31 protein-coding genes (1 of these 31 running past the window's edge) are annotated in these 45,172 nt (G+C 35.8%); 15 read left to right on the top strand and 16 right to left on the bottom strand.

Going from position 1 to position 45,172, the window contains the following annotated elements; genetic code table 11:
- From atpD to WH188_RS13560, 5 genes are all read right to left on the bottom strand, one after another.
- Nucleotides 1–524, bottom strand: partial view of a F0F1 ATP synthase subunit beta gene (gene atpD, locus WH188_RS13540; RefSeq protein WP_132769198.1) — the start only. The gene continues 979 nt to the left of window position 1, outside the view; the window shows 524 of its 1,503 coding nt (coding positions 1–524); it begins with the start codon at nucleotides 522–524; the stop codon falls past the left edge of the window.
- A 471-nt stretch (nucleotides 525–995) separates the two neighbouring features.
- Nucleotides 996–1,628, bottom strand: coding sequence for a hypothetical protein (locus WH188_RS13545; RefSeq protein WP_021191834.1), 633 nt, complete (start codon nucleotides 1,626–1,628; stop codon nucleotides 996–998).
- Nucleotides 1,629–1,792: 164 nt separating this feature from the next.
- Nucleotides 1,793–3,706 (bottom strand): DUF294 nucleotidyltransferase-like domain-containing protein, encoded by a 1,914-nt coding sequence (locus WH188_RS13550; RefSeq protein WP_132769196.1) that lies wholly within the window; start codon nucleotides 3,704–3,706, stop codon nucleotides 1,793–1,795.
- A gap of 10 nt (nucleotides 3,707–3,716) precedes the next feature.
- A complete protein-coding gene (locus WH188_RS13555; RefSeq protein WP_021191833.1) occupies nucleotides 3,717–4,343 on the bottom strand; it encodes a 3'-5' exonuclease in 627 nt (208 codons plus the stop codon).
- 80 nt (nucleotides 4,344–4,423) lie between these two features.
- A complete protein-coding gene (locus WH188_RS13560) occupies nucleotides 4,424–8,476 on the bottom strand; it encodes a hybrid sensor histidine kinase/response regulator transcription factor (RefSeq protein ID WP_168127592.1) in 4,053 nt (1,350 codons plus the stop codon).
- Nucleotides 8,477–8,994: 518 nt separating this feature from the next.
- Between WH188_RS13560 and WH188_RS13565 the strand changes: the two genes are divergently transcribed.
- The 11 genes from WH188_RS13565 to WH188_RS13615 all read left to right on the top strand — a co-directional run bounded on the left by WH188_RS13565 (nucleotide 8,995) and on the right by WH188_RS13615 (nucleotide 27,644).
- Nucleotides 8,995–10,107, top strand: coding sequence for a glycoside hydrolase family 88/105 protein (locus tag WH188_RS13565; RefSeq protein ID WP_132769192.1), 1,113 nt, complete (start codon nucleotides 8,995–8,997; stop codon nucleotides 10,105–10,107).
- Nucleotides 10,107–11,342 (top strand): DUF2264 domain-containing protein, encoded by a 1,236-nt coding sequence (locus WH188_RS13570; protein WP_206368528.1) that lies wholly within the window; start codon nucleotides 10,107–10,109, stop codon nucleotides 11,340–11,342. Before WH188_RS13565 ends, WH188_RS13570 begins: the two co-directional genes overlap by 1 nt.
- Nucleotides 11,343–11,354: 12 nt before the next feature.
- On the top strand, nucleotides 11,355–12,710 hold the full coding sequence (locus WH188_RS13575) for a BNR repeat-containing protein (RefSeq protein ID WP_168127591.1): 1,356 nt from the start codon (nucleotides 11,355–11,357) through the stop codon (nucleotides 12,708–12,710).
- 2 nt (nucleotides 12,711–12,712) lie between these two features.
- Nucleotides 12,713–14,737: a DUF2264 domain-containing protein gene (locus tag WH188_RS13580; protein WP_168127590.1), complete on the top strand. Its 2,025-nt coding sequence runs from the start codon at nucleotides 12,713–12,715 to the stop codon at nucleotides 14,735–14,737.
- Nucleotides 14,738–15,276: 539 nt separating this feature from the next.
- A complete protein-coding gene (locus WH188_RS13585; RefSeq protein WP_206368526.1) occupies nucleotides 15,277–18,288 on the top strand; it encodes a SusC/RagA family TonB-linked outer membrane protein in 3,012 nt (1,003 codons plus the stop codon).
- Between the two features lie 91 nt (nucleotides 18,289–18,379).
- Complete coding sequence (locus tag WH188_RS13590; RefSeq protein WP_207902390.1) at nucleotides 18,380–20,122, top strand: RagB/SusD family nutrient uptake outer membrane protein; 1,743 nt, start codon at nucleotides 18,380–18,382, stop codon at nucleotides 20,120–20,122.
- Between the two features lie 191 nt (nucleotides 20,123–20,313).
- Nucleotides 20,314–21,390: an L-rhamnose/proton symporter RhaT gene (gene rhaT / locus WH188_RS13595; RefSeq protein ID WP_168127589.1), complete on the top strand. Its 1,077-nt coding sequence runs from the start codon at nucleotides 20,314–20,316 to the stop codon at nucleotides 21,388–21,390.
- A gap of 16 nt (nucleotides 21,391–21,406) precedes the next feature.
- Nucleotides 21,407–23,515 (top strand): bifunctional aldolase/short-chain dehydrogenase, encoded by a 2,109-nt coding sequence (locus WH188_RS13600; RefSeq protein ID WP_168127588.1) that lies wholly within the window; start codon nucleotides 21,407–21,409, stop codon nucleotides 23,513–23,515.
- Nucleotides 23,516–23,596: 81 nt separating this feature from the next.
- Nucleotides 23,597–24,871, top strand: a complete 1,275-nt coding sequence (locus WH188_RS13605) for a TIM barrel protein (RefSeq protein ID WP_168127587.1) — start codon at nucleotides 23,597–23,599, stop codon at nucleotides 24,869–24,871.
- 10 nt (nucleotides 24,872–24,881) lie between these two features.
- Entirely contained in the window at nucleotides 24,882–26,237 is a 1,356-nt protein-coding gene (locus WH188_RS13610; protein WP_132769180.1) for an FGGY-family carbohydrate kinase, read from the top strand.
- 369 nt (nucleotides 26,238–26,606) lie between these two features.
- Nucleotides 26,607–27,644: a GntR family transcriptional regulator gene (locus tag WH188_RS13615; RefSeq protein ID WP_206368523.1), complete on the top strand. Its 1,038-nt coding sequence runs from the start codon at nucleotides 26,607–26,609 to the stop codon at nucleotides 27,642–27,644.
- 73 nt (nucleotides 27,645–27,717) lie between these two features.
- Here the strand turns inward: WH188_RS13615 and WH188_RS13620 are convergent, their stop codons facing one another.
- From WH188_RS13620 to panC, 9 genes are all read right to left on the bottom strand, one after another.
- Nucleotides 27,718–28,278, bottom strand: coding sequence for a DUF4136 domain-containing protein (locus WH188_RS13620; protein ID WP_132769178.1), 561 nt, complete (start codon nucleotides 28,276–28,278; stop codon nucleotides 27,718–27,720).
- A gap of 78 nt (nucleotides 28,279–28,356) precedes the next feature.
- Complete coding sequence (locus WH188_RS13625; RefSeq protein WP_168127586.1) at nucleotides 28,357–29,997, bottom strand: NAD+ synthase; 1,641 nt, start codon at nucleotides 29,995–29,997, stop codon at nucleotides 28,357–28,359.
- 198 nt (nucleotides 29,998–30,195) lie between these two features.
- Nucleotides 30,196–30,828: an FKBP-type peptidyl-prolyl cis-trans isomerase gene (locus WH188_RS13630; protein WP_339424105.1), complete on the bottom strand. Its 633-nt coding sequence runs from the start codon at nucleotides 30,826–30,828 to the stop codon at nucleotides 30,196–30,198.
- Between the two features lie 236 nt (nucleotides 30,829–31,064).
- A complete protein-coding gene (locus tag WH188_RS13635) occupies nucleotides 31,065–31,745 on the bottom strand; it encodes a hypothetical protein (protein ID WP_132769172.1) in 681 nt (226 codons plus the stop codon).
- A gap of 73 nt (nucleotides 31,746–31,818) precedes the next feature.
- Entirely contained in the window at nucleotides 31,819–32,277 is a 459-nt protein-coding gene (locus tag WH188_RS13640; RefSeq protein WP_168127585.1) for a thioredoxin family protein, read from the bottom strand.
- A 28-nt stretch (nucleotides 32,278–32,305) separates the two neighbouring features.
- Nucleotides 32,306–34,633: a TonB-dependent receptor gene (locus WH188_RS13645; RefSeq protein ID WP_168127584.1), complete on the bottom strand. Its 2,328-nt coding sequence runs from the start codon at nucleotides 34,631–34,633 to the stop codon at nucleotides 32,306–32,308.
- A gap of 236 nt (nucleotides 34,634–34,869) precedes the next feature.
- Nucleotides 34,870–35,229 carry a hypothetical protein gene (locus WH188_RS13650; RefSeq protein WP_237682821.1) on the bottom strand — a complete coding sequence of 120 codons (360 nt, stop codon included), beginning with the start codon at nucleotides 35,227–35,229 and terminating at the stop codon, nucleotides 34,870–34,872.
- An 88-nt stretch (nucleotides 35,230–35,317) separates the two neighbouring features.
- Entirely contained in the window at nucleotides 35,318–35,668 is a 351-nt protein-coding gene (gene panD, locus WH188_RS13655; RefSeq protein ID WP_031288422.1) for an aspartate 1-decarboxylase, read from the bottom strand.
- A 57-nt stretch (nucleotides 35,669–35,725) separates the two neighbouring features.
- Nucleotides 35,726–36,571, bottom strand: coding sequence for a pantoate--beta-alanine ligase (gene panC / locus WH188_RS13660; RefSeq protein WP_021190242.1), 846 nt, complete (start codon nucleotides 36,569–36,571; stop codon nucleotides 35,726–35,728).
- A gap of 151 nt (nucleotides 36,572–36,722) precedes the next feature.
- Between panC and WH188_RS13665 the strand changes: the two genes are divergently transcribed.
- Entirely contained in the window at nucleotides 36,723–37,547 is an 825-nt protein-coding gene (locus tag WH188_RS13665) for a glycogen/starch synthase (RefSeq protein ID WP_031288421.1), read from the top strand.
- Nucleotides 37,548–37,722: 175 nt separating this feature from the next.
- Complete coding sequence (gene ispF, locus WH188_RS13670; RefSeq protein ID WP_021190240.1) at nucleotides 37,723–38,202, top strand: 2-C-methyl-D-erythritol 2,4-cyclodiphosphate synthase; 480 nt, start codon at nucleotides 37,723–37,725, stop codon at nucleotides 38,200–38,202.
- On the opposite strand, the gene WH188_RS13675 is transcribed toward ispF, so the two are convergent.
- Nucleotides 38,199–39,416 carry a TCR/Tet family MFS transporter gene (locus WH188_RS13675; protein ID WP_132769166.1) on the bottom strand — a complete coding sequence of 406 codons (1,218 nt, stop codon included), beginning with the start codon at nucleotides 39,414–39,416 and terminating at the stop codon, nucleotides 38,199–38,201. The two genes, ispF and WH188_RS13675, sit on opposite strands and share 4 nt — an antisense overlap.
- A 462-nt stretch (nucleotides 39,417–39,878) precedes the next feature.
- Here WH188_RS13675 and WH188_RS13680 point away from each other — a divergent pair, with 462 nt between their 5' ends.
- Nucleotides 39,879–42,134: a transglycosylase domain-containing protein gene (locus WH188_RS13680; RefSeq protein WP_132769164.1), complete on the top strand. Its 2,256-nt coding sequence runs from the start codon at nucleotides 39,879–39,881 to the stop codon at nucleotides 42,132–42,134.
- 73 nt (nucleotides 42,135–42,207) lie between these two features.
- The gene (gene uvrC, locus WH188_RS13685) at nucleotides 42,208–44,010 is read left to right on the top strand and encodes an excinuclease ABC subunit UvrC (protein WP_168127583.1); all 1,803 of its coding nucleotides are present in this window, start codon (nucleotides 42,208–42,210) and stop codon (nucleotides 44,008–44,010) included.
- A gap of 107 nt (nucleotides 44,011–44,117) precedes the next feature.
- Here uvrC and era read toward each other — a convergent pair whose 3' ends face one another.
- Entirely contained in the window at nucleotides 44,118–44,996 is an 879-nt protein-coding gene (gene era / locus WH188_RS13690) for a GTPase Era (RefSeq protein WP_132769161.1), read from the bottom strand.
- Nucleotides 44,997–45,172: the final 176 nt, after the last annotated feature.

The raw sequence follows: 45,172 nt of genomic DNA on the forward strand, positions 1-45,172 counted from the left end.
CCGTGTCCTTTTGCAATATTGTTGATTAATTCTTGGATTAATACAGTTTTACCTACACCGGCACCACCAAACAATCCAATTTTACCACCTTTAGAATAAGGCTCTAATAAATCGATTACTTTAATACCTGTAAAAAGTACTTCAGTTTCAGTCGATAAATCTTCAAATTTAGGTGGAACATTATGGATCGAACGACCATTTGTTTTATCTAAATTTTTGATCCCGTCAATGGCATCACCCACAACGTTGAATACACGACCTTTAATTTCTTCACCAATAGGCATTTTGATTGGAGCACCTGTGTCGACAACTTTCATTCCACGAACCAAACCTTCGGTTGCATCCATAGAAATTGTACGAACACGTTCCTCACCTAAGTGTTGTTGAACCTCTAAAACGACACGCTGACCATTTTCTCTTTCGATAATCAAGGCATCGTAAATTCTAGGTAGATTTTCATTGTCGGCGAAGTTGACGTCAACCACTGGGCCGATAATCTGCGCTATTTTACCAATATTGGGCATATTATAGGGACTAAATATTTATTAATCAATTTTATAAAGGCAATAAAAACCGCCTCTTTTTGGTCAGCAAAAATAAGCTTATTGTCGCTGAAAAACAAATAGAAATTTCAATTAAATTCTTTTTTATTTAAATATGTCAATTTGTTATTCATTCTAATTGACTGGGTTCGCTGAAAAAATCATCTTTGGCTCCATAATACGTGCCTATGCTTCTTAATGGCATTTTTTCTGGATCTTTTATTTTTAGCTATACAGCCTGAGGAGATCAAGAAATCTTTATTTTTAACAATTCATGATAGCTGATATGATCATAATTATTGTTAATCAGGTGATTTTAATTTTCGAAAGTTGATGATTGGGAGAAAAAACCTCCTTGTATTTTTTATTTCTATAATCGTTTTGATCTATCATCCAATAAAATAGGGGCAATTCACATCATGTGGATTGCCCCTAATTATCTATCTTAGAATCTTATGATTTCTTATTTAACTCGTCTTGAAGTTGACGTTTTAAAGCTTGTTCTTTTTCAAGCGCTTTTTTACGGAATAATGCAAGCTCTTCTTGTGCTTGATCTGCTGTTTTTTGATATTCATCAGTATTCACCTTAGCCTTGCGGTAAGAAAATAAAAATGTAACGGTGCTGATTAAAAGTACAGCAATAATTATCCACACGATACTGCTATAAGCTGACTTTGTCGTATTAATACCTAAAAATGAAAAACTATCTACTTTTTCTTGCTCTTGCGCTAATTGATCTTTTAAAATTTGAACACTATCTTGTAAACCTTTTGTTGTTGATCCATAATTAGAACTAGCAGACTTTAAGGTGTTAATTTCTTTCTGAAGTTTACTTACAGTATCAACTACATTTTTTTTGATAATTTCAAGATTTGTTTTGCGCACCATCTTGAAATCATAATTATTTTTTGATATGTAGTTCAAATGGTCAAACTGATTTGCAAGACTACCTTTACTCAAACCTTCTGGGCCAAACTTATTAGCACTCGCTGTTGTTGGTTGAGCTACTGGAGCTTGAGCCGATGCGAATTGCTGTTGCGCACATAGAAGAGATACAGTGATAATTAATGATTTTAAAATATGCATATATAAATTGATGTTACAGATTTTTACAAAAGTAATGATTGCTTCTAATATATACTAAAAAGTTAAGATTTGAGGCTTTAAATTTTAAATTTATTATAAATTGCATATTCATGTGGTCTGTTTATAATAAATTAAAGAGATCTTTTAGTCTAATGCGATCGGAATTATCCTAAAAGGTTGTTTGTGAATTTAAATTTTATACCTAATTGAAAATTACTAATAGTTTTAAAAATTTCTTTTAATGTTGCTTTTTCTATTTTCGTTAGACTGTCAATTCGGATGTAATTATCGGGATTTGATTTTATTGTTATAATTTGATTTGCTTGATTTTTTAATCTAAGAGCCATTAAATAATAATAGGATTGACTAAGTTCTTCATATTGGGATTGTGTGAAAACTCCTATTTCTACTAACTTCTTAAGTCTAACTCCGGTATTTTCTTCATAGATTAGGTTTTTTAATGCATATACCCGTACGAGATCTACAATCGGATTCATTGCTTTTTTGATATTTAGAAATTCTGAAGTACCAATAGTCTGTGTTTTGATGGCATTGAAGAAGGTTAGCGGTGGTTCATATTGCAAAGCATTTTTCGCTATAAAAGAAAAAAAACGTTCGTTGGGTTTTTGTAATTCGTGGTTGAGAAAAGATTTAAGTTCATCAATGATTCCCTTGTCACCATACAGTCTTCTACAATCAAAGAAGGTGGAAAATTTAATAGCATTTTCTGGTATGGTATCTTCGATCCAACTTTTGTAATTATTTTTCCAGTGTGATAATGAATGTGTCCATGCGGGATTACTGGCCATATATCCTCCTGTACAGTAGACAAATCCAATTTTATTTAAGTCATCTGAAACTTGGTTGGCGAATTTGAGGAAGTAGTCTCTCACGTACTCACGTTGCTCATTGGCTTTATCTTCATAAATAATGGCGTTGTCCTGATCGGTTTTTAAGGTCTGCTCTTTTCTGCCCTCACTTCCTGTTACCATAAATACGAACTTAGCTGGGGGAGGTCCCATATTGTGAATCGTTTTCTCAATCACTTTTATGGCAATGGTATCAGCAATCATTGTAATAACCTGGTTTGCAACAGCGGCATTGACACCTCGGCCGAGTAATTGGTTGATGATTTTCGGTACATTATCCCACTTATCCTTAAGTTCGGTTAATGACTCCGCGAGCTTTACGGATTGTATAAAAACTAAAGGTGATTGTCCCTGTTCGCTTAATAAGCGGTTACGGCTCAAGAAGCCAACGTACTCTCCATCTTTTTCAACTAATAAATACTTCGTTTTTGTTCTAAACATCATCAATACCGCTTCGTATAGAATTGCCTGGTTAGAAATACTAACGATAGGATTATCCATAACGGTTCCAATAGCTTTATCAGCCTGGATTTGTTTTGCAATAACGTTATCTCGGAGTGTTATATCTGTTGCATACCCAACAATTTTATCTTTCTGCATAATAAAAATGCAACTCACTTTATTGGATGACATTATTTTTGCAGCTTCATAAATGGGCGTATTGTAATCTGTTGAGACGATATCTTTATAAATGATATTATCAATCTTACGGGAGTAGAGTTGATCTGCTGCGTAATAACTTTCTTCAAATGATGCAGGGGATTTTACAAAATGTGAAAATTCTTCTTCCAGCATTTTACGGCCAAAAGCATTTGTGAAGAAATGAAAGAACTCCTCATTGGCGTTGCAAAGTTCAAAAAAATCTTTACGAGGCAATCGATATATGATTGTCCCCTTTTTTACCATTACTGATTTTAATGCTTTTTTCCGATTTAAAAGCACTGAAATTCCGCCAAAACAATAAGGATTTTCGTGGATTTCGATTGATCGTTTATTCTCCATGTTATCGAGAAAGAATGTTTCGTACTGTCCCTTGTAAATGAGATCTACTCCATCTATATCTGTTATTCCTTGTCGGTAAATAAGTTCTTCCTTTGAAAATGTGCATTTTGTCATCAGATCCACTAAACTTTTTTGTACAGATTCTTGCAGTACATGGAAAGGGGCTGTAGTTTTTAATAGGGATAAAATAATTTCAGAATTATGCATAGGTTCAAAATTAGATTTGAAATAAATTAAAGAAACGGGCCTGTTGATTTTCAATATCTTCGGACGTCAGTTCATTTCTGTTAGCCATCTCAAAATAACATTTTGCAGTTATTTCGGCGTCCGTTACTGCATTATGTAAAGACTGAGGTATGGTCGAGAATAACATCTCATGGAGCAGTGAAAGATTCAGGTGAACTCTATGGGGATTTCTGACATACTTTTTACTATGCCATAGTGTGCAGAAATAAATTAAATGGTTAAATGGCATGTTGAGTTTAGTTCTGACAAATTCAGCAGCAAGGACTTGTAAATCGAATGATAAAAAGTGTCCAACAATTAAGGGATTGTATTTTTTTAAATCATAAGCTAATTTACGTAATACATCTTTTTTGTTGACACCATTTTCTCTTAAAAACTGTGGTGTTATACCATGAATTTTCTCAGATTCTCGGTTGATAAAAATAAAGGGTTCATAAATATATTTGTTTGTGCGTGTAATTTCATTAAAATCTGAATCATATATTATCCATGCAACTTGAAGTACACGGGGCCAATTTTGTGTATTGTTATATTTTTTATCCCATTTTTCGGGTAACCCTGAGGTTTCTGTATCAAGAAATAATATGTATTTTTTCAAAAAGTATTTTTCTATTTATTATTAAAAATAAGTAAATTATCGATGATATGGATAGTTAAAAGATGAAAAAGACAGTTTGATCAAATATGTTGTGCAGTTGTATTTTTTTGAAACTCAGTAGGAGTTATCCCAAATGATGCCTTGAAGCAAGTTGCAAAGTATCTTGGGTCAGAGAAACCTGTCGCGAATGCCACTTCACTAACTGTAATTGATTTATCTTTTTCCATCATTTGACATGCATGCTTAAGGCGAATATTCTTTATAAATTCACTTGGAGATAAATCTAGCAAAACTTTGGTTTTACGATACAAAGTTGATTTGGATAGTGCCAGAATCTCACCGAGCTTGATAATATCAAATTGATCATCACTTAAATTTTCTTCAACAACTTTGATCATCCGTTGTAAAAACTGTTCATCAACAGGCGTATAATCCAAAGTAGCGATATTAATTTGTGTGTTGTTGTTGAAGTTGATTTGCTTCGTCCGTTTATTGATGATAAAACTCTGTATTTTGGCTTCTAAAACTTGAATGTCAAAAGGTTTACTGATGTAACCTTCAGCTCCAGCTTGATAGCATTCTATACGATCTTCCATACTATTTTTGGCAGTTAGCAACAATATTGGAATATGATTGATTTCCATATTTTGTTTGACAGCTCTGCACAGAGAAAGCCCATCCATTTCAGGCATCATGATATCACTAACAATGATATCAATTTCATTTTTATTTAAAAGATCGAGTCCTTGCTTACCGTCAGAGGCAACGTGAACATGATATTTTTTTGATAAAATGCTAAACATGGTTTGTTGAAGATCTTCATTGTCTTCTACTAATAGAATATGTAGTTGTTTTGAATTTTCATTCGTATCTTCAATGATAGCTGTTGTGAATTTGTCTGCTTCGTAAGTAATTTCGTCTTTTTTAGCAAAAGATTCGTTCCATATCTGAATACCATTTTTGACATAAAATTCCTGATCAACTGGTAATATGATTTGGAAGCAGGTTCCTTGATCAGGAACACTTTCAACAGTAATTTTACCAAAATGAATATCAACTAACTCCTTTGTTACTGAGAGACCAATCCCATTGCTTTCTTGATTTACAAATGACTTATTGTTATAAAATGGTTTAAATATTTTATCTAACTCATTTTTATCGATTCCAATGCCATTATCACGTACAAAAAGATAGAGCAGTTTTTGTTTTTTATCTTCTTTAATATAATATGACAGGGTGATTTTACCACCTCTAGGTGTATATTTAAAGGCATTCGAGAGTAAATTGAAAAGAATCTTATCCATTTTATCCGCGTCATAGTAGATATCTGTTGTACACTCTCCATGATTGATTTCAAATTCAATATTTTTTCGAATGGCTAATGGGTTAAAAAACACATGGCTCAATTGATTTATAAATGTGGGCAGATATTCTTGACTAACTTTCAATTCCATCAAATTATTTTCTATTCTGCGGAAATCCAAAATTTGTTGCAATAAGCGTTTTAGGCGATCTAGATTCAATCTCATTTTTTCAAACTGACTTAAATGATGCTTTGTGGTCATTTGAACATCATCTACTAAACAAGAAATAATGGTTAGTGGTGTTAACAAGTCGTGAGAAATACTTGTAAAATAGCTGAGTTTGGACTGTGCCAGTGCATGTGCATTTTCTTTTTCTATTTGGGCTATTTTTAGATCATTTCTTAATTTTAAACGGTGTAAAGTAAAATTTATGAAATAGTAAAATATACCAATCAGTAGACACGCATATAAGAAATAGGCTAAGTTACTCTCATAAAATGCAGCCTTTTTGTAAATATTAATTTCAGTAATCGTCGTATTCCATTTATTATTTAAATCAGTCGATTTTATTAAAAAACGATAAGATCCTTTTCCTAAATTATTATATGCTGCAAAAATTCGATCTCGGGATGCATTGATCCAATCCTGATCAATACCTTCTAACTTGTAGGCATATCGAAGTTTATTATCCTGGGTATAGCCAAGGGATGAAAAGGAAAATTCTATATTTTGGTCTTCGGGTTCTAATGTTAATATCTGTTGATTGAAATTAAATTTTTTCTGATTGGATTCAAGGACAATGGACTTATTATTAATCTTGATATCTGTTACTTGCACTTTAGCTTTATAATTTGGGATATTGCTATTATCATCCAATCTAACCATTCCGTTATATCCTCCAAAGTAGACCGAGTTTGATTTCTTATCAATCGTAAATGCTCTTTTGGAAAACATATTGACTTGCAGGCTGTCAGTCGATGTAAATTCCAAAATGTCTTTATTGAGTGCATTTATTTTAAATATATTTCTGGTGCTGGAAAGCCATACGGTATTATTTAGGCAAACGATATCCAAAAGTTGGTTCTTTCCAAATAAAGCCGAATTTGCCAATTCCTCCATTTTCTTTAAACCTGTTTGATAATAGAGTAAGCGATTATCTTTGGTTCCAATCCATAGATTATCATTTTTATCAACATCTAAGGATTCAATTTGATTCGTTTTGAGAACTGCTGTTGATTGACCAATATGTTGGAGTACCTGATCAGGATTATTTTTATTGATGTAATAAATGCCGCTTCCTTTGGTGGCAATCCAGATATTTGATTTTTTATCTTCAGCTATGCTAACCGCTTGATCTTTTATTTTTGTGATGAGCTTTATTTTTTTGCTTTTTGGATCACTATATAATACACCTTGGTTTGTCGCTATCCAAGTTCTCGATTGATTATCTTGAAAAAAGAAGATGGGGACCCCGGAGTGATTGGCTTCACGTTTTAGATCAATCTTATAGTCTAACTTGATATTTTTATGCTTTTTTTTGAAAACGTTTATAGTTGCTTCATAAGCAGAACCGACCCACAGTTCATGCTGTACATCAATGGCGCAGCTAGCAGCTCTAATGGAGATTAATTCGCGTAGATTGGCGTTACTATAGGTATTTAATAAACCATCTTTAGGATTTAAACTTCCAAAACCAAAACGCTCTAGATTAAACCAAAAGATACCCTTTTTATCTCGATATAACATATTTACATTGGGAGCAATGCTATATCGACTTTTAATTTCTTTAAAGGTGTAATTTTGAATGAGAGGTTTATCAAAACTAATCGTAGATATTCCTTTCCCACCGATAGACAACCATAATGTTCCTGATCTATCTTGATAAATATCATTGAAGATATTGGTTGTATGATCAAAATGGGGAGCCATATTTACTTCTTGAAGTGCACCATCTATATATTGAAAAGTAGAGATACCAGAAAATGAAAGTATCCAAATATAATTGCGATGCCGATCTTGAACGATGTTATAGAATAAATCTTCCTTTCCAATATTTCGACGCTTGTTTTTGATTTCTATTTCTTGATATAAATTCTTTCTATTGTCTGGATTAAATAAATAAATTCCATCCCCCCAGGTACATACCCAGAGTTGTTTATTATGATCTTCAAATAATTTAAAAGGATTGTTACGTGTTCCAAGTTTTGGGTACGCAACGAATTGATTTGTTTGTATATCTAATTTAAATAACCCTTGTTCCCAAATGGCTACCCAAATATTGCCATTTTTATCTTCAAATATGGTATTAACAGTCCCCGGTGGTATTTTATAAATGGAATTATGATCATCTTGATAGTTTTGGATAATGGATAAGTCTTTGTTATATACCACAATACCATTGTCTGATCCTACCCATAATCTGTTTTTTTTATCAATCAGTAATGTTGTAATACGTGTTGCAGATTGGAGGTTATTTTTGAAGGGTTTGATCACATAGCTTTCTTTTTCTAATGTATATAATCCTTTTTCTGTACCTAGAATGAGGTAATTATGATATTCTACTAGTGTTTTAATGTTCTGGTTGGTAGCCGTTTTACCATCATTGGTCTTCAATTTGAAATTTAAAATATTATAGGCGTCATATCTGCTTAATCCCTGTGTAGAAGCAAACCAGATATACCCATCCTTATCCTGACAAGTTTGATTGATTGTCAATGAGGGTAATTCATTATTTTTGGTAATGGGATTCAATCCCATTTGTTGACCATTAACTTGGATATAGAAAAGTAAATATATAATGAAGAAGAAGGTTTGATATGTATTTTTCATAATCAATTGGTTTAATCTAATCAGATCGACAATTTGTTCTTCACTTATATCTCTTTGCATCAACTTTGTCTAAAGAGCCAATGAATTAAATAACACAAGAAAAAAGGGAAACTTAATTTAATTCCTTAATCAATAATGGTTAGCTTTAAATAGCTCATTTTTTCCGTCTTACTTGAGCATCTAAATGTTTCAAAAAGTCAGATTCAAATTGGTATCTTCTTTAAAGATATAGAATGTTATTTAAAATAAATGTAATATAAACATTTATTTTAAAAATTGATTACTTTCTTGTTTGTGTCTCTTTTTTATCAAAAGCTCCGTAAAAATGCGTTTTTAGTCAAAAGAAACATGTAATCAATGGCTATAATCATAAAATGATCCCATTTTGTATGTTGAATAAACTAAAATTAAACATCGACCGTATAGATTTTATCTAGATTTGAATAACCAATCTTCAATCATATTTACATCTGCTAAACCCTGTTGATTGGATTTTTTAAACCTTAAAATTTTAAGATATGCACAAATACGTTCTTGTTTATTTTCTTCTGATTACTTATTCTGTCTTTGGACAAGACTTTAAAAAGAGTGATGTTTTGGCCCAATTGAATGTTGCTAATCAATATTGGCAGACCAATCATAAGCCTCAAGTTTGGGCATTTTGGGATCAAGCCGCTTATCACAGTGGTAATATGGAGTTTTATAAAGAGTTTAAAAATAAAAACTTCTTAAAATATACAGAAGATTGGGCAGATTTTAATGAATGGAAGGGTGCAAAATCAACTGATAAAGCGAATTGGAAATATAGCTATGGGGAGACCGATGACTATGTGTTATTTGGCGATTGGCAGATCTGTTTTCAAACGTATATTGATCTTTATCATATCGCCCCTAAAGCTTACAAGATAGCTCGAGCGCAAGAAGTGATGAATTACCAAATTCATTCCAAACATTATGATTACTGGTGGTGGGCTGATGGACTATATATGGTTATGCCTGTAATGACTAAGATGTACAATTTAACTAAAAACCCGCTCTATTTAGAAAAACTTCATGAATATTTGGATTATGCAGATGGTATCATGTATGATAAGGATGAAAAATTGTATTATAGGGATGCAAAATACGTTTATCCAAAACATAAGACTGCCCATGGAAAAAAAGACTTTTGGGCAAGAGGTGATGGTTGGGTATTCGCGGGATTAGCAAAAGTGCTACAAGATCTACCCAAAGACAATGCTCATTATAAACATTATGTAAAACGTTTTCAAGATATGGCCGATGCTATTGTAGCGTGTCAACAGAAGGAGGGTTTCTGGACGAGAAGTATGCTGGATCCAGAACATGCACCCGGTAAAGAATCCAGTGGAACGGCATTCTTTACTTATGGACTTCTTTGGGGCATTAATAATGGTATTCTGAACAAAAACGAATTTGAGGGTGCTGCAAAAAAAGGATGGCATTATTTAAGTACTGTTGCTTTACAGCGTGATGGAAAAGTAGGTTATATTCAGCCTATAGGAGAAAAGGCCATACCGGGTCAAGTGGTTGATGCCCATTCAACATCGCCATTCGGTGTCGGAGCATTTTTATTGGCAGGTGTTGAAATGTATAGATATTTAAGCGAGTAATGATGAAAAATGTATGGACATTATGGATATTCATATGCTTCGCCGCTGTGACATATGGGCAGAAGAGAAATCCTATTGCATGGAAAGAAACTTCAAGAGCCTTTTGGCTAAAGGAGATGGATCGTATGGCAAGACCGGTTATGCGTAGTCTGGCTCATGACAGTTTAAAGATCAATATGCCTCAAATTACTTCTGTTGCAGTTGACAATAAAGAACATCGCATTCAAGTACAATATGTAGAGGTATTAGGTCGAGTTTTAAGCGGAATATCGCCTTGGTTGGCTTTGAATGATGGTTCGGAAGAAGAGCAAGCATTGAGAAAACAATATCGCAATTGGACTATTCAAGCCTTAAAAAATGCCTTAGATAGTAATGCAAATGATTTTCTGCGTTTTGATCTAGGTGGGCAGCAATTAGTGGATGCCTCATTTATTTCAGTTGCTTTTTTGCGTTGTCCTTGGTTATGGGATCATCTGGATCCTGTAACCCAAGGTCATTTGATTGAGGCTATCAAAACGACACGTCAATTCAGACCGGTGTTTTCCAATTGGTTACTTTTTTCTGCTATGAATGAAGCTTTTTTAGCCCAGTACAGTACAGGTTGGGATGTTATGCGAGTGGATTATGCTTTGCAACAACTGGAACAATGGTATGTTGGAGATGGGATGTATATGGATGGTCCTCATTACGCATATGATTATTATAATAGTTATGTCATTCATCCTTTTTTATCCGGAATTATGGATGTCATCGAGCAAAAGACTAAAAATTATGATAGCATGTTTGCAAAAATTAAATTACGAAACCAACGATATGCCACTATATTGGAAAGGTTGATTAATACAGATGGGACTTTTCCACCATCGGGCCGGTCAGTAATTTATCGTGGAGCAGCATTTCATCACCTGGCAGACATGGCATTGAAAAAGAGATTACCCAAAGAGTTAACGGAAGGACAAGTTCGCGCCGCTTTATCTGCCGTTATGAAGAAAACATTTGAAAGCCCATCAACTTACCATCAAAACTGGTTAACGATTGGTTTATATGGAGATCAGCCCGGATTAGGGGATTTTTATAACAATCAGGGGAGTCCATATTTATGCAGTACTATTTTTTTACCTCTTGGACTTTCTGAAACGGATAGTTTTTGGACTTCCAAAGAAGAAGAATGGAGTTCGAAGCGTATTTGGTCTGGACAGGATTGGAAAAAAGATCAAAGTAAGGTCATTCAATAATAGATAAGAGTCATGAGATTAATAACATTTTGTACAGTTGGAGTAATTTATTTTTATCTTATCCTTTCCTTAAATTTCTGTTTTTCGCAAAGCAAGCAGCTTCAGGTCATGGAAGTTGGAGACGGTTGGGCTAAGAATACGGTCAATACAGCTGTTTTTCGAAAAAATTCTCTCGTTAGTGATGCGAAGTTTCAATACATAGCCTACTACAACGAGAAGGGAAAAGTTGTATTAGGAAAAAGAAAGTTGAACGAGAAGAGCTGGCAGCTACAGGTTACCGAATATACGGGCAGAGCTAAGGATGCACATAATATTATCAGTATCATGATTGATGGAGAGGGATATTTACATGTTTGTTGGGATCATCATAATGGTCAGTTGCGATATGCTCGAACAAAGCAGCCGCATACACTGGACTTAGGACCTGAGCAGTCTATGATCGGGGAAGATGAACAGTATGTGACTTATCCTGAATTTTTTAAAATGCCTGATGGTTCATTATTATTTCTTTATCGTGATGGCGGTTCTGGATCAGGAAATCTTGTTATGAATAATTATGATCCCAAGAATAAAAAATGGACTAGACTGCATCGTAATTTAATCGATGGAGAAGGGAAACGAAATGCTTATTGGCAGGCATATGTCGACAACCAAGGAACGATACATTTGTCTTGGGTATGGCGAGAAAGTCCCGATGTAGCCAGTAATCATGATATGGCATATGCTTGTTCTAAGGATGGAGGGCTCACTTGGGAGTCTACTACTGGAGCTCAATATACATTACCTATACAGGAATCAACAGCGGAATATGCGGTGCGTATTCCTCAAAACAGTGAATTGATCAATCAAACATCGATGGCTGCAGATGATGATGGCAATCCATTTATTGCGACTTACTGGCGGGCTGCAGGTTCTACAATTCCTCAATATAAACTTATTTATTATAGGAAAGGTGCTTGGGAAGTCCGTTCTTTTGATTTTAGAAAAATGTCTTTCAGTTTGAGTGGACATGGGACAAAAGAAATACCTATAGCGAGACCACAATTAATGGTTAAAGGGAAAGGAGATAGGGTTGCTGTCATGCTCTTGTTCCGGGATAAGGAAAGATTAGGTCGAGCTTCTGTCTTGAACTTAAATAAGGTGACGGATAATGATTATCAACTATTTGATTTGAATAACGAATCATTAGGAGCATGGGAACCCAGTTATGATACTGAGATGTGGCGAAACAAGGGGCGATTATCACTATTTGTTCAAGCTACTGATCAAAAGGATGGAGAAGGACTTTTAGAATCTGGTCCAAGTAAGGTCAGGGTTATTGAATGGGCGCCTAGTCTCGAGGCAATACAAAATATAATCAAACATTAATTATGAAAAAATACATGTTTGGGTTTATGTCCTGCTTCATATTCATTGTATCCTATCCCATGGATATGTTCGGACAAGGGACAAGAGATGCTGTTTTTAACGTCAAAAATCCAGATCTGAATCTCAGTCCCTATACCGGTATGAACCGTCAACATTGGTTAGATGCAGCCGAATATCTTTTAAAGGGTGCCTTTAGTTACGTCAGTAATCTGGATAGCCCGATGGAGTTTCCTAAACAACCAGGACGTAGTTATCCTAGAGACGGCGTTCATACGGAAACAGAACGGTTGGAAGGACTTTGTAGGACTCTGTTTATTGCTTTGCCTTTGATGAAGGGAAATCCCGACTATGAAATTGGTGGTCTAAAGATTGCCGATTATTACCGGCATCAGATTACGCAATTAGTGAATCCAAATTCGACGAGTTTCATTCCACCTTTACCCAAAAAAGGAGGACCAAGTCAAAAGCTTGTTGAATTTGGTGGTTTGGCCGTATCGCTGATGGCCGCTCCCGAAATTTTATGGGATCCGCTATCACAGGAGAAAAAAGATACTTTAGCGCATACACTCTTAAGTTATGGTAACGGACCTACTATTGATATGAATTGGCGTTTTTTTAATGTCATGATTTTAAGCTTCTTTAAGAGTAAAGGTTACTCGATACGTGAAGATTATTTAAAGGAATTGTTGGAGAAATGTTTATCTGATTATAAGGGGAATGGTTGGTATAATGACCAGCCTTATTATGATTATTATAGTATGTGGGGGTATCAGATGTACGGAACTTTATGGGCTACCTATTATGGCGATCAGATGTATCCAGATTATGCGAAGAAGTTCAGGACTCATTTAAGAGAAATGGTCGGTCATTATCCTTATATGTTCAGTAAGGACGGGGAAATGATTATGTGGGGGAGAAGTATTGCCTATCGCATGGGAGCTGCTGTTCCCTTTCCTCTGATGGGTTTTCTAGAGGACAAAAGCATCAATTATGGATGGATGCGAAGAATTGCATCAGGAACACTGTTACAATTTCTCAAACAGCCTGATTTTTTATCTGAAGGTATTCCTACACTTGGTTTTTATGGTGCATTTGAACCTGCCGTGCAGGAATACAGCTGTAGGGGAAGTGCTTTTTGGTTGGGTAAAATATTTTTAGGATTGCTCATTCCTGATGATAATATATTTTGGACAGCAAATGAAAATTTAGGTGCTTGGGAGAGCGAGATACCAAAAGCGAAGGTGTTGAATAAGCTTGCTCCTGGTGCTGAAATTTTGATTACTGATTATGCTGGAATTGGCGCATCAGAGATCAGGGCTTGGTGTGATAGTAAAACTATCGGCTATTATCAGGGAACTGAGAATTATAATAAACTGGCTTATAATAGCGCATTTCCTTGGCAAGCGGATGGAAAGAATGGTGAAGTATCAATGAACTATATGTTTCAAATTGGTGGGAAGAAATGGGAATCACTTCGCCGTTATAAATTCAAAGGCTATCAGGATGATATTTATTACAGGGACGCTGTATTAGCTTCGGATTCTACCATCAGCTTGCAACTTGCAGATATTATACTTCCTAACGGAATCTTGCGTGTGGATCAGGTGTATAGCCAAAAATCTATTGCGCTACGGTTGGGACACTACGCATTGCCACAATATGAAGATAGAGCAATTGTTGAGCATCAAATTAAATATAAAAAATGGACAGCAAGTATTATTGACAATGGGCAGTATCAGTTAGCTGTTATTCCTGTTGAGGGCTGGGAAGAGGTGGAGATAGTAAGTGCAGCAGGTTTAAACCCAGTTTCTGAAACGAGTAAAGTCCTGAATTTAAAAGCAAACACAAGTGCAAATCAAAAGCAATTGTTTGCGACACTTATGTTATGGAAAAAATCGGGCGAAAAATGGACTAATGATGAATTATTCCCAATAAAAAAATTGAACCAAAAGCTGAATCAAGTAGGAATTAGTAGGAAAAATGGTCGTTATCAAGTCTTGAATTTGATATCCACGGATCAACAATAATAACCTTTGATCAATATTTTGCAAGTGAAAAGTGTAATGGCGAATATGATCTATATCAAAGGTCGTTATGGTTAAGAATCTATTTTAAGTATTTAGAGAAAAGAGATAATGCTACTGCGCAAGAGCTAGTATATATCGCAACAAAATTTTTAAAACCATTTTATTTAAAATGTCCCCAAGGCATCTCTTAAATAAAATGGTTTTTGCTTTTTATTGAGTTTTAGTGAATTATTATGACTCCTGAATAGATTTTCAACCTTATTGAATCGATTTCAAACCGTTTATAAGCGAATCCGCTATAATTTTGACCTAGAGGGAATTGGAAAATAGCGCAACAAGAGTGCTTCTCTTCCTAACCAATGGAATTTTAGCGAACGATCTTCTTGAGTTTGCTAAGTACCAATTATAAACAAAAATATAAACTATACGATGATGGGATCAAGTTGAAATCAACCTTTAGGGGGATTATAGGATAAAGGTATGGTCCTATAATAAATGGAATAAAATAGTAATTCTAATCTAAAAACCAATTGTAAATTATGTTAACCCACTATTGCAATAAATACGCAAAAAGCACATTGCTATTAAACAGTTTATTTTTAATAGCGATGACTACTTATGGTCAAGCAACTTCCATAAAGGGAACTATTCGAGACGCTTCTACAGGAAAAACCATAAGCAACATTACCGTTAAAGTAAAAGGAAGTTCGGTCAGTACACAAACAAATACCGTCGGTAGCTTTACCATTCAAGCTAATCACGGAAATACTTTGATCATTTCCTCGGTCGGATATCAGGAAAAGGAGGTTATTGTACCTCAGGGGGGAATTGTTGATGTTACGCTTGTTCCATCTGAAAATGTACTTGACGAATTAGTTGTGGTCGGATATGGAATACAAAAGAGATCGGATGTTACGGGGTCTGTGGCATCAGTACCAAAGGATCGATTGTCAAAAATTCCGGTTACGAATGTGATGCAAGCTATCCAAGGTGCCGTATCCAATGTTTCGGTTTCGCAAGCATCCTCTATACCTGGAGATGCTCCAAATGTTCAAGTTCGAGGTAAGAACTCGATCAATGCATCTTCAGAACCGTATATTGTCGTTGATGGAATTCCGCTATCGCGTACAGATGGTTCTATTAATGATATCAATCCCAATGATATTGAGTCGGTCGAGATCTTAAAAGATCCATCAGCTGTTGCGATTTATGGTGTGAATGGTTCTAATGGTGTTATTTTGATCACCACAAAGCGCGGTACATCCGGAACCCCGCGTATTCGTTACAGTGGTTATGGCGGTGTAGAAAATGTTGCACATATTCTTAAGCCCGTTTCGGGAGAAGAGCTTTTAAAGCGTTATGCTGAATATTCCCGCATTAATAATAGTCCGCTATATAATGGTGGTCCGGTTCGCAATCGGAATGAGCTTGATAATTACACCAATGGTGTGACCATCGATTGGTTGGATGCGGTGATGCAGACAGGTGTGATCCAGAATCACAATGTCAGTTTATCAGGTGGAAGTGAGAATGCCAAATACTATGTCTCTGGAGATTATCTGGATCAAAAAGGCGTTTTATTAGGATACAACTATAAAAGATATTCATTTAGAACGAATACAGATTTTAAACCAACTAAATATTTATCGGTAGGTACATCATCTTATATCATAGCGCATAATAGAGATGGTGGACGCGCGAGTCTTCTACAGGCTGCTGCAATGAGCCCTTATGCCAAAATGTATAACGATGACGGCACTTTAACACAGCATCCCATGTATTCGGAACAGCTTTGGACCAATCCACTTTTGCCAACGACATTAAATCCAGAGCGTCGTCAATTTAATATCTCCCTCAACGGTTATGCAGATCTTAATTTTGGGGAGCTTTACAAACCGCTGGAAGGTTTAAAATATAAACTCAATGCAGGATATACTTATGTCCCTGGTCGTACCAACGAATATGAAGGGGAGAGTGTTTATAATTTTGCCGGGATGGGTCGTATCACCAACAGTGAATCTCAGTCCTATACATTGGAGAATATATTAACATACACGAAGGATTTTGGTAAGCATCATCTTGATTTCACAGGATTATATGCCTCAAAAAGTAAATATTGGCAACAGGCTATTGCTACAGGAGAGGTATTCCCTAATGATGCCTTGGAATGGGGTAATCTAGGTGCTGCCGCCACACAGAAAGTGTCTTCTCAAGCCGACTTGTACCGCTCTATTTCCCAAATGGGTAGATTAAATTACTCTTACGATAGCCGTTATTTATTTACAGTAACTGCACGTCGAGATGGGGCCTCTATCTTTGGTAGAAATAATAAATACGGAATGTTTCCATCTGCCGCTGTCGCATGGAATATACATAATGAATGGTTCATGAATAGCACTAAAGATGTGGTGGACAATTTAAAATGGAGAATATCTTACGGTATTTCTGGAAATGAGGCTATTGGCATCTATGAAACGCTTTCGTTAATGGATGCCAGTACTATTGCGATGAAAGGCTTATCCAATACGGCATTGAATATTCGTAAAAGAATGGGAAATGATGATTTGGAATGGGAAAAAACAAAGGGATTCAATACAGGGATTGACTTCGGATTATTTAAAAGCAGAATAAGTGGAAGCATCGATGTGTATAAAACCAATTCTTATGATATACTTTTAAAACAGCGCCTTCCAAGACTTACGGGTTTTGAAGATGTGTATTTTAATATTGGAAAGGTTGCTAATACAGGTATAGACCTGACGCTGAATACCAAAAATATTGTGAAGAATGATTTTACTTGGTCCAGTACGGTTGTATTCTCCCGCAATAAAAATAAGATTGTAGAAGTTTATGGTGATGGAAAAGAAGATCTGGGCAATAGGTGGTTGATCGGACATCCGCTGGGTATCATCTATGATTTTACCAAAGTGGGGATCTGGCAGGAAGAGGAAATAAAAGCGGGAGCTAATAAAGGATGGGATGAACAAGCAGAAGCAGGAAGTGTAAAATTAGCGGATCTAAATGGTGATGGTCTAATTAATGAGGACGACCGATCTGTATTGGGACAAACTGCCCCGAAATGGACCGCTGGACTTACCAATACATTTAGCTATAAAGCATTTTCATTAAATATTTTCATCAATACGGTGCAAGGAGCACTACGCAATAATCCGCAGATCGGTTCGGCTGCAGATGAAATGGGACGTAAAAGTACGCCAGCAGAATTGGGCTATTGGACTCCTGAAAATAAAAGTAACGAATGGCGTTCATTGAGTAATCGTTCCAATGTATATGGTTATGGGTTTCCATCAAATGCAAGTTTTACACGGTTGAAAGATGTGACCTTAAGTTACAATATGCCACAAAATACCTTGAATAAATTGGGTATCAATGGGGCTACGGTTTATGTCAGTGGCCGAAACCTATATACATGGACCAATTGGATTGGCTGGGATCCCGAAGCTCGAGATATCACTCGTGGATCTGATAATGCTCATCTAAATTATCCAATGGTTCGCACCTATGTACTTGGAGTTAATTTAACCTTTTAATGAAATCATGAAACCATCATGAGTAAATGTGCACAAAGAAAGATATACTGCTCATGATAGCTTCATCATCGATAAAAAATAATATATACTGATGAAAAAAACAATGAATATTCAAAATAAGTTATTACCTGTCTTTGCGATCTTTTTGTTAGGTTCTGCATCTTGTAGTAAGAATTTTCTGGAAGAGAAACCCTATTCTAATTACGAAGCTGGAAATAGTGATCCATCAACAATAGAAAATAGAGTTTTAGGTTTGCATGCGACTTTTGGTCAATTGTGGGGTTATAGTGGGCGTCAAGGATTTTTGTCGTGTTGGCAGATCGGTACTGATATCGCAAATGCTGGTTCTACGGAAGGTGTGGAAAATCCTTTTTTTCAATATGCTGATCTCAATCCAGAAAATGGTGGAGTAAGCTACTTATGGCAACGCTGTTACGAGTTTATTAACAATGCAAATAGCATTATTGAAGCTGTAGGGGATACTAATCCAAAGGCAGCAGCAGAAGCAAGATTCTTTAGAGCTTATGCTTATCATATGTTGGTCACGCTATGGGGCGATGTGCCTTTGTTGACTACTTCTATTAAAGTTCCAACGTTCAATTATGTACGAAATTCTACTGTAGAAGTGGACAAAGTGATTGTTGAAGATCTGGAATATGCGGCTAAGGAATTGGCTAATGTTGGACAAGCTGCTGCTCCAAGCCGGATCAATAAAGATATGGCAAGACAATTGGCTGCTGAAGTTTATCTTCGAATGGGCATGAGAGATCCTGCTTATTTTGCTAAAGCAGAAGCCATGGCAACAGCCATCATTGAAAGCGGCAGTTATAAATTAATTGACAGTCGTTACGGTAAATACTTAAATGAGGGTGGCGATGCTTTTCGAGATATGTTTAGACAGGGCAATATGCGCCGCGCTCAAGGAAATACCGAAGCCATATGGACTTTTGAAGTTGAATTTAATCGCGAAGTGAATGGTGGAACCATCGATAATCCGCAGCATCGTCGTGTATGGCAACCTTCCTATCACAAGTGGGATGGAATGGTAAACGCTGATTCTCTTGGAGGAAGGGGTAATGGACGTTTGAGATTAAGCAATTTTATGAAGTATACGGTCTGGAAAGGACTTCAAGGTGATATTCGGAATAGCAATTATAATATCCGTCGTACCACAAATTATAACCGACCTAATATGACCGTCAACAATGCTGTGGTAACACCATGGAGTACAGAAATCGGTGTGGATGCCGATGGTTATCGTGTTGCTAAAGGTGCAGGGGTTAGAAATGTGACGATAAAAACTGGTGATAAAGTGATTCCTTTTCGTACAGACAGTTTGGAAGTATGGTATCCTTTCCCAACAAAGTGGGGTGGTTATGATCCGATTGATGATTTTGGCTATGCATTGGTCAAAGATTGGCCAGTCATGCGGTTTGGAGAAACGTATCTATTAAGGGCAGAGGCACGTCTTAGACAAAATAATCTAGGCGGAGCAGCTGAGGATATCAATAAGTTGAGAGATCGTTCTTTTAAAGATACGCGTATTCAATCTGGAAACACCGCTTTAGGAAAGGTTCTCGCATCAAATATGACGATCGATTTTATTCTTGATGAACGTGCCCGTGAGTTGATTTCAGAAGAAAATCGTAGAATGACTTTGGTGAGAACAAATAAACTCAAAGAACGTATTGCTTTAAATGGTGATCAAGGACCGGCAAATAAAATAACCAGTGGTTTCCAAGATTATAATATTTTACTTCCAATCCCCTTGAGTGAAATTCAATTAAATAACAAAGAAGGGGAAGGACTTAAACAAAATTTAGGATATAAATAATCTAGTTTTATTACTTTAATAATAATAATATGCAAAAGGTCAATTTTCCACACATTGAAAATTGACCTTTTGCTTCTAAATCATGAAATATCTGTTGGCTATAATCTCTGTATTTATGCATAACAGTCCATAACAGTTTACCTATTTTAATCTTGTAATTTAGTTTATGTACAATACCTAAAAAGATAAATATGAATGCTGTTTTCGGAGTTTTATTTCATTTCATTGGCGGTTTTGCGTCAGGAAGTTTTTATGTGCCTTATAAGAAAGTTGAAGGATGGTCATGGGAATCCATGTGGATCCTAGGTGGTCTATTTTCTTGGATTATTGTACCACCATTTGCAGCATGGTTAACTATTCCTAATTTTTGGGAGATTATCAGCAATGCCCAGGCAGCTACTTTATATTATACTTTTTTATTTGGATTGTTATGGGGTATAGGTGGACTTACCTATGGTCTAGGGATACGTTATCTTGGTGTTTCCTTAGGTAGCAGTATTATTTTGGGCTTAAGTATGGTCTTTGGTTCGCTGATGCCAAGTCTTTATTATTTTTTTTACCCCACAGTGGGTAAACATGGAGTCAACTATTTTTTTATGACTCAATCAGGAACTTGCATATTGATAGGTTTATTAATATGTCTAATGGGTGTTGTGCTGTGCGGTCGGGCAGGTGTTTCAAAGGAGAAAAGTCTTTCGACTCTTTCTAAGGCCGCAAGGTCTGATTACAATTTTACTCTGGGTATTATCGTTGCGATCATTTCTGGTGTACTTAGTGCTTGTTTCAATTTTGGTATTGAAGCAGGTAAACCGCTTGCTAATGTTGCAAATTCCATATGGAAAAATAGTAATTCGAACAGTGGAGAATTTCTTTATCAAAATAATGTGACTTATATCATTATCCTTTGGGGAGGTTTTACTACAAATTTTATATGGTGCGTCTATCTCCTAATTAAAAATAGAACTTTTTCAGACTATACTAAATCCAATGTACCAAAAGGAAAGAATTTACTTTTTTGTGCTTTGGCAGGTACAATGTGGTATTTACAGTTCTTCTTTTATGGTATGGGTGAGAGTCGATTGGGTAATGGTGCCAGTTCTTGGATTCTTCACATGGCGTTCATTATTTTAATTTCAAATGCTTGGGGAATTATATTAAATGAGTGGAAGGGCGTGAATAGAATGGCATATCGATCTATAATTGCAGGCATAGCGACAATCATAATTTCTATTTGTGTTGTAGGGTTTGCAAGAACTTTAGAAAATTAATTTAATATATATAGCAGTGAAAACATACAAACATGTAAATTATTTGTGGGACGATAAAATAGCGCAATCATTGCAAGGTGATGAAGTTGCTTTATTATTATATCGTTCAAATATTCTAGGCGCCGATCTAAGAATTACTAATTATGGAGGTGGGAATACTTCTTGTAAAGTTTTGGAGAAAGATCCACTTACTGATGAAAGTGTTGAAGTCATGTGGATAAAGGGGTCTGGCGGAGATATCGGCACGCTGAAGAAGTCAGGGCTTGCAGCATTATATCTTCAGCGCTTACGTAATCTTGAAAATGTGTATAGAGGAATCGAATATGAGGATGAAATGGTCGCACTATTTAATCATTGTATTTTTGATTTAAGCTCTAAGGCGCCTTCTATTGATACGCCCTTGCACGGATTTTTACCATTTAAGCATATTGACCATTTACATCCAGATGCCGCAATTGCAATTGCAGCTTCTAAAGATGGGAAAAGTATCACTGCTGAATTGTTCAAAGGATCGATCGGTTGGGTTGATTGGCAACGTCCTGGTTTTGATTTAGGTTTACAATTAAAAGCCTGTTTAGAAGCAAATCCTGGTATCAAGGGTATTATGTTGGGATCTCATGGCTTGTTTACTTGGGGAGACACTGCTTACGATTGTTATATTAATTCTTTGGATGTTATTGAGACTTGTGCCACCTACCTTGAACAAAGTTCTGGTAAGAAGAATAACGTGTTTGGCAGCCAGAAAATGGTAAGTCTTAATAAAGCAGAAAGAAATGCGCAAGTCGTAAAATTAGCTCCTATTTTGCGGGGATTTTGCTCAAGTGAACGCCATATGATCGGACATTTTACAGACGATGAACGTGTTTTAGAATTTATCAATTCAAACGATCTGGACCGATTAGCACCATTAGGGACAAGCTGTCCGGATCATTTTTTAAGAACTAAAATCCAGCCCTTAGTACTAAATTTAGATAAATCTGAATGTTTAGATAATGTAGCGGAGGTTAAAAGAAAATTGGAGCCTTTGTTTGCAGGATATCGAGAGATGTATGAACAGTATTATGACCGTTGTAAACATGAAAATAGCCCCGCTATACGTGATAAAAATCCCGTTATTGTTTTATATCCCGGAGTTGGTCTTTTTTCGTTTGCAAAGGATAAACAAACTGCTCGTGTAGCTGCTGAATTTTATATTAATGCCATTAATGTAATGAAAGGTGCTGAAGCGGTAAGCGAATATACTGCATTGCCACGTCAGGAAGCTTTTGATATTGAATACTGGCTGTTGGAAGAGGCAAAATTACAACGTATGCCAAAATCAAAAGCATTATCAGGTAAGATTGTACTCGTGACAGGAAGTGGTGGTGGGATTGGAAAGGCGATTGCAAGAAAGATGGCACAGGAAGGTGCTGTTGTCGTGTTGAATGATATCAATGCTGATCGGCTTGCATCATGCGAGGTAGAATTCGTAGCAGAGTTTGGTAGAGATGCGGTTATTACGACTCTACTCGATGTAACTAATGAGGCCCAGATAAAACATGCACTCAATGATGCTGTACTAGCTTTTGGTGGGATTGACATTGTCGTTAATAATGCGGGTTTATCCATTTCTAAAACGATCGAGGAACATACACAAGATGACTGGGATCTTTTATATGACGTTTTGGTTAAAGGTCAGTTTCTGGTAACTCAGGCTGCAACAGCTATATTAAAAGCACAAAATATCGGTGGTGATATTGTCAATATTGTAAGTAAAAATGCTTTAGTGAGTGGTCCGAATAATATTGGTTATGGTAGTGCAAAGGGGGCTCAATTACACATGAGCCGTTTGAGTGCCGCTGAATTAGGGGCAGCAAAAATTCGAGTGAATGTAGTGAACCCAGATGCCGTAATTTCCGATAGTAATATTTGGGCAGGTGGTTGGGCCGCAGGTCGTGCTAAGGCATACGGTGTAAAGATAGAGGAGTTACCTGCATATTATGCAAAACGTACTTTGTTAAATGAGATTATTCTGCCAGAAGACATTGCAAATGCGTGTTTTGCACATGTTGGTGGTTTACTGAATAAATCTACAGGTAATATATTAAACGTTGATGGGGGAGTGGCAATGGCTTTTTTACGGTAGGTTTTATATCTTAGTTTTTAAGGAATGAAAAGAAAGTACATGCTGTATCTAAGTAAATTTTAACCAATAACCATTTTTAATATGATTTTAGATCAACAATTAATAAAAAAGCACAATAATAAATTAGAAAAGAAACATAATCGAGCATTTGAATTTATTTCTCAGGATATTGATGAAGTTGAAGAGCTTATTGCTAAACTTCAGAAATTTCAGATCGGGATACCGAGTTGGGCACTAGGGACAGGTGGTACACGCTTCGGACGTTTTTCTGGCCCTGGCGAGCCAGGGAGTTTGGAGCAAAAGTTTGAAGATGTTGGTCTACTACATGCGCTTAATAAATCTAGCGGAGCTATTTCCTTACATATACCTTGGGATATTCCAGAAGACACCGCAAAAATGAAGGAATTGGCACGTTCTTTAAATATCACGTTCGATGCTGTTAATTCCAATACTTTTCAAGATCAACCACAGCAGGAATATAGTTATAAGTATGGATCTTTGCATCATGTTGATCCTGAGGTTCGCAAGCAGGCTATTGATCATAATATAGAGGTTATCAATTATGGAAAAGCTCTCGGTTCAAAGGCTTTGACTGTTTGGTTAGCTGATGGTTCATCTTTTCCTGGCCAATTGAATTTCCGTGAGGCTTTTCAGAATACGTTATCCAGTTTGCAGGAAATCTATAAACACTTACCCGAGGATTGGAAATTGTTTATCGAGTATAAAGCTTTCGAACCTTATTTCTATTCGATGACTATTGGAGATTGGGGGCAGTCTCTACTTTTGGCAAATAAGCTTGGCCCTAAAGCTTACACATTAGTGGATTTAGGGCACCATTTACCAAATGCTAATATTGAACAGATCGTATCATTGTTATTAATGGAGGGGAAGCTTGGCGGTTTTCATTTTAATGATAGTAAATATGCTGATGACGATTTAACAGCAGGAAGTATTAAACCCTATCAGCTTTTTCTGATTTTTAATGAATTAATTGATGGGATGGATGTGAAGGGAATGGATCACGCTACTGGTTTAGGTTGGATGATTGATGCTTCACATAATCTTAAAGATCCTTTAGTGGACTTGCTGCAATCTGTTGAAGCCATTAAAATTGCTTATGCGCAAGCATTACTTATCGATCGTGTTGCACTCAAGGCCGCTCAACAAGCGAATAATATTGTAAAAGCACAAGAAATTCTTCAAGATGCATTTCGTACGGATGTAAGACCATTGGTTGCTGAATCTAGGTTGAGGAGTGGTGCAGCTTTAAATCCTGTATTATTATTTGAAGAGGAAAAATTACGTGATAAGCTAATAGAAGAGAGAGGTTTACAAACTATTGCAACTGGATTATAAAGTTTTTAGGATGAATAATGATAAAATTCCTGTAGTTGCTATTTTCGATGTTGGTAAAACCAACAAAAAGCTGTTTCTATTTGATTCTAATTATCAGATCGTGTTTGAACGTTCGGCCAGATTTTTAGAAACAAAGGATGAGGACGGGGATCCTTGTGAAAATCTTGAAAGTCTTAGATTATCGGTTTTTGATTCACTTCATGAGGTCTTTAGAAAGAATGAATTTGAAATTAAAGCGATTAATTTTACATCATACGGGGCTAGCTTTGTATATCTTGATGAAAATGGTAGACCCTTAACTCCATTATATAATTATCTAAAAGAATTTCCTGTTACTATTCAACAAGAACTGCATAATAAGTATGGAGGAGAGGAACATTTTTCTTTAACAACTTCATCGCCAACATTAGGTAGTTTAAATTCGGGTTTCCAGATTCTTCGATTAAAAAAGAAGCAACCAGAAATTTATAAACAGGTCAACTTTGCTCTGCATTTGCCCCAATATTTAAGTTTTCTGGTTTCTGGAAAGTTCTACTCAGATATGACCAGCATCGGTTGTCATACTGCTCTATGGGATTTTGAAAAGGGTGAGTATCATCAATGGGTACAAGATGAGGGTATTACCAAGGTGTTAGCTCCAATTGTTAAAGGAGATGAAGTTTTTGATGGTGCATTTCCTGGTAGCCCTTTTAGAGTAGGAGCGGGGCTTCATGATAGTTCTTCGGCTTTAATTCCTTATTTATTCAATTTTAGTGAACCATTTGTTCTAATATCCACGGGCACTTGGTGTATCTCATTTAATCCATTTAATAATAGTGCTCTAACTTCTTGCGAACTAAAAAAGGACTGTTTGTTTTATCAATCTTATTTAGGAAACCCGGTTAAGGCTTCGCGGTTATTTGCAGGTTATGAACATGAACTGCAATCTAAACGAATTGCTGATTTCTTTCATGTTACGACAGCGAAGTTTCGTAATCTTCAGCTTAATCTAAGGATTTTAGAAAAATTAATGAAAGAGCCTGTAATTGTGGATTTAAAAGCATTTTCAAAAGTTGAGCTTGATCGATACCGTAATTATGAAGAAGCTTACCATAGTTTAATTTTACACCTCATCAAAGTACAGGTGGAATCAACAAAACTAGTTTTAGATGCGAATAAGATCTCTAGAATATTTGTAGACGGTGGGTTTAGTAAGAACCATATTTATATGAGTCTTCTGGCAAAAGAATTTCCTGAAGTCGAAGTTTTTGGCGCTTCAATGGCTCAGGCAACAGCATTGGGCGCAGCTCTTGTCATTCATGACCATTGGAATGAGCTGGCAATACCGAATGACCTTATTGCATTGCGGTACTTTAGAAATAAATGAAATTTAAATTGTTATAGATCAGAACTATGAATAAGAAAAGGGTCGAGTGTAATCACTTGATCCTTTTCTTCAATACAAAAGGTTTCTAAATAGAGAGCGTGAAAGTCTTTAAAAAACCAATTGTTTTTTAGGAATCATTAGACAAACAACCTTTAAGGTGTTTGTCTAATCATGAATGGCGTAAATAGATTTTTTACCAGAACAAGTTTACGGCTATTGACAATAGTTTCCATCTTGTGCTGTTATGGTACCTAGTAGTAAACACCTAAAAAAGTTGAAATATGAAAAATATGAATGGTCTTAGAGTTTAACTTTTTTAAAATTTTATGCTAATTAATTGTTATTTTAGTGATTAATCTAAATTTTAAAATGACCAATTCAACTGCTCAGTTTTTAATGACACTGGAGATCAGTGATTTTTCAGCAACTCCTAAATATCTCCAATTGGCGAATACCATCATTGATGCGGTAAAAAATGAAAGGCTTAAGAAGAGTGAAATGCTTCCTTCAATTAATGAATCCAGTACTTATCTTGAAATATCTAGAGATACGGTTGAAAAGGCTTATCGCTATTTAAAAAAGCATGAAATTATTGCATCAAATCCAGGTAAGGGATACTATGTCAATAAAACAGATATTCAATCCAAATGTAAAATTGCACTGTTTCTGAATAAATTGAGTGTTCACAAAAAAATAGTCTATGATTCATTTGCGAAGGAGTTGGGGGATTATGCTGATCTCGATTTATTTGTCTATAATTCAGACCTTTCTTATCTCAAGAATTTATTAGCGAATCTGACCAAAACTTATGACTATTACGTGCTGTTTCCACATTTTAAAGAGGGACGAGATAAAGCGCCAGATATTATTCGTAGAATACCAATCGATAAGCTAATGTTATTAGGACGATTTATTGATGATGTACCTGGTGATTTTCCAGCGGTTTATGAGAATTATGAACAGGATATTTATTTAGCATTGGAACAAGCTAATGAAGTTTTAAGTAAATATAAAATGATAAAATTGGTTTTTCCAGATCATAGTGATTTCCCAAAAGCAATTATCAAAGGTTTTTATAAATTTTGTCAGCAATACGCTTTTGATCATGAGCTGGTGTCTGAATTAAATAAAGAAAAAGTGGTAGTGGGTACTTGTTATATTAATATTATTGAAGATGATCTCGTAAAGCTACTGAACAAGATCCAGCAGAAAAAGCTTTTGATAGGTAAAGATATTGGTGTTATTTCCTATAATGAAACACCTTTAAAGAAATTTATTTTGAATGGAATTACAACCATATCAACTGATTTTGAAACAATGGGACGGATGGCGGCAAATTTGATTAAAAATAACTCTAAAGAGAGGCTAGAAGTTCCATTTAATATTAAGATTCGAGCTTCTATATAAAGGAATTTCTTAGACTATAAAAAAAGCCATGAGAAAACTCATGGCTTTTATACTTTTGATCACGATTACAGTATTATTTTTTTATGGTTAAAGGGTATTGTTTAAATACTCCTTGAACAACTTTAGCAACATTAGTTGCAGCTTTCTCTGGACTATTAACTTCACCAGATCCACGTGCTTGCCAAACAACTTTATTTGTTTTACGGTCTACAGCTTCTATGATTAAGTGAGCGTAGCGGTAGCGTTCTTTGGCTACAGGATATGTTGCATAACCATAATAAGGAGAAAACCACGGTCTGTACCAACCCCATGGACCTCCATAAGCGTATGAGGATCCATATACTAAACGGCTTTTGTTATTGACAATTGTTATATAACGGAATAACAAATCTGGATTATCCTTACTGTAAGATAAGCCTCTTGCTTGTAATTCGCTGTTGCTCGCGTCTAATATATTTGTTCTTGCAATATCATTATCAAAGTATGATTTTGATAACGAATCAACAGGTGGTAACCAGCCATAAGTACGATATTGCGAAAAATCTACTTTTTCGTCGCGCATCGTATTATATTGATATGAGGCACAAGATGCAAGAATTAGACTTGCAAATAGGAAATAAATTATTTTTTTCATGACCAATAGGATTTATATTATTTTCTTAGTGTTAGACAAATGTAAATGTTAAAAGTTTAATTATATCAGTAAAAAAAATTATTGATAAAAGGCAACTAATGGCATCGAACGGCCTGGACCAAAAGCTTTTGGACTAATGCGCAGTATTGGAGGAGCCTGAAATCTTTTAAATTCGGCATTATTAACTAGTTTTATAATTTTTTCAACAATATTAAGATCATAACCTTGAGCTAAAATTTCCTCTTTTGATTTTTGTTTTTCGATATATAGGAATAATATTTCATCCAGTAAATCATATGGTGGTAAGGAATCTGAATCCTTTTGATCGGGTCTTAATTCTGCAGAAGGTGCTTTTTCAATTGTATTAGATGGGATAATTTCCTTATTTCGGTTAATGTATCGGGCGAGATCATAGGCCTTTGATTTATATACGTCTCCTATTACTGAAATCGATCCTGCCATATCTCCATATAAGGTGCCATAACCTACCGCTGCTTCACTTTTATTTGAAGTGTTTAAAACGATATGACCAAATTTGTTGGAAATTGCCATTAATAACGTACCTCTGGTACGTGCCTGGATATTTTCTTCGGCAACACCCGCTTGTTGCCCTTCAAAAAAGGGAGCTAATGTTGTTTCGTAGGCCTGTGTAATATCTTTTATTGGAATGATATGATGTGCGCAATTGGTGTTTTTTACGAGATCTAATGCATCTTGAATGGAATGGTCGGATGAATAAATAGAAGGAAGCAATATTGCAAGTACATTTTCTGAACCTAATGCTTCACAGGCTAATGCGGCAACTAGTGCTGAATCTAATCCACCGGAAAGGCCTAAGACAGCTTTTTTGAAACCAGATTTGTGAAAATAATCACGTAAACCTAAAAGCAGGGCATCGTGAATCAGTGCTATTTCCTGATCTTGGGGTACCGTAAATGCTGTTGTTGCTTTTATGGTTTGATCTCTATATTCTATAATCTGTACATCTTCTTCGAATTTTTTTAATTCGCAACAAATTGCTCCATTTTCATCAATAGCTAATGATCTTCCATCAAAAATTATATCCATATGAGCACCTACTTGGTTAACATAGATTAACGGACGTTTTGCTTTTGCCACTTGTGCTTTCAAAACAGCAACACGATCTTCGTAATGGACATAAGAAAAAGGCGATGCTGCAATATTGATCAGCAAATCTGGGTTTTCTTGAAGTAATTCGCTCATGGGATCGCCAACATAAGAATTATTTCCTTGATCGTCATCCCATAAATCTTCACAAATGGTCAATGCTATTTTTGTTTTTTTATAGGTGAGACATGCGAATTTTCTGCTAGGTTCAAAGTAACGATATTCGTCAAAAACATCATAGTTAGGAAGTAGTCCTTTTTTACTAATGTGTGTAATCTTTCCATTTTCTAAACAAACTGCAGCATTGTATAGCGCTTTACCTTCTGGATCTGTATTGGGGACAGGCGCTCCGATAATGCATAAAATATCTTGGCAATGTGATGCAATGGTGGTAATAGATTCACTACACTGTTTTAAGAATGTTGCATTTTGCAAAAGATCCTTTGCTGGGTAGCCGCCAATTGCTAATTCAGAAAAAACAATAATTTCAGTTTGTTGTGCTCTTGCATTTTCAATAGCAGTAATAATTTTTGCTGTGTTGGAACTGAAGTTGCCGATATGATAATTTAACTGGGCTAAAGCTATTTTCATTTTTGCGTCTTTGTTTTGAATGGTATACTGATATGAAGAGCAAGATAAGAAGTTTTTTAGACTACTTTTTGATACTATTGTTTTTTTATTTTAGTTTTTGATAGTGAATTAAAAACAAACAGGATCTTTACGTAAGTAAAGATCCTGCATCGTGTATTCGTTTAAAATTTTAGAAGAAATAAATCTCCCAAACGCCATTTAATTGCTAATTGAAACAACTTCAATTTCAGAATATAGTGGAGAGTTTGCTGGAACTTTATCTTTTGCAACTTGATCATAACCGAATGGAGATGGTGCTACAGCTTTTATTTTACTTCCTTTTTTAAGTCCTTTTACAGTTAATCCACCGATATTTACTTCCTTACCTTGAAAAGATAATTTTTTTGGAAAAAAAGCGAACTGCCAGAATAAGATAATACGGTCTCTATTTATCGTAAATGTTGCTGGGCTAGCCTCTTTAGATTCATCAACAAGAGTTCCTTTATCTGCGCCGTTCAGTAAATTAACTTTATAATTTACTACAGCGGTAGGATACATCAGGTAACCACCGGAGCTGATTTGATAAGCGTATGAAGCATCGTCACCTTCAGCTATCAGATCATACCAAATACCAGTTGCTGTATCTAATTTAGGATTCGTGAAATTTTTGATGGCAAATGATTTCAACTGAGGAGCCTGTTCTTTTAGTAAATTTTGGATTCTCGCATTTTCGATAGAATCTTTAATTCTTTGTTCTTCAGCTAATTTTGAAAAGTCGTCTGATTTACTACAAGATGCCAAAGCAATAATCATTGCCAACATTCCAAAAAAGATTTTTGTAAAATTTTTCATAAATTTCTTTACTTATTACTGTTATTATACCGGTTAAAACGTTCAATTGTTTAGATGTGCTACAAGGTACGAAAGAATTTTAAAGCAAGTAAAGTGTAGGATAATTTTTTATTGGGCAATGTGCTGTCTTTTTGTTCGTTAACAATAGTTTTCTTGTGAAAATTATATATATATAAAAGGTCCTTTACATCACGATGTAAAGGACCTTTTATATGCTTTTATTGATTTTGTATTAATTACGAACCAGTAACATCTCCAACAGTTTTCACTTCGATTGTGTAAACAACTGGAGTATTTTTAGGAACAGTTACTTTTTCGCTACCTTTTGTATATTCTACTTGGTCAAAAGTATAATAAGATGGTGAAATAAAACTAATTTTATCATTTTTTTGGAGACCTTTTGGTAGTAATCCCTCGAATCTTACATCTTTACCTTGGATATTAATGATTGTTGGTACAAATGCTTGAACCCAAGCAGCTCCGTATACTGTAGTTGCTTGACGAATATCTGTGTAATTTTTAGGAACTCCATCTGTATTTTTATCAAATACAGTTCCATTCATCAGTTCACCCTTAAAATTTACAGTTGCTGCCCAAACATTTAACCCTGCTTGTCCAATACCATTAACAGTTCCTTTATATACGTAAGGAGTTTCATTTCCAGCCGCTAAATCTACTTTATACCAGATTCCAGTTGAATCAGAGTATTTAGCATTATCTCCCCATTTGGTTTTTGCATATTGCTCTAATAAAGGAGCTTGTATTCTTTTTAATGAATCTCTGCGTACTTTTTCTAATCTTGCTTTTTCAATTTGCTCTCTTTCAGCTTTCTCATAATCAAAATCATTTTTGTTACAGGAAGCAAAAACTATCCCCATGCATAAAAATGCCATTAAAAATTTCGTAAATTTTTTCATAATTTTTTAAATTGTATCTTATATTACCACTAAAACGTTATGTTTTTCGGTTTCGCTACAGCGAGATGTTAAATTATCTTAAAAAATTCGCTAACTCTTTTGGGCTTAGATATTTTTGCTTAATACTTTTTAATTTAAATGTTTGATCATAACGCAGGAGACTCGGGAAAACCATCTTTTGGCTGGTTAACAAGAGTAAGGCTAAGGGATGATATTGTCCGGTATTTTTTTTGGGAGTTTTTGATTTCCATACTTGCTGATCGAAAGTGATGTACTCAACCGTCTCCGCATCTAATTCAACTAGATAATAATCTTTGTTTAATCGGTCATAGATTTCTTTTTTTGAAAAGACTTCTTTTTCCATTTTTCTGCAGTAGCTGCACCAGTCGGTATGAATGAAGATGATTGTTTCTTTTGGTGCTATGCTTAATAAAGAGTCTAATTGTTGAAAAGAGGTATAAATTATCCGCTCTTGACCATAATGGCTGAGCGGATAAAGGATAATCGTTATTAATAAAACAAATTTGTGCATATGCTTCATCTTTCTTTAATAAATGGGATTAGTGAAAATGGCCAATTTTTACTCCAAAGGTTATTGTACGTGGTTTTGTCGGACCGTAAATGTAGTTTGAATCTCGATTAGCGCCTTTATCGAAATCTTTTTGGAATGCGTTGAACATATTTTGTACACCTGCAAATAATTCAAGGTTAAAATCTTTGTGAACAGCAAAAGTATATCCTAACCGTGCATTCAGCTCCATAAAATCCCTCGTATTTTTGAGGCTCATGATTTCTTCTTGTATATGCGAGATCTTCATTTTTCCGGTGTAAACTCCTGTTAGGTCAACTGCGAATTTCTTAGTTGCTTTCCAATTGGCATTTAAGTACCCATAGACATTTGGCGTACGTAAGAAATCTTGGGACAAAATGGCTTCTTGACCTGTTTTAGCTTCAGCTATCAGTTGTGCCGATTGGTATCGCGAGCGTTGTATCGTACCACCAGCTTGTAGACTAAATATACTTGAAGGGGCTACATTAAGTTCTAGGTTTGTTCCGTATACATAGGCATCTGTACCGTTTCGCATTTCTTCAATCATAATGTCATTGGATTCTGATTTCAAGACTGTCGTAAATGGATTATTCAACTGTGTATAGAAGCCCTCCACTAAAAGACTTGTTTGCGTATTACCAAAATTTCTGCTGAAATTGAACGATCCGGTATAAGCATTTGAATATTCTGTTTTTAGGTCTTCTCCAATTAATACAAAAACCTGTTTTCCTCCGATTGAGGTCACATGCATATCTTCATTGAAGGCTTGTGGGGCACGGAACCCGCGCGCATACCCGCCACGAAATTGAATATTACTATTGATATCGTACAAGATGGTTAATCGCGGATTCCAAGATCCAAAATTCTTCTGACTGCTGCGTTCCACTTGTTGGAGCTGATAATTTCCATCGACGAAGATGTAGTCGTATCGCATTCCTATTAATGCTTTGAAAGAGGATATTGGCTTCCATTCGTATTGGGCATAAGTTCCTATTCCTTTTGTTTTTTGATCGATGATACGTTGATATCCGGGAATCTGATCATTTGTTTTGTTGTAGTTGAACTCAATACCGCCGGTAAAGACATCATCCTCAAAATTGTTTGTGTATTGTGTTCCTGTAACAAAAGACAAATCATCTGTGTCTCCATAAGAATTTGCGGCTCTTAAACTATCTGTTGCAGTGGGCGCTTCGCCCAGTCCCCCGTAAAAACTTTTACGTTTTGTTTTTTGGCCGGAAGCATACACGGAGATTTTTTGTTTATAGTCAGCTAAATAATGATCGTAAGTGATACCACCAATCAGTGAATTGGTTTCCAGTTGTTCTGTGATGGCTGTAAAATGGGGTGATTTGTTAAATTGGTCTCCTCCTCTTCTAAATTCCTGTATGGTACTGAAATCTACTGTTATTTTATTGACATCGGAAGGTTTGAAAAATGCTTTTGTTCCGAATGTGGTATTGTTAAGTTCTGTTATCTCCGAAAATCCGTCCTTATTTTTATCAAATGGTTGACGATTCCGGTGCATACCATAAAAGGTAACTCCTGTTGTAAGGTCTTCATCTACGTAGGAGGTGTTGAAGTCTACCGTATTATCCCAACTGCTACCGCCGATTAATGAGTTGGTAGATTTAATCTGCCAATCATTTTCGACAGGATCTTTAGTAATGATATTAATGGTACCGGCAATTGCATTTGCTCCAAATAGGGCAGAACCACCACTTCGAACGACTTCGATGCGGTCGATCATACTGGTTGGAAGTTGGTCTAAACCATATACACTGTTTAATGCGCTGAATACGGATCTGCTGTTGATCAAGATCTGTGAATAGGCGCCTTCTAATCCGTTTAGACGGACTTGTGAAAAACCGCAGTTTTGACAGTTGTTCTCTACCCTAACTCCTGGTTGATAGTTTAGTGTTTCGGACATAGCTACAGATTGTGTAGCCTGAAAAAGTTTAGGGCCTAATACCTGCACAATAACTGGTGCTTCCTTTTTACTGACACCATATCGGGTTGCGCTTACAACGACTTCATTCAAATGCAGGTTGTCTGTATTTAATTTAAAGTGTACGGTGGAATCTGTTAGCAATATCAGCTGTTTGATGGTTTGATAGCCAACAGCGGTTATCTGTATATTTTGTTTTTGTTTAGTTAGTTTTTGAAATTCAAAATAGCCTGCGGTATCAGAAACGGTCGAGTGAAGACCATTTTCGATGTTGATAGTTGCTCCAACTATACCTTTACCGTCATTGTTACTGATTTTACCTTTTAATGTATGTTGTGCATATGTATGCATACTGATCATCATGATGATGATCAATAGGTTGATATTTCTCATTGGAGTGTATTTGTCCTTTTAATAGTAATGAACCTATCATGGGAGGTGTGAAATATCGGTACGAAGCAATGCGAATGCCTGCTCCATGTATATTTTCATACCAGCTATGTCCACTATGGTTACATTATTTACTTAAAATAATTAATAAATTACAGCACGACGCAATGCGTCGTGCTATCGCACGGCGAATAGCATTCGTCTTGATAATAAGGATGAATGCAATAACTAATTTTATTTTAAGCAAAATCTGGAGGACCCCTTGAGAAAGCGTGATCGACGACACGATTGGTGACAACCGGTGTGTAGACTTGATAACTGTAGATATGAACGACAGTTCGAATGGGTTGTTCAAAAACGATAAATTCACTTTGAACAAAGTTCTGATTGTAGACGACATTGAGGAAATCAATTTGATCGTCGGATTCTTGCGGTCTGGGCTGATCGTTTGTAAAATCGTAGGGGTGATTGTGCATGACAATCTCTCCGTTTGATTTTACTTCTTTGTGCATGAAAATAACACCAGAAATAATGATCAAGCTGATCAATGTCAATTGCATTGATGCTAAGATCTTTCTGATATATATATTCTTTGACATGTAGGTAATAAAAAAGCACCCGCTTAATACGAGTGCTAAATTATTGAAAATAAACGTAGCTTTCTATTGAAAGTGTATTATTTAAATATTATTTTATAAGTTGATTGTTGTCATCTGGGAAAACCAAGCTAGGAATATGCTTTTTAGCTTGCTCCATTTCCATTTGTGCATACGATATGATGATCACAATATCACCCACTTGAACTAATCTTGCTGCAGCGCCATTTAAGCAGATGGTACCGGAAGCTCTTTTTCCAGGAATAACATATGTTTCTAAACGAGCGCCATTGTTATTGTTAACGATTTGAACTTTTTCGTTTGCAATAATATTTGCTGCATCCATTAAATCCTCATCAATTGTGATACTACCAACGTAATTAAGCTCGGCCTGTGTAACCCGAACACGGTGGATTTTAGATTTCATTACCTCTATAAACATGTGGCAAAGTTAGATTTTTCTTGTAAAAATGTAAAGTTAATAAGTATAATGTGACATTTAATTCAAAATCATGTTATCAATAAGCCGTACATCTTCGACCCGCGCAGTGACAAGTGCTACATATTGTTTATCTTGTTCAATTGTTTTGATTTCTTTCAATGTCGTTGTTTCGCAAATAGCGAGATATTCTAAGGTAATACCTTCGCTGGAGTTCAATAGTTCTGTTGCCTGTTTATTTAATTGAAGTAAAGGTATCTTTCCAAAGTTACTTTTGATATACAGAAGTGTTTTGGACAAAGCTAACGCTTGTATTTTACCATTGGATGAGAGGCGCATGTTTCTTGAACTTAAAGCAAGACCATTTTCATCTCGGATGATTGGGCATAATGCAATGGTGATCGGTAATTGCTTTACCTTGATCATATGTTCAATAACCATGACCTGTTGGAAGTCTTTTTGACCAAAGCATGCAATATCTGGTTGCACTAAGGCGAATAATTTGTAAACGACTTGCGTTACACCTTGAAAGTGCCCCGGTCTCATTTTCCCTTCCCATATAGTATCTAATCCGTTTAGATCAATGTGCCATTTTTCATTTGGATCAGGGTACATCTCCTCTACGGTCGGTAAGAATAAGACATCACAATGAGCAGCTTCTAATAATGCGATATCATGCTCAATGGGTCTTGGATACTTTTCTAAATCTTTTGGGTCGTTAAATTGTGTTGGGTTGACAAAAATACTGCAAACGGTGACATCTGATAAAGGTTTTGCATAATTCAGTAAAGAGATATGTCCTTCATGTAGTGCACCCATTGTTGGGATAAGAGCTATTTTTTGTTTGTTGATTCGTGCTGTTTCCAGGTAATCTTGGAGCTCTTTTTTAGTCTCGAAAATTCTCACTTTTAGAAATTTTAATACAGGGCAAAAGTGGGGAATATATTTGTGAATATAAAACGATGATTTGTAAGGAATTGTATTGTCGGGATATTTTTTGTATCTTTGTAGACCGATTTTACTGTTCTAATAAAAATAAAATAAATAAAAACTGGAGATGGCAAAAACGAAGATATTGTTTATAACCCACGAGATGTCGCCTTTCCTCGAATTAACTAAAATTTCTGAAATCACGCGTCAATTGCCACAGGCTATGCAAGAGAAAGGATTTGAAATCCGTATTCTTATGCCTCGTTTTGGTAATATTAATGAGCGTAGAAATAGATTGCATGAGGTAATTCGTCTGTCAGGCTTAAACATTGTGGTGGATAACAATGACAATCCGCTAATCATTAAGGTAGCTTCATTGCCTGCGGCACGTATGCAGGTTTACTTTTTGGATAATGAAGACTATTTTCAGCGGAAAAAAGTTTTTCGTGACGAGAATGGAGAATTTTTTAATGATAACAATGAGCGTTCTGTGTTCTTTTGTAAAGGAGCACTGGAAACGGTTAAGAAGTTAGGTTGGTCACCAGATGTGGTACATTGCCACGGTTGGTTTTCAGCATTAGTGCCGGCTTATTTAAAGACGACATATAAAGATGATCCTACTTTTAAAGGTGCCAAAGTTATGTATTCGTTGTATAACGAAGAGTTCTCCGGAACTTTAGGCGATAAATACAGAGAAATTGCCCCTGAAGGTGCATTGACAAAAGATGATGTTGCTAGTTATGGTGACGGTAGTTATGTCAACATCTATAAAGGTGCTTTGGACTTCACCGATGTAGCGGTTGTAGCTGAGGAGGGTGTTAATCCAGAAATTCTAGCATATGCAAAAGAAAAAGGAATTCAGGTCTTTGAACCTAATGGTGATGAAGATTATGAAGCTTTCAATGATCTTTTTGATCAATTTGCTCCTGTAGAAGAAGAAACAACGGTTTAAAATAGAAATTAAACGTATTTAAATAGCGTCTAAGAAATTAGACGCTATTTTTTTGTGAAATATCATCAGTGAAGGATCTCTTATATATTAGATTAAAATCTGATTGTTAACAAATAAGTTTTGCGTTTGATTTAATGGTAAGGATGATAATTTAAAATGTTACCTTAGCTTTATTATGAAAATTAAAGTTGGATTTGGCTTTGATGTCCATCAATTAGAAGAGGGGCATCCATTTATAGTAGGTGGAGTAGAATTGGATCATCATGCTGGTGCATTCGGCCATTCGGATGCGGATGTTTTGGCTCATGCCATTTGTGATGCGCTCCTGGGGGCCGCAAATTTAGAGGATATTGGTTATCATTTCCCAAATACAGATGAGCAATGGAGAGGTATTAGCAGTCTTGTTTTACTGAAACATTGTGTTAAGCTAATTGGAGATAAGGGGTATACCATAGGGAACATTGATGCTATGCTATGCCTGGAGGCTCCTAAAATTAAACCGTATATCGGACAGATGAAGGCTAAAATATCGGAGGCCTCAGGTTTGGACGTTGATGATATTTCGATCAAAGCAACGACGAATGAATCCATGGGATTTGTCGGAAGACAAGAGGGGGTAGTAGCATATGCTGTTTGTTTGATCGAAAAAGCTTAAACTTTCTGTTTCTTTTTAAAAAAGAAGCAGGCAACAATAAAACTGATTGCTGTAAGTACGAATCCTAGATAGAAAGGAGCTCCTGGTAAATAAAGGGCTTCTTTTTTATCTGTAAAGTGAGCAAACAACCAGCTCATGACGGGAGGGCCTATAATGGCTGTTAAGCTAATAATACTTGTTAATCCACCTTGTATCTGTCCCTGCTCATTCGATGGCGTTTCGTTGGATACAAGGCTCTGGATAGCTGGCCCTGCGATTCCCGCAAATACATAGGGTATTACGGCTAGGAAAATTAACCATGGAGCGTATGCCATCCCCATTAAGGGCATCGATATCACGTAGAGTCCAGATCCAATTAAAATACTTTTTTCTAATCCCAATTTTGGAATAATAATTCGAATCAGTCCGGCTTGAACTATAGCCAACAACATACCTATAAAACCCAAAGAGATACCAACCATTCTTTCATCCCATTGATATCTTTCCATGGTGTAATATGACCAAGTACTTTGTACGGCATGAGAAGAGATGTTTATCAGAAAGATGCAAAAAAATAATTGTTTTAGATGCGGGTATTTAGCAAGTTGCTTGAAGGCACCTACCGGATTTGCATTTTTCCATCTGAAAGGTCTTCTGTTTTCTTTTTTTAATGATTCTGGAATGAAAAAATAACCATATAAGAAATTCAAAAAGCTTAATAATGCTGCTGCGAAAAACGGTATTCTGGCACCATAATGCCCCAATAACCCTCCTAGCAATGGACCTACTATAAAACCTAAGCCAAATGCAGCTCCCAATAATCCGAAATTCTGAGCTTTTTTCTCGTGCGAACTGATATCTGCTATAAATGCAGCAGCTACTGTGTAGCTGGCTCCTGTAATACCTGCTATAAACCTACCGATGAATAACCACAGGATGGTTGGAGCTAACCCCATGAGTAAATAGTTGATAGAAAAGCCTAAGAGTGATATTAAAAGGATGGGTCTTCTACCAAATCGGTCACTGAGATTACCTAACACGGATGCAAAGAAGAATTGAGTTAATGCATAACAAAACATGAGCAAACCACCATATCGCGATGCATCACTTAATGTGCCGCCAATCAATTCTTCAATTAATTTAGGCATTACAGGTATAATAATACCTAAACCAATGACGTCAATTAGTACGGTTAAAAAAATGAAAAATAGACTTTTTGAAGTGTTGACTTGCATATTTTACTGTTTTTTATTTTTTAGATAGGCTTTTAAACGATTTACTGGCCTATAGCTTTATCATTTATTTTAATAATCTATATGTTTTTGCCTGTCACGAATGACAGACAATTGATTTGTTTTTAAATCTAAACTAAATTTCTGAAATACCAAGCTTTAGCGATATTGAAAAATTAGGATCATACCCTAAGGATTGTTTTTGAACCAATCAAAGGCGATCTGTTTTATTTAGAAAATGGTTTTAAAGACTGAAATGTGCGATTGGTTTAAAGTTTCTTTTTTGTAGTAATTGATTCTTTTTCAGTGTTTTTTTAACGGATGTTGTATCGAATGAAGATTCCTCAAAATATTTGTAATATCTTTGTTGTCATGCACATAATCTTTGGCACATTATCTGATATTGTAGCGGAGGCATATGTCATCATATTTTATAATGATCAAATCGAGAAAGAATAAGGTTCAATGAAGAGAGAATCAAAAAAAAACCAACTGCAACCAGAAGATATTAAGCGGTACACACGTAATTTCTGGAAATTTATTATTGGAATAATAGCTTTTGGGTTTCTATTTATATTTAGTGTTCGCCTGGGGTTATTTGGAAAGTTACCGTCTTTTAGTGATTTAGAAAATCCTAAGAGTAATTTAGCTTCGGAAGTTATAACGGAAGATAATAAGGTTTTAGGTACTTATTATATTCAAAATAGGTCAAATGTGAAGTATAGTGAGTTGTCACCTTACTTGATACATGCCTTGATCTCAACAGAGGATAAGCGTTTTTACGATCACTCCGGTATTGATTATACACGTACTTTTACGGTCATTTTCCACACTTTAACTGGAAATAAACAAGGAGGGAGTACGATTACACAGCAATTAGCTCTTAATTTATTTTCAGACGGTCGTGCTAAAAGTGCTCCTAAGCGTATCATTCAAAAGTTTCAGGAATGGATAACTGCTGTTCGTTTAGAGCGTAATTATACCAAAGAAGAGATTATCACCATGTATTTCAATACAGTGGACTTTGGAGCATATAATACCTATGGTATTAAATCAGCCGCACGTACTTATTTCAATACAACTCCTGATAAACTTACTGCAGACCAAGCTGCTTTATTAGTGGGTATGCTGAAAGGTCCGGGCGTTTATTCTCCTGTCAGGTATCCGCAAAACGCATTAGCGCGTAGAAATACAGTCTTGGACAATATGAATAAAGCAAATTTCATTTCTACAGAGGAAGAGGCTAGTGCACAAGCTAAACCATTGGGATTACAATTGAAAATCGCCAATTATGGGGAAGGTTTAGCACCTTATTTTCGTGCGGTATTAAAAGAAGAAATCAAGAAAGAATTTTCAAAATTATCGATTACCAAATCGGATGGTACACCTTATGATCTGGATCGTGATGGGTTGAAAATTTATACAACAATTAATATGTCCATGCAGCAATATGCTGAAGATGCCCAGAAAGAATGGATGAAATCTTTACAGGGTAAGTTTGCTGTACAATGGAAAAATAAGGATCCTTTTAAAGGAGATAAAGCCAAGTTACTGACGACAGGTATGCGACGTTCTGAACGCTACCGTGTTTTGAAGGAAAATGGACTTTCTGAAGATGAAATCAAGAAAGCATTTCAGGTAAAAGTTCCGATGTCTATTTTCACTTGGAAGGGTTCTGTGGATACTGTTATGGCTCCGATTGATTCTATCAAATACAATAAATTGATGTTACGTAATGCAATGATGTCGATGGAACCAAAAACTGGACATATCAAGGCTTGGGTCGGTGGAATAAATTTTGAGCATTTCAAGTATGATCAAGTAAAAATGGGGACGAGACAGGTCGGTTCAACTGCCAAGCCATTTACTTATGCTGTCGCAGTTGATAATGGCTACTCTCCATGTTACAGTATTCCAAATTATCAACAGACTTATGGAAATTGGACACCAAGGGGTACAGCTGAAGGTGGGAATCCGATTACTTTAGCTAATGCATTGGCCTTGTCTCAGAATTATGCGACTGCATATTTGGTGAATCAAGTTACACCGGAGGCAGTTGCTGCATTGACGAAACGTATGGGTATTACCAGTGATGTCCCGAACTATCCATCCATTTCACTTGGAGCATATGAAGCTTCTGTATTTGATATGGTTGGTGCTTATTCGGCATTTGTAAATCATGGTACCTGGATTGAACCTAATGCGATCTTGAGGATCGAAGATAAGAATGGAACTCCTATTTATGAAAAGGCACCTAAAGTTGTTAAGGCTTTGAACAGTGAGTCTGCTTATATTATTGTAGACATGTTAAAATCGGTTGTCTCGAAAGGTACAGGAAGACGAATTCAATGGAAATATCATCTGACGAATCCAATCGGAGGAAAGACGGGTACAACCAATGATAATGCTGATGCTTGGTTTATCGGGATCACTCCTGAACTGGTGTCGGGTGTCTGGACAGGAGCTGAAGATCGTAGTATTAGTTTTGCGAATATGCAAGACGGGCAGGGAGCTGCAGCAGCAATGCCTGTATTTGCACTTTATATGCAGAAGGTGTATGCAGATAAAAACCTCAATTATACGAAGGGCGATTTTGAACTTCCTGAAGGTGGGCTAACGCGAGTAGTCGACTGTTCTAAGTACTGGGGAGGGGGCGGAAGCTCCGGAGCAGACAGCACGGGTTCGGAATCAAACTTAAATGATGATCGATTAGGTTTTTAAATTTTATTAAATAAAGATATAAAGCCAGATAATTGAGTTTTTCGAAATTTGTTATCTGGCTTATTTGTTATATATGAGCGTGTTTGATTATAAAGAGGAGCTTAAAAGAATTCCACATAAGCCTGGGGTTTATCAGTATTTTGATAAACAGGATGTCCTGATTTATATCGGTAAAGCTAAAGATCTCAGGAATCGGGTTGGTTCTTATTTTGTGAATGAAACGCAACATAACGGTAAGACGCGTGTATTAGTTCGTCAGATCAACCGTATTTCTTTTACAATTGTAGATACGGAGATTGATGCATGGTTGCTGGAAAATTCATTGATTAAGAAACATAAGCCCAAGTATAATGTATTATTAAAAGATGATAAAACTTATCCTTGGATTGTCATTAAAAATGAACGCTTTCCCCGAGTTTTTTGGACACGTAAATATATTAAAGATGGCTCTCGGTATTATGGTCCTTATGCCTCTGTAGGGATGATGCACATTGTATTGGACGTAATCCGGGATCTTTTTCCGCTAAGGACCTGTAATTTGGCACTGACTCAGGAGAATATTGCTAGGGGTAAATTCAAAATTTGCCTTGAATATCAGATTGGCAACTGTAAAGGTCCATGTGAAGGTTATCAATCTGAAGAAGATTATGATCAGAATCTGAGTGATATTAAAGATATTTTAAATGGTAAAATTTCTGTTGTCACGAATAGGATTAAAGAGCAGATGTCTGCTGCAGTATCGGAAATGAATTTCGAAAAGGCGCATTCCTTTAAGATGAAATTAGATAAACTGGATCTGTATCAGAGTAAGTCTACAGTTGTTAATTCATCTATCACGAATGTTGATGTTTTCAGTATTGCATCGGATGAAAGTTATGCTTTTGTTAATTATTTAAAAGTGATGAACGGGGTAATCATTCAAACACAGACTGTTGAAATGAAGCGGCGACTGGATGAGACTGAACAAGAACTTCTTGCTTTAGCGATTCCTGAGATCCGGGATCGGTTTAAAAGCTTATCACGAGAAATTATCGTTCCATTTGAACTGGATATTCAGGAAAATGATCAGATCAAATTTACGGTTCCAAAACTAGGGGAAAAGAGAAAACTATTGGATCTATCGTTGAAGAATGTAGCGTTCTTTAAAAAAGAACGATTGCTACATTATGAGAAATTGAATCCAGATGTACGTGTAGATCGTATTTTAACGCAGATGAAGAAAGATTTGCGGTTAAATGTCTTGCCTCAGCATATTGAATGTTTTGATAACTCTAATATTCAAGGTAGTTATCCTGTATCTGCTATTGTAGTCTTTAAAGATGGTAAGCCATCAAAAAAGGATTACCGACACTTCAATGTTAAAACAGTAGTAGGTCCAAATGATTTTGCCACGATGGAGGAGGCTGTATATAGGCGATATAAGCGGGTTTTGGAAGAAGATGGTGATTTACCTCAGTTGATTATTATTGATGGGGGTAAGGGACAGTTAGGGGCCGCTTTGAAAAGCTTGCGATTATTAGGGATAGAGAAACAGGTTACAGTAATTGGTATTGCTAAGCGGCTGGAGGAGCTGTATTATCCGGGTGATCAATATCCTCTCTATTTGGATAAAAAATCGGAAACTCTTAAAATCATTCAACACTTGCGGGATGAAGCCCATCGGTTCGGAATTACTTTTCACAGAAATCAACGTAGCCGAAAAACTTTTGTATCTGAACTCGAAGATATTCCTGGCATAGGTAAGACTACGGTAGAGAAATTACTGACTACCTTTAAATCTGTTAAGAAGATTAAAGAGGCTCCAGAAGAAGAGTTGAGAAAAGTGTTGAACTTAAAACAGCTACAGGCACTTTTAGCACATTTTAAGCGAAATTAAGCGCGTTTGTCTTGCATTTTTTATTAAGAGAAAAGCCCCAATAAGTTGATCACTAATGGGGCTTTTGTATGCTGGTTAACATTTGTACTAAAAACTATTTTCTAGCATTAGTCGTCATAACCAAATCTTTTTAAGTAATTTTTCTTACTTCTCCAATCTGGAATTACTTTTACGAAAACCTCAAGAAAGACTTTTTTGTCAATAAATGCCTCAATATCCTGGCGAGCGTACGTGCCGACTTTTTTAATCATTGATCCACCGGTACCGATGATGATATTCTTTTGTGAATCACGCTCCACAATGATTTCTGCAGCGATACGAGTGATCTTCGGTTCTTCTTTATAAGATGTAACAACGACTTCAGTACTGTAAGGAATTTCCTTGTCATACAGTTTGAATATTTTTTCGCGAATCATTTCCGAAACAAAGAAACGCATTGATTTGTCTGTTAATTCATCTTTTTCATAGTAAGGAGCATGTACAGGAAGTTTTTCCTTGATATAGTCCATTACTCCAGTGATATTATGATTAAGAAGTGCTGATACCGCAAAAATAACTTCTGGGTTGATCGTTTCTTTCCAGAACTCTACTTTAGCCATCACTTCAGCTTCGTTAGACTTATCAATTTTATTGATAAGAACAGCTACTGGAGAACTTGTTTTTTTTAATTTCTCAATAACATCATTTTCATCATATTTTTCATTGATATCTGTAACAAGTAAAATAATGTCCGCATCGATCAGCGATCCTTGGACAAAATTCATCATTGATTCTTGTAACGAATAGTTTGGTTTGATGATACCAGGTGTGTCTGAAAAGACAATTTGGTGCTCCTCATCATTGACTATTCCAATAATGCGGTGTCTTGTTGTTTGAGCTTTAGGAGTGATGATAGACATCTTTTCACCCACTAAAGCGTTCATTAGCGTAGACTTACCTGCATTAGGTTTACCGATGATGCTTACGAATCCTGCTTTATGCGACATTTTTTTTAATTTAATTAGGATTACAAAGAAACAAAATATATCTTTGTGCTCCAATTCGGAGGTAAAGATATCTTGCTTTTTAACACAAAAAGGACGATTGAACTAAAAATATATTGCGGGATGGAGCAGTTGGTAGCTCGTCGGGCTCATAACCCGAAGGTCATCAGTTCGAGTCT

The organism is Sphingobacterium sp. MYb388 (assembly GCF_037479535.1).
In the GTDB taxonomy this organism is placed as follows: Bacteria; Bacteroidota; Bacteroidia; order Sphingobacteriales; family Sphingobacteriaceae; genus Sphingobacterium; species Sphingobacterium anhuiense.

Coding starts and splice junctions, on each gene's coding strand:
- WH188_RS13545 (WP_021191834.1), bottom strand. CDS start 1,628: ATGCATATTTTAAAATCATTAATTATCACTGTATCTCTTCTATGTGCG.
- WH188_RS13550 (WP_132769196.1), bottom strand. CDS start 3,706: ATGCATAATTCTGAAATTATTTTATCCCTATTAAAAACTACAGCCCCT.
- WH188_RS13560 (WP_168127592.1), bottom strand. CDS start 8,476: ATGAAAAATACATATCAAACCTTCTTCTTCATTATATATTTACTTTTC.
- WH188_RS13565 (WP_132769192.1), top strand. CDS start 8,995: ATGCACAAATACGTTCTTGTTTATTTTCTTCTGATTACTTATTCTGTC.
- WH188_RS13570 (WP_206368528.1), top strand. CDS start 10,107: ATGATGAAAAATGTATGGACATTATGGATATTCATATGCTTCGCCGCT.
- WH188_RS13575 (WP_168127591.1), top strand. CDS start 11,355: ATGAGATTAATAACATTTTGTACAGTTGGAGTAATTTATTTTTATCTT.
- WH188_RS13580 (WP_168127590.1), top strand. CDS start 12,713: ATGAAAAAATACATGTTTGGGTTTATGTCCTGCTTCATATTCATTGTA.
- WH188_RS13585 (WP_206368526.1), top strand. CDS start 15,277: ATGTTAACCCACTATTGCAATAAATACGCAAAAAGCACATTGCTATTA.
- WH188_RS13590 (WP_207902390.1), top strand. CDS start 18,380: ATGAAAAAAACAATGAATATTCAAAATAAGTTATTACCTGTCTTTGCG.
- rhaT (WP_168127589.1), top strand. CDS start 20,314: ATGAATGCTGTTTTCGGAGTTTTATTTCATTTCATTGGCGGTTTTGCG.
- WH188_RS13605 (WP_168127587.1), top strand. CDS start 23,597: ATGATTTTAGATCAACAATTAATAAAAAAGCACAATAATAAATTAGAA.
- WH188_RS13610 (WP_132769180.1), top strand. CDS start 24,882: ATGAATAATGATAAAATTCCTGTAGTTGCTATTTTCGATGTTGGTAAA.
- WH188_RS13615 (WP_206368523.1), top strand. CDS start 26,607: ATGACCAATTCAACTGCTCAGTTTTTAATGACACTGGAGATCAGTGAT.
- WH188_RS13620 (WP_132769178.1), bottom strand. CDS start 28,278: ATGAAAAAAATAATTTATTTCCTATTTGCAAGTCTAATTCTTGCATCT.
- WH188_RS13625 (WP_168127586.1), bottom strand. CDS start 29,997: ATGAAAATAGCTTTAGCCCAGTTAAATTATCATATCGGCAACTTCAGT.
- WH188_RS13630 (WP_339424105.1), bottom strand. CDS start 30,828: ATGAAAAATTTTACAAAAATCTTTTTTGGAATGTTGGCAATGATTATT.
- WH188_RS13635 (WP_132769172.1), bottom strand. CDS start 31,745: ATGAAAAAATTTACGAAATTTTTAATGGCATTTTTATGCATGGGGATA.
- WH188_RS13640 (WP_168127585.1), bottom strand. CDS start 32,277: ATGCACAAATTTGTTTTATTAATAACGATTATCCTTTATCCGCTCAGC.
- WH188_RS13645 (WP_168127584.1), bottom strand. CDS start 34,633: ATGAGAAATATCAACCTATTGATCATCATCATGATGATCAGTATGCAT.
- WH188_RS13650 (WP_237682821.1), bottom strand. CDS start 35,229: ATGTCAAAGAATATATATATCAGAAAGATCTTAGCATCAATGCAATTG.
- panD (WP_031288422.1), bottom strand. CDS start 35,668: ATGTTTATAGAGGTAATGAAATCTAAAATCCACCGTGTTCGGGTTACA.
- WH188_RS13665 (WP_031288421.1), top strand. CDS start 36,723: ATGGCAAAAACGAAGATATTGTTTATAACCCACGAGATGTCGCCTTTC.
- ispF (WP_021190240.1), top strand. CDS start 37,723: ATGAAAATTAAAGTTGGATTTGGCTTTGATGTCCATCAATTAGAAGAG.
- WH188_RS13675 (WP_132769166.1), bottom strand. CDS start 39,416: ATGCAAGTCAACACTTCAAAAAGTCTATTTTTCATTTTTTTAACCGTA.
- WH188_RS13680 (WP_132769164.1), top strand. CDS start 39,879: ATGAAGAGAGAATCAAAAAAAAACCAACTGCAACCAGAAGATATTAAG.
- uvrC (WP_168127583.1), top strand. CDS start 42,208: ATGAGCGTGTTTGATTATAAAGAGGAGCTTAAAAGAATTCCACATAAG.
- era (WP_132769161.1), bottom strand. CDS start 44,996: ATGTCGCATAAAGCAGGATTCGTAAGCATCATCGGTAAACCTAATGCA.